General features: G+C 55.2%; 56 protein-coding genes (2 of these 56 cut by a window edge). 23 read left to right on the top strand and 33 right to left on the bottom strand.

Annotated elements, in window-relative coordinates; translation table 11 throughout:
• The 4 genes from ACOSDR_RS18645 to ACOSDR_RS18630 all read right to left on the bottom strand — a co-directional run.
• Positions 1-222 carry the 5' end (the start) of an NAD(P)/FAD-dependent oxidoreductase gene (locus ACOSDR_RS18645; protein WP_420732203.1) on the bottom strand. 1,092 nt of this gene lie to the left of the window's left edge, so 222 of the gene's 1,314 nt are visible here — the first part of the coding sequence; it begins with the start codon at positions 220-222; its stop codon lies beyond the left edge, outside the window.
• A 219-nt stretch (positions 223-441) separates the two neighbouring features.
• Entirely contained in the window at positions 442-1,002 is a 561-nt protein-coding gene (locus tag ACOSDR_RS18640; protein ID WP_420724695.1) for an HNH endonuclease, read from the bottom strand.
• A gap of 234 nt (positions 1,003-1,236) precedes the next feature.
• Positions 1,237-1,917: an alpha/beta hydrolase gene (locus tag ACOSDR_RS18635; RefSeq protein WP_420732202.1), complete on the bottom strand. Its 681-nt coding sequence runs from the start codon at positions 1,915-1,917 to the stop codon at positions 1,237-1,239.
• Between the two features lie 73 nt (positions 1,918-1,990).
• Positions 1,991-2,602, bottom strand: coding sequence for a DNA-3-methyladenine glycosylase family protein (locus tag ACOSDR_RS18630; RefSeq protein WP_420732201.1), 612 nt, complete (start codon positions 2,600-2,602; stop codon positions 1,991-1,993).
• Between the two features lie 42 nt (positions 2,603-2,644).
• On the opposite strand from ACOSDR_RS18630, the gene gluQRS reads away from it, so the two are divergent.
• Complete coding sequence (gluQRS, locus tag ACOSDR_RS18625; RefSeq protein WP_420732200.1) at positions 2,645-3,502, top strand: tRNA glutamyl-Q(34) synthetase GluQRS; 858 nt, start codon at positions 2,645-2,647, stop codon at positions 3,500-3,502.
• A gap of 14 nt (positions 3,503-3,516) precedes the next feature.
• On the opposite strand, the gene ACOSDR_RS18620 is transcribed toward gluQRS, so the two are convergent.
• A complete protein-coding gene (locus ACOSDR_RS18620; RefSeq protein ID WP_420732199.1) occupies positions 3,517-4,908 on the bottom strand; it encodes an ATP-binding protein in 1,392 nt (463 codons plus the stop codon).
• The gene (locus ACOSDR_RS18615; protein WP_420732198.1) at positions 4,905-5,594 is read right to left on the bottom strand and encodes a response regulator; all 690 of its coding nucleotides are present in this window, start codon (positions 5,592-5,594) and stop codon (positions 4,905-4,907) included. Before ACOSDR_RS18615 ends, ACOSDR_RS18620 begins: the two co-directional genes overlap by 4 nt.
• A 223-nt stretch (positions 5,595-5,817) precedes the next feature.
• Here ACOSDR_RS18615 and ACOSDR_RS18610 point away from each other — a divergent pair, with 223 nt between their 5' ends.
• Positions 5,818-7,338, top strand: coding sequence for a glycosyltransferase family 39 protein (locus tag ACOSDR_RS18610; RefSeq protein ID WP_420732197.1), 1,521 nt, complete (start codon positions 5,818-5,820; stop codon positions 7,336-7,338).
• The gene (locus ACOSDR_RS18605; protein ID WP_420732196.1) at positions 7,335-8,156 is read left to right on the top strand and encodes a phosphatase PAP2 family protein; all 822 of its coding nucleotides are present in this window, start codon (positions 7,335-7,337) and stop codon (positions 8,154-8,156) included. The genes ACOSDR_RS18610 and ACOSDR_RS18605 overlap by 4 nt, the downstream gene beginning before the upstream one ends.
• Here ACOSDR_RS18605 and ACOSDR_RS18600 read toward each other — a convergent pair.
• From ACOSDR_RS18600 to ACOSDR_RS18590, 3 genes are all read right to left on the bottom strand, one after another.
• On the bottom strand, positions 8,136-8,519 hold the full coding sequence (locus tag ACOSDR_RS18600) for a lipid-A-disaccharide synthase N-terminal domain-containing protein (RefSeq protein WP_420732195.1): 384 nt from the start codon (positions 8,517-8,519) through the stop codon (positions 8,136-8,138). The genes ACOSDR_RS18605 and ACOSDR_RS18600 overlap by 21 nt on opposite strands.
• Positions 8,503-9,294, bottom strand: a complete 792-nt coding sequence (locus ACOSDR_RS18595; protein WP_420732194.1) for a glycosyltransferase family 2 protein — start codon at positions 9,292-9,294, stop codon at positions 8,503-8,505. Before ACOSDR_RS18595 ends, ACOSDR_RS18600 begins: the two co-directional genes overlap by 17 nt.
• 123 nt (positions 9,295-9,417) lie before the next feature.
• Entirely contained in the window at positions 9,418-10,332 is a 915-nt protein-coding gene (locus ACOSDR_RS18590; protein WP_420732193.1) for a branched-chain amino acid aminotransferase, read from the bottom strand.
• Positions 10,333-10,544: 212 nt separating this feature from the next.
• Between ACOSDR_RS18590 and ACOSDR_RS18585 the strand changes: the two genes are divergently transcribed.
• The 4 genes from ACOSDR_RS18585 (at position 10,545) to ACOSDR_RS18570 (ending at position 14,245) form a co-directional block, all read left to right on the top strand.
• Complete coding sequence (locus ACOSDR_RS18585) at positions 10,545-11,102, top strand: MarR family winged helix-turn-helix transcriptional regulator (protein WP_420732192.1); 558 nt, start codon at positions 10,545-10,547, stop codon at positions 11,100-11,102.
• A gap of 81 nt (positions 11,103-11,183) precedes the next feature.
• Positions 11,184-11,879, top strand: coding sequence for a gamma-glutamylcyclotransferase (locus tag ACOSDR_RS18580; RefSeq protein ID WP_420724684.1), 696 nt, complete (start codon positions 11,184-11,186; stop codon positions 11,877-11,879).
• The gene (gene msrB / locus ACOSDR_RS18575) at positions 11,876-12,292 is read left to right on the top strand and encodes a peptide-methionine (R)-S-oxide reductase MsrB (RefSeq protein WP_420732191.1); all 417 of its coding nucleotides are present in this window, start codon (positions 11,876-11,878) and stop codon (positions 12,290-12,292) included. Before ACOSDR_RS18580 ends, msrB begins: the two co-directional genes overlap by 4 nt.
• An 18-nt stretch (positions 12,293-12,310) precedes the next feature.
• Positions 12,311-14,245 carry a tetratricopeptide repeat protein gene (locus tag ACOSDR_RS18570; RefSeq protein ID WP_420732190.1) on the top strand — a complete coding sequence of 645 codons (1,935 nt, stop codon included), beginning with the start codon at positions 12,311-12,313 and terminating at the stop codon, positions 14,243-14,245.
• On the opposite strand, the gene ACOSDR_RS18565 is transcribed toward ACOSDR_RS18570, so the two are convergent.
• Positions 14,232-14,876 (bottom strand): helix-turn-helix transcriptional regulator, encoded by a 645-nt coding sequence (locus ACOSDR_RS18565; RefSeq protein ID WP_420732189.1) that lies wholly within the window; start codon positions 14,874-14,876, stop codon positions 14,232-14,234. The two genes, ACOSDR_RS18570 and ACOSDR_RS18565, sit on opposite strands and share 14 nt — an antisense overlap.
• A gap of 162 nt (positions 14,877-15,038) precedes the next feature.
• On the opposite strand from ACOSDR_RS18565, the gene ACOSDR_RS18560 reads away from it, so the two are divergent.
• Entirely contained in the window at positions 15,039-16,622 is a 1,584-nt protein-coding gene (locus tag ACOSDR_RS18560) for a Rieske (2Fe-2S) protein (RefSeq protein WP_420724680.1), read from the top strand.
• On the top strand, positions 16,619-18,007 hold the full coding sequence (locus ACOSDR_RS18555; RefSeq protein ID WP_420724679.1) for an MFS transporter: 1,389 nt from the start codon (positions 16,619-16,621) through the stop codon (positions 18,005-18,007). Before ACOSDR_RS18560 ends, ACOSDR_RS18555 begins: the two co-directional genes overlap by 4 nt.
• On the opposite strand, the gene moaB is transcribed toward ACOSDR_RS18555, so the two are convergent.
• Together moaB and ACOSDR_RS18545 are read right to left on the bottom strand one after the other, a co-directional pair.
• A complete protein-coding gene (gene moaB / locus ACOSDR_RS18550; RefSeq protein ID WP_420724678.1) occupies positions 18,004-18,534 on the bottom strand; it encodes a molybdenum cofactor biosynthesis protein B in 531 nt (176 codons plus the stop codon). The genes ACOSDR_RS18555 and moaB overlap by 4 nt on opposite strands.
• A 5-nt stretch (positions 18,535-18,539) precedes the next feature.
• Positions 18,540-20,411: a lytic transglycosylase domain-containing protein gene (locus ACOSDR_RS18545; RefSeq protein ID WP_420724677.1), complete on the bottom strand. Its 1,872-nt coding sequence runs from the start codon at positions 20,409-20,411 to the stop codon at positions 18,540-18,542.
• Between the two features lie 242 nt (positions 20,412-20,653).
• Here ACOSDR_RS18545 and ACOSDR_RS18540 point away from each other — a divergent pair, with 242 nt between their 5' ends.
• The 5 genes from ACOSDR_RS18540 (at position 20,654) to ACOSDR_RS18520 (ending at position 26,860) form a co-directional block, all read left to right on the top strand.
• The gene (locus tag ACOSDR_RS18540; protein WP_420724676.1) at positions 20,654-20,851 is read left to right on the top strand and encodes a DUF2065 domain-containing protein; all 198 of its coding nucleotides are present in this window, start codon (positions 20,654-20,656) and stop codon (positions 20,849-20,851) included.
• A 90-nt stretch (positions 20,852-20,941) separates the two neighbouring features.
• Positions 20,942-23,113 carry an excinuclease ABC subunit UvrB gene (uvrB, locus tag ACOSDR_RS18535; RefSeq protein ID WP_420732213.1) on the top strand — a complete coding sequence of 724 codons (2,172 nt, stop codon included), beginning with the start codon at positions 20,942-20,944 and terminating at the stop codon, positions 23,111-23,113.
• A gap of 14 nt (positions 23,114-23,127) precedes the next feature.
• A complete protein-coding gene (locus ACOSDR_RS18530) occupies positions 23,128-23,904 on the top strand; it encodes an SDR family oxidoreductase (protein ID WP_420732188.1) in 777 nt (258 codons plus the stop codon).
• A gap of 573 nt (positions 23,905-24,477) precedes the next feature.
• Complete coding sequence (uvrC, locus tag ACOSDR_RS18525) at positions 24,478-26,475, top strand: excinuclease ABC subunit UvrC (protein WP_420732187.1); 1,998 nt, start codon at positions 24,478-24,480, stop codon at positions 26,473-26,475.
• A 7-nt stretch (positions 26,476-26,482) separates the two neighbouring features.
• Positions 26,483-26,860, top strand: coding sequence for a hypothetical protein (locus tag ACOSDR_RS18520; RefSeq protein ID WP_420732186.1), 378 nt, complete (start codon positions 26,483-26,485; stop codon positions 26,858-26,860).
• A gap of 7 nt (positions 26,861-26,867) precedes the next feature.
• Here the strand turns inward: ACOSDR_RS18520 and ACOSDR_RS18515 are convergent, their stop codons facing one another.
• The 3 genes from ACOSDR_RS18515 to ACOSDR_RS18505 form a co-directional block, all read right to left on the bottom strand.
• Complete coding sequence (locus ACOSDR_RS18515) at positions 26,868-27,839, bottom strand: calcium/sodium antiporter (RefSeq protein ID WP_420732185.1); 972 nt, start codon at positions 27,837-27,839, stop codon at positions 26,868-26,870.
• A gap of 142 nt (positions 27,840-27,981) precedes the next feature.
• The gene (locus tag ACOSDR_RS18510) at positions 27,982-28,689 is read right to left on the bottom strand and encodes a pirin family protein (RefSeq protein ID WP_420724671.1); all 708 of its coding nucleotides are present in this window, start codon (positions 28,687-28,689) and stop codon (positions 27,982-27,984) included.
• A gap of 128 nt (positions 28,690-28,817) precedes the next feature.
• Positions 28,818-29,822 (bottom strand): glutathione S-transferase family protein, encoded by a 1,005-nt coding sequence (locus ACOSDR_RS18505; RefSeq protein ID WP_420732184.1) that lies wholly within the window; start codon positions 29,820-29,822, stop codon positions 28,818-28,820.
• A 133-nt stretch (positions 29,823-29,955) separates the two neighbouring features.
• Here ACOSDR_RS18505 and ACOSDR_RS18500 point away from each other — a divergent pair, with 133 nt between their 5' ends.
• Both ACOSDR_RS18500 and pepN read left to right on the top strand, forming a co-directional pair.
• Entirely contained in the window at positions 29,956-30,870 is a 915-nt protein-coding gene (locus tag ACOSDR_RS18500) for a LysR family transcriptional regulator (protein WP_420724669.1), read from the top strand.
• A 100-nt stretch (positions 30,871-30,970) separates the two neighbouring features.
• Positions 30,971-33,610 carry an aminopeptidase N gene (gene pepN, locus ACOSDR_RS18495; protein WP_420732183.1) on the top strand — a complete coding sequence of 880 codons (2,640 nt, stop codon included), beginning with the start codon at positions 30,971-30,973 and terminating at the stop codon, positions 33,608-33,610.
• Between the two features lie 436 nt (positions 33,611-34,046).
• On the opposite strand, the gene ACOSDR_RS18490 is transcribed toward pepN, so the two are convergent.
• Positions 34,047-34,964 carry a DMT family transporter gene (locus ACOSDR_RS18490; RefSeq protein WP_420732182.1) on the bottom strand — a complete coding sequence of 306 codons (918 nt, stop codon included), beginning with the start codon at positions 34,962-34,964 and terminating at the stop codon, positions 34,047-34,049.
• Positions 34,965-35,101: 137 nt separating this feature from the next.
• Here ACOSDR_RS18490 and ACOSDR_RS18485 point away from each other — a divergent pair, with 137 nt between their 5' ends.
• Positions 35,102-35,674, top strand: coding sequence for a bifunctional transcriptional activator/DNA repair enzyme AdaA (locus ACOSDR_RS18485; protein ID WP_420732181.1), 573 nt, complete (start codon positions 35,102-35,104; stop codon positions 35,672-35,674).
• 103 nt (positions 35,675-35,777) lie between these two features.
• Here ACOSDR_RS18485 and ACOSDR_RS18480 read toward each other — a convergent pair whose 3' ends face one another.
• The 4 genes from ACOSDR_RS18480 to ACOSDR_RS18465 are packed head-to-tail and all read right to left on the bottom strand — an operon-like array spanning position 35,778 to position 38,947.
• A complete protein-coding gene (locus ACOSDR_RS18480; RefSeq protein ID WP_420732180.1) occupies positions 35,778-36,377 on the bottom strand; it encodes a hypothetical protein in 600 nt (199 codons plus the stop codon).
• A 50-nt stretch (positions 36,378-36,427) separates the two neighbouring features.
• A complete protein-coding gene (locus ACOSDR_RS18475; RefSeq protein WP_420724665.1) occupies positions 36,428-37,087 on the bottom strand; it encodes a hypothetical protein in 660 nt (219 codons plus the stop codon).
• On the bottom strand, positions 37,084-38,373 hold the full coding sequence (locus ACOSDR_RS18470; protein ID WP_420732179.1) for a hypothetical protein: 1,290 nt from the start codon (positions 38,371-38,373) through the stop codon (positions 37,084-37,086). Before ACOSDR_RS18470 ends, ACOSDR_RS18475 begins: the two co-directional genes overlap by 4 nt.
• Positions 38,360-38,947 carry a hypothetical protein gene (locus ACOSDR_RS18465; RefSeq protein ID WP_420732178.1) on the bottom strand — a complete coding sequence of 196 codons (588 nt, stop codon included), beginning with the start codon at positions 38,945-38,947 and terminating at the stop codon, positions 38,360-38,362. Before ACOSDR_RS18465 ends, ACOSDR_RS18470 begins: the two co-directional genes overlap by 14 nt.
• A gap of 282 nt (positions 38,948-39,229) precedes the next feature.
• Between ACOSDR_RS18465 and ACOSDR_RS18460 the strand changes: the two genes are divergently transcribed.
• Positions 39,230-41,968: an ATP-dependent DNA helicase gene (locus ACOSDR_RS18460; protein ID WP_420732177.1), complete on the top strand. Its 2,739-nt coding sequence runs from the start codon at positions 39,230-39,232 to the stop codon at positions 41,966-41,968.
• A gap of 317 nt (positions 41,969-42,285) precedes the next feature.
• Here ACOSDR_RS18460 and ACOSDR_RS18455 read toward each other — a convergent pair whose 3' ends face one another.
• Positions 42,286-43,482: a Coenzyme F420 hydrogenase/dehydrogenase, beta subunit C-terminal domain gene (locus ACOSDR_RS18455; RefSeq protein ID WP_420732176.1), complete on the bottom strand. Its 1,197-nt coding sequence runs from the start codon at positions 43,480-43,482 to the stop codon at positions 42,286-42,288.
• Entirely contained in the window at positions 43,475-44,422 is a 948-nt protein-coding gene (locus tag ACOSDR_RS18450; RefSeq protein ID WP_420724660.1) for an AEC family transporter, read from the bottom strand. Before ACOSDR_RS18450 ends, ACOSDR_RS18455 begins: the two co-directional genes overlap by 8 nt.
• Positions 44,423-44,599: 177 nt before the next feature.
• On the opposite strand from ACOSDR_RS18450, the gene ACOSDR_RS18445 reads away from it, so the two are divergent.
• From ACOSDR_RS18445 to ACOSDR_RS18435, 3 genes are all read left to right on the top strand, one after another.
• A complete protein-coding gene (locus ACOSDR_RS18445; protein WP_420724659.1) occupies positions 44,600-45,004 on the top strand; it encodes a tellurite resistance TerB family protein in 405 nt (134 codons plus the stop codon).
• Positions 45,005-46,293: 1,289 nt separating this feature from the next.
• Complete coding sequence (locus ACOSDR_RS18440; protein WP_420732175.1) at positions 46,294-46,830, top strand: hypothetical protein; 537 nt, start codon at positions 46,294-46,296, stop codon at positions 46,828-46,830.
• An 82-nt stretch (positions 46,831-46,912) separates the two neighbouring features.
• Entirely contained in the window at positions 46,913-47,083 is a 171-nt protein-coding gene (locus ACOSDR_RS18435; RefSeq protein ID WP_420732174.1) for a hypothetical protein, read from the top strand.
• A 341-nt stretch (positions 47,084-47,424) separates the two neighbouring features.
• On the opposite strand, the gene ACOSDR_RS18430 is transcribed toward ACOSDR_RS18435, so the two are convergent.
• From ACOSDR_RS18430 to ACOSDR_RS18405, 6 genes are all read right to left on the bottom strand, one after another.
• Positions 47,425-48,186: a DNA/RNA non-specific endonuclease gene (locus ACOSDR_RS18430; protein WP_420732173.1), complete on the bottom strand. Its 762-nt coding sequence runs from the start codon at positions 48,184-48,186 to the stop codon at positions 47,425-47,427.
• A gap of 105 nt (positions 48,187-48,291) precedes the next feature.
• Complete coding sequence (locus ACOSDR_RS18425) at positions 48,292-48,702, bottom strand: hypothetical protein (RefSeq protein WP_420732172.1); 411 nt, start codon at positions 48,700-48,702, stop codon at positions 48,292-48,294.
• A gap of 87 nt (positions 48,703-48,789) precedes the next feature.
• The gene (locus ACOSDR_RS18420; protein WP_420732171.1) at positions 48,790-49,137 is read right to left on the bottom strand and encodes a S24 family peptidase; all 348 of its coding nucleotides are present in this window, start codon (positions 49,135-49,137) and stop codon (positions 48,790-48,792) included.
• A gap of 46 nt (positions 49,138-49,183) precedes the next feature.
• Positions 49,184-49,870, bottom strand: coding sequence for a hypothetical protein (locus ACOSDR_RS18415; protein ID WP_420732170.1), 687 nt, complete (start codon positions 49,868-49,870; stop codon positions 49,184-49,186).
• Positions 49,871-49,873: 3 nt separating this feature from the next.
• On the bottom strand, positions 49,874-50,041 hold the full coding sequence (locus ACOSDR_RS18410; protein ID WP_420732169.1) for a hypothetical protein: 168 nt from the start codon (positions 50,039-50,041) through the stop codon (positions 49,874-49,876).
• A 4-nt stretch (positions 50,042-50,045) separates the two neighbouring features.
• On the bottom strand, positions 50,046-50,393 hold the full coding sequence (locus ACOSDR_RS18405; RefSeq protein WP_420732168.1) for a hypothetical protein: 348 nt from the start codon (positions 50,391-50,393) through the stop codon (positions 50,046-50,048).
• Positions 50,394-50,490: 97 nt separating this feature from the next.
• Here ACOSDR_RS18405 and ACOSDR_RS18400 point away from each other — a divergent pair, with 97 nt between their 5' ends.
• A complete protein-coding gene (locus ACOSDR_RS18400) occupies positions 50,491-50,733 on the top strand; it encodes a helix-turn-helix domain-containing protein (protein ID WP_420732167.1) in 243 nt (80 codons plus the stop codon).
• A gap of 623 nt (positions 50,734-51,356) precedes the next feature.
• Complete coding sequence (locus ACOSDR_RS18395; protein ID WP_420732166.1) at positions 51,357-51,653, top strand: hypothetical protein; 297 nt, start codon at positions 51,357-51,359, stop codon at positions 51,651-51,653.
• On the opposite strand, the gene ACOSDR_RS18390 is transcribed toward ACOSDR_RS18395, so the two are convergent.
• The 5 genes from ACOSDR_RS18390 to ACOSDR_RS18370 all read right to left on the bottom strand — a co-directional run.
• Complete coding sequence (locus ACOSDR_RS18390) at positions 51,636-51,842, bottom strand: HGGxSTG domain-containing protein (RefSeq protein WP_420732212.1); 207 nt, start codon at positions 51,840-51,842, stop codon at positions 51,636-51,638. The genes ACOSDR_RS18395 and ACOSDR_RS18390 overlap by 18 nt on opposite strands.
• 66 nt (positions 51,843-51,908) lie before the next feature.
• A complete protein-coding gene (locus ACOSDR_RS18385; RefSeq protein WP_420732165.1) occupies positions 51,909-52,142 on the bottom strand; it encodes an HGGxSTG domain-containing protein in 234 nt (77 codons plus the stop codon).
• Entirely contained in the window at positions 52,069-52,764 is a 696-nt protein-coding gene (locus ACOSDR_RS18380) for a hypothetical protein (RefSeq protein WP_420732164.1), read from the bottom strand. The genes ACOSDR_RS18385 and ACOSDR_RS18380 overlap by 74 nt, the downstream gene beginning before the upstream one ends.
• A gap of 68 nt (positions 52,765-52,832) precedes the next feature.
• Positions 52,833-55,304 (bottom strand): hypothetical protein, encoded by a 2,472-nt coding sequence (locus ACOSDR_RS18375; RefSeq protein WP_420732163.1) that lies wholly within the window; start codon positions 55,302-55,304, stop codon positions 52,833-52,835.
• A 5-nt stretch (positions 55,305-55,309) separates the two neighbouring features.
• Positions 55,310-56,210, bottom strand: partial view of a hypothetical protein gene (locus ACOSDR_RS18370; RefSeq protein WP_420732162.1) — the 3' portion only. 203 nt of this gene lie beyond the right edge of the window; 901 of the gene's 1,104 nt are visible here — the last part of the coding sequence; its start codon lies off the right edge, out of view — the gene reads right to left on this strand; its stop codon occupies positions 55,310-55,312.

Here is a 56,210-nt window from a genome sequence, read left to right as displayed (position 1 = left end):
TCCCGATGCCCCCCAGCCGGGTTCGCGTGCTTCCAGCACGATAACGGAAACACCGCGCTCTGCCAGATGCAGGGCGGTGGACAGTCCGGTAAACCCACCCCCGACAATCGCGATATCAGACTGTTTGTCTGTATCCAATGGCGGGCAATGGGGGGCGTCGCCGCCTGTAGCTGTCCATAGGGATTGCTTGAAGCCCTGATCATCTAACGCAAGTAAAGCCATGTCATCCTCGGTCCTTTTTTCGATCAGTCTAAAGCAAATCCTGAGCAAACGGATGTGTTTGCGACGACGTATTTGCCACTAATACAAACGGTAAGAGCCTCACGTGTGAGCTCATGCGAACGCATGATGCTACAGCGCGTTATCGGCGCGAGACAAACCCAACTTTGTCCGAAGAGGTGAAAATATACATGATTTGGGTAAAGAGCGGTCCGGACTGGATCAGGTTTCCAGTTCGGTATCCCAGTACAGATAATCCCGCCAGCTTTCATGCAAGAAGTTTGGTGGGAAGGCCCGGCCATGTTCCTGTAATTCCCAGGTCGATGGTTCGATGGGGGCTCGCAGCAATGGCATATTGGCCTGTTTCGGGGTGCGGCCACCTTTGGTCAAATTGCACGGGCTACAGGCCGCGACGACGTTTTCCCAACTGGTGATCCCACCCTGACTGCGCGGGATAACATGGTCAAAGGTCAAGTCATGTGCCGGGAAGGTTCCATCGCAATACTGACAGACCAGCCTATCCCGAAGAAATACGTTAAACCGGGTAAACGCGGGGCGTCGCGCCGGGGCAACATATTCTTTCAGGGAGATCACGCTGGGCAGGCGCAGGGCGAAGGTCGGGCTGCGCACCTCCATATCGTATTCCGAAATGACGTTGACCCGTTTGGCAACGACGGCCTTGATGGTGTCTTGCCAGTCCCAAACCGACAAAGGAAAGTAGCTGAGCGGCCTGAAATCCGCATTCAGCACCAAAGCGGGACTATGATCTAAGGCGGTTAACATTGCCGCACTCCGAACTTTCTGTATCACCAGATCGATTTCGTCAGAACCGATACAGGTACGTTACCCCATATTTTGTCATCACCACAACATTTTGTGTAAGCCTGCTGGAAACTATCACATTGTTGTAATGAGCACCCGACACTCCCTTCTCTCTATCCGATTTCAATGACAAATATATAACGCATCCAATTTTAGGCGAGATCCGCTTGTTTCTTATCGCGGCTTTTATCTGATTTAGGTCTCTGGTACTTCCTTGTCACCAAACGCGCGCTGCAAGAATTCAATGCCAAGGCGCAAGCCCGCTTCGTCAATGGAATGGCCCAGACCTTTGGAATAGGCGACTTCTACATCAAACCCGGCCATTTTCATGGCTTCGCCCGACACCTTTGACATTTCAGCAGGGACGACCGGGTCTTCCGTTCCGTGGATCAACAAGGTCGGTGGTTTTCGAATATTCTCGTCGGCCAGGGATTCCGGGGCGATCAGCATTCCAGAATACCCCAGGACACCGGCGACCAGCCCTGAATATTTCGGCATTGCATGCAGCGCCAGCATCGTTCCCTGGCTGAAGCCGACGATTGCAACGCGGTCCGGCGTCACAGAAAACCGCGCGATTTGATCATCCAGATAGCGGTGCAGAACCGGTGTGACAGAATCGACGCCTGCCTGTAACTGTTCGCGGCTCATATCCTGCAGGGAAAACCATTGCAGGCCCATCGGGGCCATATCGCATTCTTCCGGTGCATTGGGGGCCAGGAATTGCGCGGTCGGGAAAACCTGACCTAGAACCGGTGCCAGGCTGATCAGGTCATCACCATTGGCCCCCAGCCCATGCAGGAAAATGATCAGACGATCTGGTTTCTTGCCGTCGGTGGGGGCTTGTTCTGGTCCGCTTAGAACCGGTGTGTCGGTCATAGAAATTTCCTTGCACATTGAATTGGAATTTGGGGCAGCTTGGACGATCAAACCGGGATGCGCAAATATGCTGTCACGCGGGGGCACCCCGGTAATAGTGCCATAGAAATACGGCCATGGCGGATCGATGGGGGGACCAGTTTTCCGCCATCAGGCGTGCCTGTTTCGCATCCGGGCGGCTGGGCAGGCCTTTCAGCCGTCGCATCGCTTCCTGTAAGGCAATGTCTTCGCCGGGAAACAGGTCCTGCCGCTGAAGGGAGAACATGCAGTAAATCTCCGCACTCCAACGCCCGAAGCCTTTCAGGCCCATGATGGCCGCAACAGCCTGATCGTCAGGCAGTGTGGCGACAGCCTGCAGATTTAAGGTGCCACTGGCAATCGCGTCTGCCAGTCCCACGGCATAGGCGACCTTGGGGCGCGACAGGCCCGCCGCGCGAATCGCCTCTGGCCCCAATGCCAGGAAGGACTCTGCTTGCCCCCCAGGGTTCAGCGCTTCCAGTCGTGCCTGGATTGCCCCTGCCGCTTCTTTGGAAATCTGTTGTGACACGATGATGCTCAACAGAGTGTTGAACCCATGGGGCCGCAGGCGGGGCTCCGGATATCCAACCAGGCTCAGTCCTGCCGCCACATCTGCATCCTGTGCGGCAACGATATCCAGCGCGGTGATGATATGTGATGTATCCATGGCTCTTGACTTACCCTGTAGAGGCAAACTACGCCAGTAGCTATGGATGGATTCATTTCTGCCGCAACCCGATTTGCGCCCAGCCCCAGCGGTTTCCTGCATTTGGGGCATGCCTATGGCGCCCTGTTTTCCGCCCGGCAAGCAACAGCGATGGGCGGTACCTTTCTGTTGCGAATTGAGGATATCGACCTGGCGCGCTGTACGCAGGCCTATGAGCAGGCGATTTACGAAGACTTACGCTGGCTGGGTTTGACCTGGCCCGATCCGGTGCTGCGGCAATCGGATCGTTTTCCGGTGTATCATGATTTTCTCCATACATTGGAAGAGGGTGGGCTGACCTATCCCTGTTTTTGCACGCGCCGGGAAATTCGGACAGAGGTCGCCAACGCCCCGCGCGCCCCGCATGGGCCGGATGGTGCGCTGTATCCGGGCACCTGTAAGCATTTGGACCCGATGATCGCGAAAGACCGGATCGCGGCCGGGCAGGTTCATGCGATCCGCCTGCATATGGATCGGGCTGCCCATATGACCGGTCCATTGACCTTTACTGATCTGGATCGTGGGATAATCACGGTCGTGCCAGAAAGCTGTGGCGATATCGTTCTGGCGCGTAAAGATGTGCCAACCAGCTATCACCTGTCGGTTACCGTGGATGATGCGTTTCAACAGATATCCTGTGTGACGCGGGGGGAAGACCTGTTGCACGCCACCCATATCCACCGCGTCCTGCAGACCCTGCTGGGATTTCCAACGCCGGTGTATCGCCATCACCGATTGCTGCTGGATTCGCAGGGCAGACGATATGCCAAACGTGATAAGGCGATCACGTTACAGGCCTTGCGTAAGGCTGGAAAAACGCCCCAGGATATCTGTCAGATGGTTGGGGAAGATACCAAATAGGGCCGCTGAAACTTCTAGATAGGCAGTCGTACACGGGCCCTTAACCCGCCATGGGGGGAGGTTTCCAATAGGATTTCACCGCCATGGGTGCGCGCAACGTCACGGCTGATCGACAGGCCCAGACCCGTACCGCCGGTGGATGGATTGCGGGACCGATCCAGACGATAGAAGGGGCGGAAGGCGTCTTCGCGTTCTTGCTCAGGAATGCCAGGGCCATTGTCATCCACCAGAATTTCAATGGCATTGCCCCGCTTTCCGGCCTGTAACCAGACCTGGCTGCCATAGCGTGACGCATTTGCGATCAGGTTATCAATGCATCGCCGAAAGGCATTGGGTTTCAACCATGTCACGATCTTACCTTCTGCATGGCAATCCAGGGCGATACCGGAGGCCTGCCATGTTGCGGCAAGGTCTTTGACGACCTCACTCAAGTCGCATTCAATGGATTTCTCCCCCCCTTCGCCACGGGCAAAGGTCAGGTAATCCTGAATCATTTTCTCCATTTCGGAGACATTGACGCTGAGTTCCTGAGTTTCTGGCGAATCCCCCAGCATCGCCAATTGCAGCTTCATGCGGGTCAAAGGGGTGCGCAGATCATGACTGACCCCTGACAGCATATCGGTGCGTTGGCGGATCTGGCGACGGATGCGTTCGGACATCAGGTTAAACGCATTGGCGGCCTGGCGCACTTCCAGGGCCCCTTCCGCCTTGAAATCCTGCTCTGGCTCTCGACCTTTTCCAAAACTTTCAACCGCACGGGCAAGGCGCCGGATCGGACGCACCTGATTGCGCATAAAAATAGAGGCAACGGCAAACAGCACTAAAGAAGTGCCAACCATCCAAAGGATAAAGATATAGGTTGTCGAACTAAACAGTCGGCTGCCCGGCACAACGACGTTCAGCACCGCATCCTTCAACTGAATCTGCAAAATCAGTTGTTTCCGAAAGGACGAACTGTCGATGATAAAGGGGCGTCGTACACGCTCGTTCATGGCCTGGGCTAACAGGCGATCCAATTGGCTGCTGATTTCTGTCTCTTGATTGGGCAGGATTTCACCTTGCAGCAAAGTGATATCCAATTCCATGTTCTGGCGAACGCTTTGAAAGATTTCGTCGCGGGCATCGGGTGTGCGGCGCAATTGGTCGATCGTATTGGCGATATCCCCTGCGACACTGGCCGACAGGCGCCAGGTGACGGTATCCCAGTGGCGATCATAAAACACCCATGCCGATACAATCTGTAACAGGATCAGGGGCATGACGATGATCATCAGGGCGCGCCCGAACAGCGTCTTGGGCAGGCCGCTTTTTATCGTCAGGCGAATGGTGCGCAGCGTAGATCGGATCGGTCCCATCGGTTTACCAGCGGGCGAATGAGTGGGCTTTATCGGGGAGGGCTCCGTCATCCATCGGGCCTTAAAACATAGCCGCGTCCCCGAACGGTTTGCAGATAGCGGGGGACTTTTGGATCAGGCTCCACTTTCCGGCGCAGGCGGGTCATCTGGACATCTACTGCCCGGTCACCGCCATCGATGTCTACAAATTGCGTCAGTTCATCCCGGCTCATGACGCGTCCGGGCTCTCCGGCCATCACCTTCATAAGGGCGGTTTCTGTGGATGTCAGGCGCACCGGCGTATTGTTGCGCAACAATAATTCGCGACCCAGATCGAACAACAAATCGCCCAAACGCACAACAGAGGCCCGGCTTGGTTCTGCCGCAGCGGGCAGGCGGCGCAGGATCGATTGAATGCGCAGGATCAGTTCGCGGGGCTCAAACGGCTTGGGCAGATAATCATCGGCACCGGCTTCCAGCCCCTGGATGCGGTTTTCGGTATCCCCCATCGCGGTCAGCATCAGGATTGGCACACCAACCTCCTGACGGATGGATTTTGCCAGATCAAGGCCACTTTCGCCGGGCATCATGACATCCAGGATCATAATATCGAAGGTCAGGCCAGCAATCTTGCGCCGTGCATCTGCAGCGTCCTCCGCCTGGGTGACCCGGAAGCCTTCTTTGGTCAGATAGTCACGCAACAGGCTGCGCAGGCGCGCATCGTCGTCAACCACAAGAATATGCGTATCAGTGTTCATGAGCGCAGTATAAGCGCAGTTTCGCCGCGACAAAATCTCCACGTGAACGCTAAATTAAGAAACATCGCCTTTTGGGCCTTTAAGGGTTCTTGGTTATCGCGGGCGAATGGTGTACGCCCTAGCCCATCCGAAGCAAATCATATCCAAACAACCTTGTTTGTGACGATGGCTTGCATGGAAACACTATGTTGGGGTTTCTAGGGTTCGCATTGGCGAATGTCTGATGTCCCGGGTACATGATGGGTGCATCGCTATGTCGCGTGAGGATCAGGTGTCAGGGAATATCAGCACACAAAGTATGTGGCGTCTGTTGCTGAGCGCTGCGCTGGCGCTGTGTGCGGTTCGCCTGATGGTTTCCTATGCGACCGGGCTGTCGCTGCATGGGGACGAGGCACAGTATTGGACCTGGTCCTGGACGTTTGAGTTCGGATATTATTCCAAGCCCCCCCTGATCGCCTGGGTCATTGGTGCGGCGACCAGCATTTGTGGCGATGACACATGGTGCATTCGTGCGCCTGCCGCATTGTTTCAAACGGCGACCGCCATCCTATTGGCTGGCACGGCCCGGTTGTTGTTCGACAATCGCACCGCGCTGTGGACCGGGATCGTCTGGCTGACCGTGCCTGCCGTGTCATTTTCGTCCCTGATCATGTCGACAGATGCGCTTTTGCTGTTTTTCTGGACAGGATGCCTGTGGGCCTATGGGGCATTGTTGCGGCGCCCAACCTGGGGGGCGGCGGTACTCCTGGCGCTTTGTTTCGGGCTGGGCCTGAACGCGAAATACGCCATGGCCTATTTTCTGATCTGTGCGCTGGTGCATCTGCTGATCAGTGCACAGGCCCGCCAAAAGGCCCGCGTCGCAGCAACGCATTTGATCGCAGGCTTTGGGCTGGGGACCTGCGCCATTCTGCCCAATGTCTGGTGGAACAAGGTGCATGGCTGGGCGACTGTTGGACATACGGCTGATAATGTCCATTGGCAGGGAGTGGTCCTGCATTTCAATGAATTGGGGGATTTTCTGGGTGCGCAGTTTGGCGTGTTCGGTCCGGTTTTGTTTGTGGTTCTTCTATTGGTAATCCCGCGCAGCCGTCGCGCCTGTCAGGCCCTGTCTGAACCAGCGCGTTTGCTGTTAGCATTTTCGCTGCCCATTCTGTTGATTATTTCAATTCAGGCGATCCTGTCCCGGGCCAATGCGAACTGGGCGGCGACGGCCTATCCTGCAGCGGCGATCCTGGTAACTTCTGTGCTGCTTGCCCAGACAAGGCGGCGTTGGTGGTTATGGGGATCGATTGCGCTGCATATGATCGTGGCGGCAGGCCTGTATGGGGCGGTGCTGATGCCAGGTGCCACCGCCCGCGCCCTGGGTCGGGATCCATTTCAGGACCTCAGCGGTTGGGATCAGGTGGCCTATCAGGTAACTGACAGGATGAAGGCTGAAAATCTGTCCGTGCTGTTGATGGACAATCGCATGATGATCGCCTCTATGGCCTATGCGTTGCGCGACCAGCCGGAAATTGTCATCCGCACCTGGAACCATGACACCAAGATTGATCATCATTACGAAATGGCCTGGCTGTACAGCCCGTCCGTTGATGGATCGCGCGTATTGTTGATGACGCCCCATGGTACCCAGTCCATCGAAAGTCATTTTACCAAGGTCAAAGAATTGCCCCCCATCGGGAAAGTTGATCGTGTTGGGCAGGCCAAAAATCTGGAACTGCGTGTGTTGGAGGATCCGAAATGATGTCGCTTGGCAGTCCAGCCTGGTCCACGGTCTGGATGTTGAAAATCTGTGGGCTGGTTTTTATCGCCCTGACGGTCCTTTTCCTTCCATTTCCCCAGATAGATCTGTGGGTATCAAAACAGGTTTATCTGGGTGAAAATGAATTCTGGTTAAGCAGAAGCCAGTTCACGGTGTTCAAGAACGATGTCTTGCGTCCGCTATTTGGCTATCTGGTCGTGATTGGGCTGGGGGTGTTTTTATGGCGATTGTTTACGGTTCGGATTCAGCAGGTCCGCAAACTGGCACGGTATGCGTTTTTGCTGTTATGTCTGATCCTGTCCACAGGATTGGTCGTGCATGGAGTTTTCAAGGAAAACTGGGGACGCGCCCGCCCGAAACAGGTGACTGAATTTGCCGGGGCACAAATCTTCACCCCGCCGCTATTGCCAGCCCAACAATGCGATGGAAACTGTTCCTTTGTCTCCGGGGATGCGTCGGTTGGGTATGTATTCCTGGCATTGGCGCTGTATGCCGCGAAACGCAGAAAATTCTGGATACTGGTCACTTTGGCCGCAGGGATCGGGATGGGGATTCTGCGGGTCATGAATGGATCGCATTTTCTCAGCGACATTCTCTATGCCGGTGTCTTCACCTGTGGCACGAACCTTATCCTCTTTCGGTGGTTTGAGGAAAAGAAATGGCAACAGGATCTGGGCTTTCTGACCCCGATCGCACGGCCGGTTTCTGTAACCCTGGCGCAGGTAATTCCGACTACGGTATCAGAAAAACTGGACCCTGTAGCGTTACGCTTTCGGGCCTTATTTAGGGACAGCGTCTGATTTCTTGGGCGTATCGGCGGCCATCCCCTCCCGATCAGGGTCGGGGACATCGAAATCGACCTTCCGGCGACGTGTGACAAAGTAAAGGTTGCGCAGATAGATAAACAGACCCGTCGACTGCCCCAGAATGATCACGGGATCCGCCCGCCATATGGCATAGGACAGCAGGATAGCGCCGCCGCCGATGCTGAAATACCAGAATGCGATGGGTATCACGCTGTCGCGCTTCTTTTCGCTGACGATCCACTGAATGATGAATCGCATGGCGAACAGAAACTGGCCCAGAAAGCCGATAGACAGCCAGATGATCTCTTCCGGAGCCATGGCCCCGATATTTGCGATGATTTTATCGATCCACCCCATGGGGCACCTCTTCCTGAACATCCGGTCGTTTTGACCGTTTCACCAACCAATAGACACCAAACAAATCAACCAATCCGGCCAAGGCACGCTCCAGCGTTCCATATTTGGACTGGCCCCGATCCCGCGCGCGATGCGTCACCCGTTCATAGCGAACCGAAAGGCCTTCGCGACTGATCAAGGCCGGCATGAAACGGTGCATATGATCAAAATAGGGTAGTTGCTTGAAGACGGGCCCTGCGACGACTTTCAGGCCACAGCCGACATCTTTCGCAGTATGGTTTAAAAGCGCTCTATTGCAGGCATTGGCGACCCGGCTGATAAACCGCCGAAAACCTGAATCCTGGCGCTTTTCGCGCTCTCCCATAACCATGCCGATGGCGTCGCCCTCCGCCAGGGCCGCATTGAATAGGGCGACAAGGCGGGGCAGGTCGGCTGGATTGTTCTGGCCATCCCCGTCCAGCACACAGATCAGGCGCCCACGCGCAGCCAGAACGCCCGTGCGGATCGCGCGGCTTTGGCCGGATCGCTGGGCATGGGTCAGAACCCGCAGGTTTTTGTGCTTTGACTGACAGTCTTTCAGAACCGCAGGTGTGCTGTCGCGACTGCCATCATCGACATAGATGATCTCCACCTGATCTGTATCCGGGAAGGCCGCCGCAATTTCTTCGATCAGGGGGGATACATTGCCTTCCTCATCGCAGACCGGGACAACAACACTGATCTCCAAGGAAGCGTCCTGGCTGGGAGAGAGTTTTGTTTTAGTCTGTTGGGTCATACTGGCTGCTCAAACGACCTTTATGATAGGAACGGCGAAAGGCATTGGTCTTTAAAATGCGAACGGGACCGGGCTTATCACGCCCGGTCCCGATTGGCACGACCGAAAAATCATTCTAAACGCTTATGCCGCAGACCCTGTGATCAAGGCCGCCTTATCTGAGCCTCTGCGCACTTCTGCGTCATAGGCCTTCATTAAAGTTTCACAGACCTTGCCCGGTGTGAACTGGTATTCGCCAATGGAAGCAATCGGCGTGACCTCTACCGCCGTCCCGGTCAGGAAGGCCTCCGTCGCCTGTACCATCTCTTCCGGCTTGATGTGTCGCTGCACGATTTCATAGCCATTGCGACGGGCCAGATCGATTACCGTGCGCCGGGTGATGCCATCCAGAAAGCAATCCGGGTCCGGCGTATGCAGCTTTCCATCTTCCATCAGGAAGAAGATATTGGCGCCGGTTGCTTCGGCAACATACCCACGCCAATCCAGCATCAGCGCGTCATGATACCCTTCCGCTTCCGCCTTATGCTTGGACATGGTGCAGATCATATACAGGCCAGCGGCCTTGCTGCGTGTCGGTGCTGTGCGGGGATCGGGGCGCGCCCAATCGGAAATCCGCATCTTCAGGCCGCGCATGCGGGCTTCCGGGCTGAAATAGGCGGGCCATTCCCAGGCTGCGATTGCCAGATGAATGGTGTTCTGTTGCGCTGACACGCCCATCATTTCCGATCCGCGCCAGGCGATGGGCCGCACATAGCCATCAACGATGTTGTTGGCGGCAACGACCTGGTCGCAGGCGGCGTCAATTTCAGCGACAGTGAACGGAATCTTGAAGCCCAGCAGCTCCGCAGACTGGTGCAGGCGCTCGGTATGTTCTGTCAGCTTGAAAATCTCTTTGCCATAGACGCGCTCCCCCTCGAACACACCAGACGCATAGTGCAGGCCATGGGTAAGAACATGCAATTTGGCATCCCGCCACGGCACCAATTTGCCATCCATCCAGATGGAGCCATCGCGATCATCAAAGGGCATTAAGGACATCGTTTCCACTCCATTTTGGGGGTGTCGCCAGCTTCCACGCTGGGTCCCCGGGGTTTTATTTGTAAGCTTTTGACTTACAACGGTTTTTCCGACCATTTTTTACTGCGGTTCGGATTTTTTGGTAATTTTATTACTCTGGAGCCGGGTCAAAAGATATGATCCAATACGCTTCATTGTTGCCAGACGTAACATCATGAGGCATATATGTCAACATGACTGACATAAATTCTTCCAAGCGTGGATCATCTCCCTCTTCACCCTCACTGGGTGGGGATAGACACAGGTCTGCCAAGACCGGTGGAAATCCTTTGTTTCTGCGCGATGAAGAATTGCGCCAGGCGATAGAACTTTTGTTCTATGCCTATCGGGATTTCACCGGTGAACCGGACATCATTCTGGCACAGCGCGACCTGGGGCGGGCACATCACCGTGTGATTTACTTCGTTGGTCGCTATCCGGGCATGACCGTATCGCATCTGCTGGATATTCTGAAGATCACCAAGCAGAGCCTGAGCCGTGTGCTGAGCCAGTTAATGGCGGAGGGGTATATTCGTCAGGATCAGGGACAGGAAGATCGCCGCCAGCGATTGTTGACCCTGACAGACAAGGGCGCGGAGTTGGAGCGCTTGTTGACGGAAACTCAACGCAAGCGCATCGCGCGCGCCTATCGAAATGCCGGCCCTGACGCTGTGGAAGGATTCCGGGATGTCATGTTGGGTATTATTTCCGGCGATGCGGATCGTGCGCGATTTGAAAACCGTGGGGAATAAGTCTGCGTCCCAGTAAGGCCTTGCGTTCCAGCCGCGATGTTCCATGTTATCTTATGCGAATCATAAAGATGGATGGGAATTTTGGTCGACAGAGACGGTATCAAGAACGGCTTTTTTCAGGAAATGGCGCGCCAGGCGGAGGCGGAAGGTCTGTTAAAGCCCTTATGTGATGAGGAACGCCGCGCATCGCGGATTGCGACCGTGGCGGCGCGCCCCAAAGGGTCGGATATCTGGGTCTTTGCATATGGATCCCTGATGTGGAACCCGGCCTTTCATTTTGTGGACCGAAAGATTGCAAGATTGCATGGGTATCATCGCGCCTTTTGTCTGGAAACACAGATCGGGCGAGGAACGCGCGATTGTCCTGGCCTGGTATTGGGGCTGGATCGCGGCGGGTCGGTGCAGGGCGTTGCCTTGCGCATTGATGAGGCACAGGCGGATGAAGAACTGGATGTGATCTGGGCGCGCGAAATGTTGGCGGGGTCCTATCGCCCGACCTGGGTGCGCTTGATAGATAATGATGGCGGGGCGTTTCATGCGATTGCCTTTGTCATGCGTCGGGATTGCGATCGCTATAAAGGATGCCGCCCGATGGAAGAGGTGGCGCAACAGATCGCCCGCGCCGCCGGTAGACTGGGACCCTGTTCGGATTATCTGGAACAAACGGTATCTGCCATGGATGAGATTGGTATTGGGGATGGTCCGATGCACCGACTGCGGGATCGCGTGCGGGCATTGCAGTCTGAAATGGAACTGGAAAGGAGCACCGGATCATGAGTGATACGGCTGGCAATAAAGCAAAAGTGACGTTAAGCGACGCTGAATGGCAAAAGCGCTTGAGCCCGGAAGAATACAAGGTCACCCGCAAGAAGGGGACGGAACGTCCATTTTCCGGCAAGTATCATGATGCAAAGACGCGCGGCATCTACACCTGTAAATGCTGTGGTGAAAAACTGTTCCATTCGAATACAAAATTCGACAGTGGCACAGGCTGGCCCAGTTTCTTTAAGCCAATCGACGAAACCGCCGTGGCAGAGAAATCGGATAACAGCCTGTTCATGCGCCGCACGGAAGTTCTGTGCGCCCGCTGTGATGCGCATTTGGGGCATGTCTTTCCCGATGGGCCACAGCCCACCGGATTGCGATATTGTATGAATTCCGCTGCATTAGACCTAGACCCAGAGGTTTGAGGGTTTTATACCCCCACCATGAACAGACAGCAGCGGCGCGCAAGTAAAGGGAATGGAACCGGTAACGGGGCTGGCAATGGGACCGGCGGGGGATCTGATGATTCCCGGCTGGACCAGGCCATGGCATTGCATCAGGCCGGGCGCCTGATGGAGGCTGATGCCCATTACCGACAGATTCTGGAACAGCATCCGACAGATCCAAATGCCCTGCGCCTGCGCGGGGCCCTGGCCTATCAATTGGGCAACCCGGCGGCGGCGGCGGAATTATTGGCGGAAGCCCGCAAGGCCGATCCGAAAAATCCTGAGGTCTTAACCCTGTTGGGACTGGCGTTGGAAGGGGCGGGTAATCCCGAAGCGGCGGAACAGGCCTATCGCAAGGCCTTGTCCCTGTCACCGAAATCGCCGGAAATATGGAACAATCTGGGTGCCCTGCTGCGTGAGACGGGGACCTTGCAAAAGGCAGCCGAAGCCTTCGGGCGTGCCGTCGTCTTGAAGCCTGATTATGTTGAGGCCTATCAGAATCTGGGCGTTACCCTGTATCGCATGGGGTCCTATGGGGCGGCGCTGGCTGCCTTTGAAACCGGCCTGAATTATGCGCCCAATGATGCCGATATGATGCTGAACTATGGCGTGGTTTTGTCTGCGTCCAACCGTGTCGAGGAGGCGGCTGCCTGTTTCAAGGCGGTGCTGGAACTGGCACCGGATGATCCAGACAGCCTGACCAATCTGGCCGCGGCACTGATGCGGCTGGAGCAACTTTCAGAAGCCGAAGATATTGCCCGTCACGCCCTGTCCATTGCGCCGGAAAGCGCCGGGGCGATGGCTAATCTGGCGATGATCCTGACCGCAGCCCGCCATTTTGATGAGGCGGAAGCCCTGTATCACGACGCCTTGCGCGCCACGCCGGACTTTGCTGATATCTGGGGCAATTTTGGTAATATGCTGACTGCGACCGACCGGCTGGAAGAAGCCGCCGTTGCCTATGATAAGGCCTATAAGCTGGACCCCAGCGATGCCCGCCATGCCTTTCAACTGGCCCTGTGTCATCTGGGGCAGGGCAACCTTGCCAAAGGATGGGCGCTGTATGAAAGCGGTTTGGATTGTGGGGAGCGTGTCCCGGTCACCAGTCCGGACCTGCCACGCTGGCAGGGCGATGCCCTGAAAGGCAGGCGCTTGTTGATCGTGCCGGAACAAGGGCTGGGCGATGAAATTCGCAGCCTGTCCTGCCTGCCCGATGTTGTGCGCGCGGCCGGCGAGGGGGCAAATATTCTGGTTGGCTGTGACCCGCGCCTGCAGGGCCTGGTTCAGCGGGCTTTCCCCACGGTTGAGACCATTGGGCGGCCTGATATTGCCAATGCCCAGGCGGATGTCTCCATCCCGGTCGCGTCCCTGCCGAAACTGTTTCGTACTGCGCTTTCTGACTTTCCAGAAACGGCGGGTTATTTTACCGCCGATCCGGATCAGGTCGCAGCGATCAAGAAGCGGCTGGATCAATTAGGCAGTGGCCTCAAGGTCGGTATTGCCTGGCGCAGCGGCTTGCGTCGCGTGCGCAGTCAGGCGGCGCTGACGGAAATTGCCCAATGGCAGAAGGTATTGTCGGTTCCCAATGTGCATTTTGTGAATTTGCAATATGGCGTTCAACCGGAAGAGCTGGAAGGCCGTTCCATCACGCATTTTGATGATATTGATCTGTTCAATGATCTGGATGGGGCCGCCGCCCTGACTCAGGCCTGTGATTTGGTCATCAATATGGGAACGTCGGTCGGTGATATGGCCGGTGCCTTGGATGTGCCCTGTTGGTCGCTGTTGCTAAAGCCTGAATGGATCACGTTGGGGGCGGAACGCCACCCGTTCTATCCTAATACGGATGTGTTCTGGCGCATGCCCGATGAGGAATGGCCGGCGGTTTTGGCCCGTGTGGCGGAGCGCCTGGCCCTGATCAGCAAGGCGTGACGCGATAAGCGCAGCGGCGCGCGCCCGCCAGTATGTGATCGGTCCGTTCCACCCGAATGTCCGGGCCCAGCGCGATCTTGAACACCGTCAATTCCATCGCGCACAGCCCTGTGCAAGCCTTGGCTGCACTGCAAATCGGGCAATGATTTTCGATGAAAAGATATCCATCCGTATCGGCCAGGGGTTCTACCATTGCCATATACCCCTCGCGGGTTCGAATCTTTGCCAGGGCGTCCAGTTTGTCGCGCAGGGTTTCTGGCTTTGATAGGGTTGCGGCATAATCCGCGCTTTGCCGCCTGGACCGTTCCGCGATCAACAGATCCAGCGCATCCTGACCCAGGCTGTTTTTCAGGGCATCAATCAATCCAACAGCCAGATCGGCATGTGCATCGGGAAAGTATTGATCCGCCGCCGGTGTTAATTGCCACAGCTTTGCAGGACGCCCGACAGTGCGGGGGTCCTCCTGCGTCGTCACCATCCCTTCCGCCTGCAAGTCATACAGATGCTGGCGCACCGCCATTGGGGTGACGCCCATTGCCTGGGCCAATGCGGATGCGTCCGACGGTCCGTCGCGTTTCAATCGGTCCAGGATATCCCGGCGAGAGCGCGGTTTCTGTGTGGGTTTTGTCATGTGAAACTTTCTAAAGAAAAAACTTGATTAAAGCAAGATAGGTGAGTCATATTTATAAAGTTAAATCTATAGAAACTATTTTGATGCGAAAGTGTATAGCCCAGCTTGCGATATGGTACGGTCTGGATATCGCGTTGCAGGGCAAGACAGGCGAGGATGTAAATGAAAACCAAGACGCAAGACTGGCAGCCAGTCGCTAAAGCCGAAGCACTGCAAAAGGCCGGTCGGCTGGTTGTCAAAGTCGACGGCAAGCAAATCCTGCTGTTGTGGCAGGATGGACAGGTCCTGGCCTGTAACAACCGCTGTCCTCATGAAGGCTATCCCTTGTCGGAAGGGGATGTTTCCGGCTGTGTCCTGACCTGTAACTGGCACAATTGGAAATTTGATCTGGACAGCGGGGAGACCCTGGTCGGGGGTGATAAACTGCGGCGATATCCAGCCCGGATTGTTGCGAGGCAGGTGGAACTGGACCTAATCGATCCACCGGCTGAAGCGGCGATTGCTCAGGCATTGGATAACATCACCGATTGTTTCGACCGCCATGAATATGACCGCATTGCACGGGAATTGGCGCGCCTGATGAAAGCGGGCGGGGATCCGCTGGACGGTTTGCGGCGCACGATTGCAAGGGTGGGGGACCGGTTTGAATATGGCGCGACCCATGCCTTGCCCGCCGCCGCCGATTGGCTGAGCCTTCGCGGTGAGACTCAAGACCCGGTGCGGCAATTGGGAATGCTGACAGAATGCATTGGTCATTTCGCCTGGGATACGCGGCGCGAACCCGTATTTTCCTATCCAACAACCTCCCGGGCCTGGGATGAGGATGCCTATGTCGCCGCGGTTGAGGCGGAAGATGAGGCGGCGGCCTGTTCCCATGTCCGAGGGGCCGTTTCTGATGGTTTGACCTGGTCGGATATGGAGCGGGGCTTTGCACGGGCAGCCCTGTCGCATTATGCGGATTTCGGTCATTCCGCGATTTATACCTATAAGATGCGAGCCTTAACCGCGGCGTTGGGGGATCGCGAAAGCCTGTTGATGCTGTGTCTGATGCTAACCCGATCCTTTATCTATGCCAGTCGGGAGGATTTGATTCCGGAATTCCGTGCCTATGGTAAAGCCCTCAAGGCATGGGATGGGCAGGGATCAGAACAGCCAGACTCAGAGTCGCTTCGCAGGGGATCTGCTCGGGAGATTTTGGCTCGGCTGAGCGCGGGTTCGAAGGATCCGATTGCCCTATACGACGCCGCCATGACGGCTGGGGCCTGGCAATTGTTGCATTTCGATCTGGATTGGCAGGACAAGACCGACAGCAGCATCGCCCAAAGCGTTGGCTGGCTGGACTTCACCCATACGGTTACCTTCGGCAATGCGGTGCGGAAATTGGCAGAACGCTATCCGGACCTGTGGCCCCAAGGCCTGTTACAGATGGGATGTTTCCTTGGGCGCAACAGTGGCTTTACCGATCCTGATATTGATGAGGCCCCCTGGCGCAGCAATGATCCCTTGGAGGCGGTTCAACAGGCCCTATCGGGCGTTGAGGATCATGGCAAGTTCGAGTACATCGTTTCCAGCCATTTATTAAAGCTCAGCTACGCGATACGGGAAGAAATGCAGGAAATACCGGAAACACAGTTCAATGCCCTGGCCGCTGCTGCCCTGCGCCGGTTCCTTGCCAGCCCGTTGAAGCGCAAGCATGTTCAACGTACGGCCTATCAAGCGCTGAATTTCGTGCAGGCTGAAGGATGACCACAGAAAATCCGGTATCCTGGGGGACGGTTTTATCCGGACCCAATCGCGGTCTTTTCGCCGTGTTGTCATTCGGGGTTTGGCTGCATGCAGCAGACAGCACCGTCATCGCCACCTTGCTGCCCGGCGTCGTCGCTGATGTGGGGGGAGAGGCGTTCATCTCCTGGAATTTCGTGCTCTACCTTCTGGCCTCGATCACGGCGGCGTGCAGTTCGGCATTGGTCGCACGGATGCTTGGTCTGCGCCGGTTGATGATCTGGTCAGCATTGGCTGTGGCGATTGGATGTCTGGTCAGCGCCGTCACCCCGACAATGGGGGGAATGATTGCGGGGCGTGTCCTGCAAGGGTTCGGGGGCGGTATGTTGGTCGCATGCACCATGATTGGTGTCGCGAAACTATTCCCCAGTCACTATACGCCCCGCGTTATGGCCGCGATTTCGGCGGTCTGGGGTGCGTCGGCCTTCTTAGGCCCGTTAGTTGGTGGTATTTTTGCAGAATTTGATATGTGGCGAATGGGATTTTGGTCGTTTTGTGCTCAGGCGCTGTTTCTCGCATTTGCCTTGCGCTGGGCCTTGCCGGTGGCGGTATCGCCGCCATCAGATCCGGCGCGCCTGCCCTGGCGCCGTCTGTTGGTGTTGTCTGTTGCGGTCTTGTGTATCGCAACAGCGGGGCTCCAGAAGGACAGCCTTGTATTGATGGGGGCTTTGTCCTGCATCGGTATTCTTGGTTTCGCGCTGTTCCTGCGTCTGGACAAGGCGGCAACCGACAGCCGCCTGCTGCCATACAGCATCACGGACATGACCCATATCACTGGTATTGGCCTGATCGGGATATTCCTGATCTCTTTCGCAACGATTGCATTTTCCGTCTATGGCCCGGTCCTGCTTCATACGTTACATGACATTGGGCCTCTGGGTGTTGGGTACATGATCGCGCTGGAATCGGTGGCTTGGACAGTGGGGGCGCTGTCTTTGTCAGGTCTGGCTCCCCGTCAGCAGGTGATTGCCATTCGCCTGTCTTTTCTGGCGATCTTAGGGGCAACAATAGGTCTTGCCTTGCTGGTAACACCCGGTCCCGTCTGGGCCATCCTGCCGTGCTTGTTTATCACGGGGGCCGGATTTGGGGCCTGTTTTGGCCATATCCTTCAGCGCTGTACAGAGGCGGCGCCGCCGGAGGATAAAGACAGGGCCGCCAGTGCCATGACCACGGTTCAGACCGTCGGCTATGCGCTGGGGGCGGCAGTTAGCGGGCTGGTGGCGAATCTGGTGGGCTATGGGGACCAACCGACACTGGCGGATGCCCAATCTGCGGGGGTTTGGGTTTTTGTTGCGATGGTGCCGGTATCTGCTGTGTCGGTCTTACTGATCTGGCGTTTGCGGCGTTAAACTTCACGCAGGCGCGGCATCAACTCAACAAAATTGCAGGGTCTGTGGCGGAAATCCAGTTGATAGTGCAGGATCTCATCCCAGCCATCCTTACAGGCCCCCGTAGACCCTGGCAGGGCGAACAGATAGGTGCCCCGGGATAGGACCGCCATGGCGCGGCTTTGAATGGTGGAGGTTCCGATTTTCTGGGCGGACATCCAGCGAAAATACTCGCCAAAGCCCGGTATGTCCTTTTCCCGAACGGCGGCGAATGCTTCGGGGGTGACATCACGCCCGGTCAGACCAGTGCCGCCGGTGGTTATGACACAATCAATTTCCGGGTCATCGATCCACTGATTTAGGACCTGAACAATCTGTGCTGCATCATCAATGATAATCTGACGTGCTGCCAGGATATGACCATCCTGTTCCAGGCGCGCGACCAGCAAGTCGCCGGATCGGTCATTTTCAACGGTGCGGGTATCAGAGACAGTCAGCACCGCAATTCGCACCGGTTTGAACGGCAGGCTCTTATCAACACCCAGCATTGAAATTACTCCGCGCTGATCCGCACTGTGCGGGGCTCTCCGGTCGGGGAACCCTTTTGATCCTGACTGACATAAATCGGCCAGGATCCCCCGATCAACATATCCAGGCTATCGACATTCTGCTTCAACCGCAGGCGATAGATCCAGAAATTGGACAGGACATGCTCAATATAGGCGCGGGTTTCACGGGACGGAAGGCTTTCGATGAACAACAGCGGATCATCGGCATAATCAATCTTGGCCCGCCAACGCTGCAAATTGCCAGGCCCCGCATTATACGCCGCCAGCGCATAAAGCAGGTTTCCATCAATTTCCGCCAGATTGAGGACATGATGCACATATTTCTGACCCAGCGACAGGTTCAGGCCAGGTTCAAACAGTTCCGCACGGGATGAACCATGGAATCGGTCGCCCGCCATATATCCGGCGGTGGCCGGCATCAATTGCATCAAGCCCCGCGCACCAGCGCTGCTGATCGCGCGGCTGCGGAATTGAGATTCCTGGCGCACGATGGCAAATATCAAGGCGCGATCAATGCCAAAACCATCTTCCGGTTCCCAGCCTGGTACTGGATACAGGGCACCGTCCAGGCTGACCTTCTGGCGGCGCTCCATATCACGCCCCAGGCGAAAGGCGACATCAGCCAGCCCCGCCCGATCAGCCAGCGCAAGAAGTGTCCCAACAAAGGACGGCGGCAATTCATCCACAAACCGCCGCAATTCTTCATCGGCGCGGTTGGTCTGGCCGGTTTCGATCAGCGCGATTGCCCGACGGGCTGCGGGGATTTCTAACAGAAACTCCGTCTCTGTATCGGACAGAACCGGCATTTCAAAATCTAATGGGGGTGTTTGGCCCAGGGCGCGGGTCGCCAGCAGGCCATAGAATGTGCGCGGCATTTCTGCGGCGCGCTGCAGCATGGCAGATACATTCTGGGGTTCGCCCCCGACCAAATAGGCACGCGAAGCCCAAAACCCGCCAGCCGCCCTCAGCCAATCATCCGCCTCAACCGACAGGCTCAGCGCGGCGAAATGCGCCGCAGCGGTATTCCAATCTTTCGCCCGGAACGCGGCTAATCCGCCCCACCAATGGGCGCGGGCGGCATCATCACCGGCCAGTTTGGTTGCCATCTTGGCAACCGCCATGGCTTCCTGATCTTCATGATACCGGAAATATCCCCGCGCGATAACGCCCAGGCTTTCGGCAAAGCTGACCGGATCAAACAGGGCGCGATTGGCCTTGGTATCCAGATTTTTTAAGGCGATGGTCACATTGCCGCGTTGAACCAATGATCGAATCTGGGACTGAATTGCACGAATTTTGGCGCGCTGGCTTGAGGATTTCCCCGCATATTTGCGGCTTTCCGTAGCCGGTGATTCGGTTTCGGACCCGCCCTGAGGCTCGTCAAAGGCGACGACTGCATCCATGGCAGGCATTTCAACGGCCTGAGGCTTGCGTGGATAGCCAACAGATGACGGTTTGCGTTTCAGGGCCAAACCGTAAATGCGCGTTGCGCCGGGATGATCCGCATAATCGGCCAGCCAGTTCTTTAATTCCTGATAGGAAGACCGGTAGGCGGTCGGGTGCATATAGCGCTGAAACAGCACATGGCCCATCAGAGAATCATCCGACAACTGCGCGATCAGCCGATCCGCCTTGTCCCATTGGCCGTCATTCTGGAGATCAAAAATTTCGGTATAGAGGGCGATATCGTTTCGCGCCAGAATCGCAGGAAGCGCACTGGTGGAGTCAGACATAGGGCCGACGCGCGGCGCCAAGGCAGCCATTTCAGACTGCGCCTGGGCACCACCAAGCGATAGGCCCGTGGCGAAAACAATCCCTGTCAGTGCGCTGGCAATCCAGCGCAGGCTGGTGTTCAACTTTAAAATGATACTCTCCCCTGCAAACCGTACCGCAAATACTAAGGCGGTGTCGCTCCAAACTGATGAGCGGGAAAAACAAGTGCCAGGTGCCAGAATAAAATATGTCGGGCGAATTCACCCTCGGTGATGTAACTACGTCATTCAGGGCAATATGGCAAGAATGTGCAGACCGTTTCAGGCGTAATTTCCGGTGCCAGTATTGGCATCGGCCGCGCGATAAACAGGAAGTTGAGGGAATCATGGAAGAATTTTGGACGTCGCTGATGACGGGATTTGCATTTTTATGTGTTTTGGAAGGGTTGCTTTATGCATTAATTCCCACCCAAATGCAGCGAATGATGGCAGCGGCATTGACATTTTCACCAACGAGTCTTCGTCGCGTCGGAATGGGGGCGCTGGTGTTTGGGATCGCGCTGGTTTGGCTGATCCGTCATTAAGGCTGGGATTGCTTTCGTGCATCTCTTGCTTGCCGCCAATCGCGGTTTATAGTCACCCCTATGAGCGACACCATTGATCTGAAACCAGAGATGCCCGTCGGGTATATCTTCGGTGAAACACCGAAATATGCACGCCCTTTGACTGAGGGAGGCGTCCCTTTCAAAATAGAGTCCGATTATCAACCCGCTGGCGATCAACCAGAGGCGATCAAGCAGCTTGTCGAAGGTGTGCGTGAAGGAGAGCGGGACCAGGTCCTGCTGGGCGTGACCGGATCTGGTAAGACCTTCACCATCGCCCATGCGATCCAAGAGTTACAGCGCCCCACCCTGGTTTTGGCGCCAAACAAGACACTCGCGGCGCAATTATATGGGGAGATGAAATCCTTCTTTCCCAATAATGCGGTCGAATATTTCGTCTCTTATTATGATTATTACCAGCCGGAAGCTTATGTTCCGCGCTCTGACACCTTCATTGAGAAGGAGAGTTCGCGAAACGAGCAAATCGACCGGATGCGTCACTCTGCGACCCGGGCGCTGTTCGAGCGGGATGATGTGATCATCGTTGCGTCTGTTTCCTGCATTTATGGTATTGGCTCCCCCGAAACCTATAGCCAGATGGTTATTGATGTGGAGGCGGGAAAGCGCATGGATGTGCGCGATCTGATGCGCGAATTGGTTACCCTGCAATATAAACGCAGCGACATTCAGTTTCAGCGCGGCAGCTTTCGCGTGCGTGGCGATACGATTGAAATCTTTCCGGCCCACCTGGAAGACCGCGCCTGGCGGGTGTCTTTCTTTGGCGATGAAATCGATGCAATTCACGAATTTGACCCGCTGACCGGGGAGAAGACAGCAACCCTGGAGAAAGTCCGGGTCTATGCAGGCAGCCACTATGTTACGCCGCGCCCGACGCTGAAACAGGCAATGGACCGCATCAAGCTGGAACTGCGTCAGCGCACGGAGCAATTTGAGAAGGCCGGGAAACTGCTGGAATTACAGCGCATCGAACAACGCACGGTCTTTGACCTGGAGATGATGGAAGCGACGGGGGCGTGTAACGGGATTGAGAACTATTCCCGCTATCTGACCGGGCGCAATGCCGGGGAGCCGCCACCGACCCTGTTTGAGTATCTGCCAGACAACGCCCTGTTGGTGCTGGATGAAAGCCATGTCACCGTGCCGCAGATCGGCGGTATGTTCCGGGGGGACTTTGCGCGGAAATCGACATTGGCAGAATTTGGTTTCCGACTGCCGTCCTGCGTTGATAACCGTCCTTTGAAATTTGAAGAATGGGAGGCGATGCGGCCCCAGACCATATTCGTTTCCGCCACGCCCGGTCCCTGGGAGTTGGAGCGGACGGGGGGCGTCATTACCGAGCAATTGGTGCGCCCGACCGGATTGATCGATCCCGTTTGTATTGTGCGCCCAACTGCCAATCAGGTCGATGACCTGCTGGATGAATGCCGCCAATGTACGGAGAAAGGGGAGCGTGTTCTGGTCACGGTACTGACCAAGCGCATGGCCGAGGACCTGACCGATTACATGTCGGAAACCGGCCTGAAGGTCCGCTATCTGCATTCTGATATCGACACATTGGAGCGCATTGAGATTATCCGTGATTTGCGCCTGGGTGCCTTTGACATCCTGATCGGGATTAACTTGCTGCGGGAAGGGTTGGATATTCCCGAATGCGCGGTGGTGGCGATCCTGGATGCGGATAAGGAAGGGTTCCTGAGGTCCAAGACATCGCTGGTTCAGACGATTGGCCGGGCGGCACGCAATGTGGATGGGCGCGTCCTGTTATATGCGGATCGCATGACCGACAGCCTGACCTATGCCCTGGACGAAACCAGCCGCCGCCGGGAGAAGCAGCAGCTATACAATGCGGAACATGGCATTACGCCGGAAAGCATCAAACGATCCATCTCTGATGTGCTGAATTCAGTTTACGAGCGGGATCGGGTTACGGTCGGCACGGGTGATGGGGCACAGTCCCATTTGGTCGGGGTCGATCTGAAAACCTATATCCGCGATTTGGAAGAGCGCATGAAGGTCGCTGCTGCCGACCTGGAATTTGAAACGGCGGCCAAGATGCGAGACGAGATCAAGCGATTGGAAGCCTATGACCTGGATATGCCAGTCGATTCCCTGCCCATTGATGTGGAGATCGCGGCCTCTCTGATCAGTAAGAATCCTGAGGCTGTGCCGAAGGGGCGCAAGGGGGCAAAGGCCTCTTCTGGTCGTCGTCGGGGGCGTCGTTGATGCGGGTGCCTTTTATGCTACAGGATGAACGCTTGGCCCCGGTAGCGCTGGTCACGGGCGCGGCCCGGCGGATTGGTCGAGAGATTGCTTTGGATTTGGCGCAGTATGGATTTGATATCGCGCTGCATTATCGGGGATCAGAATCCGATGCCGAAGCGACAGCCCAAGAAATTCGGGATTTGGGGCGAGCGGTGCATTTGTTTGATGCGGATCTGGCAGACCCAGACGCGGCGACGGATCTGGTCGCCCAAACCCTGTCTGCTTTCGGTGAATTGGGTGTTGTCGTCAATAATGCCTCAATCTTTGAACGTGACGATTGGAATACGGTTACGCGGGATAGTTGGTCATCTCATATGGCGATTAATCTGGAATCGCCCATGCGGATCATTCAGGCTTTCGCAAAGGCATTGCCCGACGATAAGAATGGTGTCGCCGTCAATATCATCGATCAACGGGTGTTTAATCTTACACCGCATTTCATCAGCTATACGGCATCGAAATCGGGCCTTTGGACATTGACTAGAACGCTCGCGCTGGCCTTGGCGCCACAGGTTCGTGTCGCGGCTGTGGGGCCAGGGCCAACAGTCCCCAGCGCCAGGCAGAATACGACCGATTTTGACCGACAATGGGACGCTGTTCCCTTGAAACGGCGCACCGAACCCACCGCCATTGCGAAAGCCGTGCGCTTCATCATACAAAGCCCGAGCTATACCGGACAGATGATCGCCCTGGATGGGGGAGAACATCTGGGGTGGCAACAGGCAGGGTTGGGATGTTATATCGAAGAATGATGATGACACCAATACTTAGACTGTACAGTTTAATGCTGGTTGTGTGTATTGAATGCACTTTTGCCTAAATATTTAAAAATATGCCTAAAATTCAATTTATCGTTTTTGAGTTGTGCACAGGAGAATTTGCCGGATTCGGGGGAAGTCTGCAGGCAAGGAGCTTTTTTCAGTTTAACCAATCTTTCATACTTGACTTATTATAATGTTAATAAAAACAATATGTTAGTTTTTGGTGGTTAAATATTAGGCAAACCGCTGACTCCCCTAGGGAATGTGGCGAGGCGTGGGGTCGTCCCTTGGTTACCAACAAGGTTTTCCACAGGCGCGGTGGATAGCTGGATTTAAATCGTGCCAGCGCTGAATTTGGCCCGTATGGGACGAAATTCGCCAAGGTTAAAATGGCGCCATCGGCACCCTTGACCAATGCGTTTGGCGGAAAGAAATATGAGGTTCAGCAAACCCGAGTAGACAGAAATGTTTGCAACGGCATATGTGCAGAGAGAACAACAGGCCAGCGTGTCATGTGTGCGTTTATAAGAGCCCATGATGCTGAGGCAGGAAAGTGATACGTGAATGCCCAACGACACCAGAGCGGAGAGTTTGAGCCAAACGGCGGATGGGACCTTATTGGCACCCACTGTCGCCGCGCGCCCCAGTCTTGCGACCGGGGCTGCGGTGGTGAAGCGATATCTTGCGAAGCTGGGCAACGAGGCTGGCGTCTATCGCATGATTTCTGCAGATGGTGAGCCCTTATACGTCGGTAAGGCGCATAATCTGCGCAAGCGTGTGACAACCTATTCCAGGCCGGAGCGTTTGCCGATCCGCTTGCAACGCATGGTTTCTGAAACCGCAACGATGGAGTTTGTCACCTGCGCCAGCGAGGTCGAGGCGCTGTTGCTGGAAAACAATCTGATCAAGCGCCTGATGCCTCGTTACAATGTGCTGTTGCGGGATGATAAGACATTTCCAGATATCTTAATTCGGGGCGATCAGGAGTTTCCCCAAATTGTGAAACACCGGGGCGCGCGGGACCGGAAAGGGGATTTCTTTGGTCCATTCGCCTCAGCAGGGGCGGTCAATCGCACCCTGAATGTATTGCAGCGCGCCTTTTTACTGCGCAATTGCACGGATGGTGTGTTTCGCAATCGGTCGCGCCCCTGCCTGCAATACCAGATCAAACGCTGTAGTGCGCCCTGTGTCGGCTATATATCGCAAGAAGGCTATGCCGCCACTGTGGCGCAAGCGAAAGCCTTCCTGTCGGGTCGATCCCAGGAGGTGAAAGACGATCTGGTCAGCGAGATGCAGGCAGCGTCTGACGCGATGGATTTTGAGCGCGCCGCATCCTATCGGGATCGATTGCGCGCCATGGCCCATGTGCAATCCAGCCAGGACATCAATATCGAAGGCATTGGCGACGCGGATGTGATTGCCCTGGAACAGCGTGGCGGTCAGAGCTGCATTCAGGTCTTTTTCTTTCGTGCCGGCCAGAACAATGGCACGCGGTCGTACTTCCCCAGCCATGACAAACAGATGGAGCCAGGTTTGATTCTGGCTGGATTTCTGGGCCAATTCTATGAAAACCGCCCGCCGCCAAAAGATGTGCTTTTGAACCAGGCTCCGGACGAATTGGATCTTCTGACAGAGGCGCTGACACTGAAGGCAGGGCGCAAGGTCACCATAGCCGTGCCCCAACGAGGCGGACGGCGTAAGGCGGTGGACCATGCCGCTGACAATGCCAGGGAGGCATTGGAACGGCGGCTGGCGGAAAGTTCCAGCCAGGTGCGGCTGTTGAATGGCCTGGCGGACCTCAGCGGTCTGGAAGGGCCGCTGCAGCGGGTGGAGGTTTACGACAACAGTCATATTTCCGGGCGTCAGGCGGTTGGCGCAATGATCGTGGCCGGGCCGGACGGGTTTGCAAAGAATCAGTATCGCAAATTCAACATTCGGGGAGAGGACGAGCCCGCCAGCCCCTCTGTTCCCGGCCTTGCAGAGGTGCCCGTGCCTGATTTAACCGATGCCCCGGCAGGTGGGGATGATTATGCGATGACCAAGGAAGTCATCTATCGCCGTTTTGCCCGTGCCCTGAAGGAAGACCCGGATCGCACCAGCGGTGTCTGGCCCGACCTGGTCATTCTGGATGGCGGTAAGGGGCAATTGAGTTCTGCGATGGAAGCACTGGCGGAACTGGGCCTGGAAGATGATGTTCCCGTCATGACTGTCGCCAAGGGGCCAGAGCGGGAAGCGGGCCGGGAACGGATCATGCTGCCCGGTGGGGATCAGCCCCTGTTGCTGCCACCCCGCGACCCGGTTCTGTATTTTATTCAGCGCCTGCGGGATGAAGCGCACCGTTTCGCTATCGGATCACACCGTAAGCGCCGCGCAAAAGATCAGGTACGCAGCCCATTGGATGAAATTCCTGGAATTGGGGGGAAGCGTAAAAAGGCGCTTCTGTTATACTTCGGTTCTGCGAAAGCGGTATCGCGCGCATCTGTGTCGGATTTGGAGAATGTGGATGGTATTTCAAAGGCAGTTGCGAAAAAGATCCACGGTTTCTTTCATCCAAACGGCTAGCGTCGCGGTGCTGTTGCTTATTGCGTCGGCAGGTGTGGCTGCGGCTGACTGTGAAGACCGCATACATGCCCTGGAAGGTATGATGCAGGATGGGCTTGGCGACCTGACCGCAGCCCAAAATTTAACGGAAGAAGCCCTGCATCGGTCAAACACCACTGATTTAGAGACATGCAATTTTTTACGCACAGGGAAAGAGCGTTTCGATAAGGCGAAAGCGCATTTTGAACAATGCGTCGACAGCCTCGAGGATATGCTGACACGCTGTAAGGCACCAGATTGGTCGAAGGTCAGCGCCAGCCCGGAATTATGCCAAACCCGAGTCTCAGAAATTGATCACGAACTCACCTTGATGCCCCATCGCCTGACACGCTTTTGCGGCCAATAAAGCGGCGTTAATACAGGTATACGACATAGCTGCCATACAGGCCCAGGAAACCAGCCCCGACGATCCGCCCCAATCCATTCAGGGCGAAAATCAATCCGGTCAGAAGGATGGATATACCGATCATGACCGGAATATCCATGCGCGCCATTTCTGGGGAAACTGTGATGGGTTCGATCATCGCGGTGATGCCCAGAATGGCGAGGATGTTGAAAATATTCGATCCGACCACATTGCCGATGGCGATATCAGACTGACGACGAATGGCCGCCACCAGGGATGCGGCCAATTCAGGCAGGCTGGTGCCGACGGCTACGATGGTCAGGCCGATCACCGCTTCGGACACACCGAAGGTGCGTGCGATATCGGTTGCCGACCCGACCAGCAGATTGGCCCCCACCATCAGGGCAACCAGACCACCCAGGATCGCCAGGGTTTCCTGCCACCACAGCAATTTCGACATACTGGTGTCGGACGGGTCATCTTCGCAGGGGGTGTTCCGACAGGCAAAGATCAGATAGATGATCAAACTCGCCAGCATGGCCATGCCCATCCATCTTTCAATCAGTCCGACCCACCCTAAGGCAAGCATCGCGACAGCAGCAGCGATCATTATCATCAGATCACGCGACACTGTCTTGAATGCCATGGTGATCGGGGCAATCACAGCAGTCGCCCCCAGGATCAGCAGAATGTTCGCAATATTGGATCCGACCACATTGCCCACGGCAATATCAGGCGACCCGGAAAGCGCGGCCTGCACTGAGACAAGAAGCTCTGGCAAAGACGTGCCAAAGGCCACAACGGTCAGGCCGACGATCAGGGGGGAGAGTCCAAATCTCAGCGCCAGGGAGACACCGCCCCGAACCAGGGCTTCCCCCCCGCCAAACAGCAACGCAAGACCAAGAACCAGAAGGGAAACGGTAATGAGCACGATGAAGGCATCCAGTGAAAGAGGGTCGGATAGAACGATTCCAGCCACCCGCGACGCATAGGTGATCCCGTGTCGAAGATGTTACAATATGGAACTAAAAATAATTCGGTAACTGTGCCGGGATAAGGCAACGCCGAACCTGATTCCAGAATGGACTCAGGTTCGGCTGTCGGGGGAATCGTTTCAAAGCTTATCCGTTGGGAACATCCACCAGGATGACTTCAGCGTCTTCCAAGGCTTCGATCTTTACCGATTTGGCATCGCGGATGATGACGCCATCGCGGTTTTTGATCTCCGTGCCATCAATCTTCACGCGTCCCTTTGCGGGGACCAGATAGGCACAGCGGTTGCGCCCTAAAATCTGGTCGATGACCGTGCCTTTGGACAGGCTGCCGGCAAACAGGGTCGCGTCCTGATCGATTGGGGCGACGCCTGTGATTCCGGCCCGACCCGAGGCCAGGGGATGCAATTTGCCCGCCTGATCTCCCCGAGGGAAGGATTTGGTTTCCCAGCGTGGCTTGCCACCCTGACTGCGCGGTATGATCCAGATCTGGAAGATCTTGGTCGTGACATCTTCTTCATTGTACTCGGAATGAACGATGCCTGTTCCGGCGGACATGACCTGGATATCGCCAGCTTCTGTGCGGCCCTTATTACCCATATTATCTTTATGGGTAATTGCCCCCTCCCGAACATAGGTGATGATTTCCATGTCCCGATGCGGGTGCGGGTCAAAACCAGTGCCCGGTGCAATCGTATCATCATTCCAGACACGCAGCGGGCCGACATGCATCCGTTTGGGGTCATAATAGTGCCCGAAGCTGAAATGGTGCTTTGCATCCAGCCAGCCGAAATTGGCAGCGCCCAAGCTGTCGAAAGGTCTCAGTTCAAGGGTCATGATACGCACTCCTCGTCTTGTCCACCGGCTTTTTTTCCGGTCAGGCGGATTTCTGGGCATCCCGCCCATGGGGTTCGCCAGAGCATCATGCGTTCGCATGAGCTCACACAAGATACTCTGGCTGGTTGTTATTTCGGCAAATTCGTCGTCGCAAACGCCTCCGTTTGCTCGGGATTTGCTCCAAAGTCCAGAACCGGTCCCATTGGAATAACTCCGGTCGGGTTGATCATGTCGTGGCTGCCATAATAATGGGACTTGATATGGCGCATATTGATGGTCTCCTGCACGCCGGGCTGTTGATACAATTCCCGGGTATAGGCCCACAGATTGGGGTAATCGACGATCCGCCGCAGGTTACACTTAAAATGTCCGACATAGACCGGATCAAACCGAACCAGGGTCGTGAACAAACGCCAATCGGCCTCTGTGATCTGATCTCCGGCCAGATACCGCTGTTTTGACAGACGATTTTCCAACCAGTCCAGACTGTCGAACAGGTCGGTGACCGCCTCTTCATAAGGTGCCTGTTCGGTCGCAAATCCTGATTTATAGACACCGTTATTCACAGTGTTATAGACCCGGTCATTGACCTCATCGATTTCCGCGCGCAGGGCTTCTGGATAGTAATCTCCGGCCCGTGCGCCGATCCCATCGAAGGCGGAATTCAGCATCCGGATGATATCGGCAGACTCATTCGATACGATCTGGTCGGTTTTCTTGTCATACAGGACCGGAACCGTGACCCGACCGGAATAGTCAGGCTTCACCGCCGTATACACCTGGTGCAGGAACCGCGCTTTATGGATCGGGTCCGCAATAACATCCGGATCACTGTCGTCAAATGTCCAACCGTTTTCTTTCATCTTCCAGTGGACGACCGAGATATCGATCATTTCGTCCAAATCCTTAATGGCCCGAAAGATCAGGGTGCGATGGGCCCAGGGACAGGCCAGCGACACATACAGATGGTAGCGTCCGGCCTCTGCCTTGAAACCTGCATCGCCGGTCGGTCCAGCACTGCCATCAGCAGTGACCCAGTTTCGGAATACTGATTCACTGCGCACAAATTTCCCGCCGGTCTTGGACGTATCGTACCATTTGTCGTGCCATTCGCCGTCTACCAAGAGTCCCATGTCGTTGCTCCTTCTGTTTCATTTGTTGACACATAACTTAATCTCGATCCGAATAAGAACAATCGATCAGAAAAGAATTTAATTGTTTCGAAAAAGGCCCTAATGTCTTTCCACCAACCTGGAGTGATGGGCGATGCAGGATTTAAGTGGGATTGCGGTATTCGCAGCGGTTGTTGAGGCGGGAAGCTTCACCGCAGCCGCAGAAAAGATGGGACAATCAAAGTCAGCGGTCAGCAAGCAGGTGACGCGCCTGGAACAACGGCTGGGCGCGCAATTGATTGCCCGCACAACGCGCCGGTTAAACCTGACGGAGGTGGGCCAGGCCTTCTATGAGCGCTGTCGCCGGATCATCGCCGAAGCGGAAGAGGCGGAACTGGCCGTCACCCATTTGCAGGAACGCCCGCGGGGACAGTTGAGGGTAACGGCACCTGTCAGTTTTGGCATTACCCATCTGGCCCGCGCACTGCCGGATTTCATGACGCAGTTTCCCGAAGTGAAAGTCTTCATGGATTTCAGCGACCGTCGTGTCGATATCCTGGAGGAAGGGTTTGATATGGCGGTTCGCATCGGTGTGTTGGAAGATTCCAGCCTGATCGCCAAGCGCATTGCAGAAACCAGGCGGCCGATCCTGGCGTCCAAGGACTATTGGGACCGAATGGGGCGACCAGAACATCCCAAAGATCTGGAAGCACATAACTGCCTGATCTACACCTATCTCAGCGCCCCGAATTCCTGGAACTTTAAGGATCCTGATGATCCGAAAGGCGGGGGGATCTCCGTTCGTGTCGGCGGTACGTTAACATCCAATAACGGCAATGCCCTGGCTTTGGCGGCATCGGCGGGTCTGGGCATCGTGAATTCCCCAACTTTTATATGTGCAGAAAGCATCCGGAACGGGGACTTGATCTCAGCACTAGATGCGTTTGAACCGGACCCGATTGGCATTTATGCGCTGTATCCGCCCAATCGCCATTTGTCGGCCAAGGTGCGTGCCTTTGTCGATTTCCTGGTCGCCCGCTATTCCGGGCCGGAGATGTTGTGGCCGTGACGCTCTTCAGGCGCACCTTGACGTAAGGTCTGAAAAGGTCTTGCCTGTGGGCTCTCACGCTGCCCCCTTATCGCGTTCCCCTTTATTGCATTAAGGACCTATGATGAAGACCGACCAGCCGCCCGTAATCCGCCTGTCAGAGTATCGTGCGCCTGCCTATTCCATTGATCATGTGGCCTTGGAATTCGATCTGGCCCCGAAGGAAACTCTGGTCACAGCGCGGCTTGCCATTCGGCGAGCGCCGGGGGCAACCGGTCCCTTGACCCTGGACGGCGAAGATTTGCGTCTGAAGGCGATTGAGATCGATGGGACAGCGCTGGGGAAAGACGCGTATAGCCAAAGCAAGACCGGCCTGACCCTTAACAATCCACCGGCTTCCTTTGAGTTGATGACACAGGTTGCCATTGATCCGGTCGAAAATACTCGTCTGGAAGGCCTGTATCAGTCTAATGGCATTTTCTGTACTCAGTGCGAGGCGGAAGGGTTTCGGCGGATCACCTTCTATCCCGACCGACCCGATGTGATGAGCGTTTTCACCGCCACAATTCGCGCCGACAAAGCCTCTTATCCTGTCCTGCTGTCCAATGGTAACTTAACGGATAAGAGCGATCTGTCAGACGGGCGGCATCAGGCCGTCTGGGCCGACCCCTTTCCAAAACCCAGCTACCTGTTTGCCCTGGTCGCCGGAACTCTGGACGCGTTTGAAGATACCTTTACCACCAGCAGCGGGCGTGTGGTTGATCTAAAAATCTGGGTCGAACCGGGCAATGCGCCGCGCTGTGCCTATGCAATGGATGCGCTGAAGCGGTCCATGGCCTGGGATGAATCCCGCTTTGGCCTGGAATACGATTTGGATATCTTCAACATCGTCGCGGTCAGTGATTTCAATATGGGCGCGATGGAAAACAAGTCGCTGAATGTGTTCAATGCGAAATACATTCTGGCCGATCCAGAGACGGCCACCGATGCGGATTTTGGCTCTATCGAAGGCATTGTTGCCCATGAATATTTCCACAACTGGACCGGCAATCGCGTTACCTGCCGCGATTGGTTTCAGTTGAGCCTGAAAGAGGGCCTGACCGTGTTTCGCGATCAGGAATTTTCCGCCGACATGCGCTCGCGTCCGGTGAAGCGCATCCAGGATGTCCGCATGCTGCGCGCGCGGCAATTCCCGGAAGATTCCGGCCCCCTGGCCCATCCCGTTAGGCCAGAAAGCTATATCGAGATCAACAATTTCTACACAGCCACCGTCTACGAGAAAGGGGCGGAGGTCATCCGTATGCTTCACGCCTTGCTGGGCGAAGACGGATTCCAGGCCGGTATGCGATTGTATTTTCAGCGTCACGACGGGCAGGCGGTCACCTGTGATGATTTCGTCGCCGCCATGGCCGATGCGAATAAGCGTGACCTGACATATTTCAAACCCTGGTACAGTCAGGCGGGCACGCCAGAGGTTCAGGCAGAATGGCAGCATGACGCCAAAGCACAACAACTGACACTGACTTTGGAACAGACCACAAAGCCAACACCCGGTCAGCCGGAAAAACAGGCTCTGCCAATTCCGCTGCGTATGGGATTGATGGATGCGATAACCGGTCAGCCCCTCCGCTTGCGTGTGGATGGGGAGGATTTGGGCGAGGAAACCGTGCTGGCCCTGAACGAGGCGACATTGGTGACGGTGTTTGAAGATATCAGCGCTCCGGCTGTACCCTCATTGAACCGAGGGTTTTCCGCGCCAATCGCTTTGAAAGCGGATTACACATCGGAAGACCGCGTCGTTCAAATGGCCAATGATCCAGACTCTTTTGCGCGATGGGAGGCCGGTCAGCAATATGCCACTAAGCGCCTGTTGGAGATGGTGCAGGCGCTGCGCGATGGACAAGAGCCGGTCATCGATAAGGCCTTGATCGAGGCCTTGGGTAAAATCCTGCTGGACACGGATTTGGATCCGGCCTTCCGCGCCCAGGCCATTGTCTTGCCGACGGAAGATTACATCGCAGAGCAAATGCGCCCGGTGGCTGTTGATGAAATTCACACCGCCCGCATGATGCTGCGCAAGGCAATTGCTGAGGCTTTCCAGGCGGAGTTTCTGGCGGTGCACGATGCTCTGGCGGAAACTGGCCCTTATGATCCAGCCGCAGAGTCTGCGGGGCGTCGGGCCCTGCGCAACACGGCGTTGGCCTATCTGGGCGCAACGGGCAGCGCGGCCGCCATTGCGCTGGCAAAATCGCGCTTTGATCAGGCTGACAATATGACAGATCGCATGGCTGCTCTTTCCGTGCTGGCCGACACCGACGGGCCGGAGCAAGAGGCGGCCCTGGCAGCCTTTTATGATCGCTTTAAGGGTGATGAGCAGGTGATGGATAAATGGTTTGCCGTCCAGGCGATGAGCAATCGGTCCGATACGTTACAGCGCGTTAAGAAGCTGATGTCTCATTCAGCCTTCTCGATTAAAAAGCCCAACAAGGTGCGCGCCCTGATCGGAGCCTTTGCCATGGGAAATCCGGTGCGGTTCCATGCTGCTGATGGCACGGGTTATCGCTTCGTCGCCGATGTTCTGGTGCAGTTGGATGGCATCAATCCCCAGGTCGCCGCGCGGATGCTGGGTGTCTTTGGTCAATGGCGTCGACTGCCTGCTGATCGCAGCCGCCTTATGCGCGACCAGTTGGAACGCATCGCCAAAACCAGCGGCCTCAGCCGCGACAGCCTGGAAATCGCGACCAAATCATTGGGGGAGTGACTTAAGGTAATTGTCGTAACCGTACCAATCGCCGCTTAGCCCTTACTCGGTTGGGGGGCGAAAGCGTTTGCGGCAAAAGTCCAGCAGGCTCTCCTTTGGTCCGACTCCTTTTTGCAGGTTGGCGAAAACCTCATGTCTATTGGGGGGGGCAGGTTTCTGTTCACGAACTTCAGATAGTCCTGTGCTTCTCTTGTGCCGCCCAGGGTTTCTGTCCAAAATTTATCGTTTTCTACTGCGCCAATAGGGTTCCAACTGGTGGTCTCGTAGGGACCGGATGTGAGCGTTTTTAGGCAATCAATGTCCAAAACTCTCGGGCGTAATCACAGCGCGCTCATTGCTTCGGGTGCGAAGCGATGCGCAGTCCAATTGAAAGATCCAAGTGATTTGAACCAGTAGCCATTGCAACATAGCCTTCATTTTAAACGGTCCTTTTTAGTTAGGATTTCTTCGATGTGATTTTAGGTATTAGTTTCAGATGTCCGCTGATAACGGCCACTGCCGCAAAGATCATGATCAGACCGAGGATTAAGGTCGCCGAGGCCTCTTCTTGTAACAACACAACGCCCAGCAACACACTGAAGGCGGCGCGCATGTAGCTGCCGGTTGTGACAATCAATGGCCCCAGGGTACGGATAAGCCGAAAGTAAATTGCCATCGCAATGGCAGTGGAAAATACACCAAGGGTGATGACCGACGCCACGGCATGAAGTGTCGGCGCAAGGGTCATCGGATGATCTACAACAACCGAGACAGGAAGTATTATCAATGCGGCAAAGCTCATAGAGCAGGCCGCCGTGAGCACCGCTGGCTGAGTATTGAATCTTCGGGCATAGAGCGCCGCCAGAGCATAGCTAAGACTGGCACCGATTACGGCGAGTTGGCCTAAAGTGGACCTGCTTTCACCCGATAGTAAAGCAGGCTCCATAATGGTCAGAACGCCAATTAGCCCCAGCAGAATTCCAAATAAATGTCGCTTCCCAACGCTTCTATCGTGCAACAAAAAGGCACCGATCAGGAAGACAAATAGGGGCGGTGTTGTATTAAGCAATCCAGCAAGGCCACTGTCGATATGCGTCTGCCCCCAACTGATCAACATGAAGGGCAGTGCGCTTTGCAATATCCCTTGTAGTACCATTGGGGTCCACTGGTTGAGCGTTTTTGGAAAGGTGACACGGTTCCAAACAGCAAAAAGGCTCAAAAGAATCGCCCCTACGATCAAGCGCCCGCAGACGATGGTTGCTGGTGGGATTGTCTCGATAGCGATTTCAGTAAGGGTAAACGATCCTCCCCATAAAAATGACAAGAGAATGAGAAGCCCAATTTCTGGTAGCTTTACCTCTGATTTTTGGGGCATTGATTTTCCTATATTTTTGTTGGGCTTCCTGTGATCTATCACTTTGGCGCAACGTGATCTGGCTGGTTTCGGACGCCATCGCGGGATCGAGTCTGATTCCAGCTAGACTTGCTTAAAGCCCTCAGGGAAAATGAGGTATGGATGAAATAACGACCTTCTTCCCAGATTCTGAAACCTGTGATCGTGCGCGTTTGGCCCGCGATAAGGCCTATGATGGTGTTTTCTTTTCTGGAGTCCGTTCGACACGGATATACTGTCGACCAATCTGTCCTGTGCGGCCTGCAAAATCGGTAAATGTTACCTTCTATCCCACAGCCGCTGCGGCAGAAAAGGCGGGATTCAGACCTTGCCTTCGATGTCGACCAGAATCCGCACCGGGCAGTCCAGCCTGGCTTGGTACCGCGACGACCGTGGGGCGGGCCCTACGCTTGATTGATGAGGGGTTCTTGGATACGAACAGTGTTGATGATCTTGCGAACAAACTAGGTATTGGAACGCGTCATCTTTCACGATTGTTTGCAAAACACGCAGGAGCCAGTCCAACACAAGCCGCAGCAACGGCAAGAGTGCAACGGGCCAAAAGGATGATCAATGGGGGGACGATGTCGCTTACCTCCATCGCCTTTGCCGCTGGTTTTCAAAGTGTGAGGCGATTTAATGATGTGTTCAAAGCACTCTATGGCAAACCTCCCTCATCATTTCGGCGGTGAATGGTGCGCGGGATCAAACCATCGCTTGAAGCTTGGAGCGGAATTTGGCGAGAATTGGGAATGTGTGCTACACTAAATCTTCTGATGGAAACTGCGACCGCTTTCATTTAGTAGATCTTTTCTGGAAGCATTTGTGGTAAAAGTCCAGCAGGGTATCTGGTCCGAAGCCTTCTTCCCACCAGGGCTTTTCTGGCGGGGGCTGAAGTTCTCGCATGCGATCTTTCTCTTCCAACTGCGCACGAACCTTCCGGTTGATCCGACTCTCAAACACTTCGCCTGTCCATCGATATACAATATAGGGGGCGGTTAGTGTGCTGATGACGAAGGGGAGGGTGATAAAAAACCAGATTGGTTGAGTATTCCCCCCAATACTCCAATCAAACTCTTGAGTGCCAAAAAATATTAAAAAAAAGATAAGTAGCATGCATCCATAAACTAGGATTGCTGGAATGGAAATTATAAAAATATTAAGATATATGTTAAAATAGAAATAAGAAACAATAGATCGTACTAATGCATTTATTATAATTCGATTATATGACCTGAGAATATTTGCAAATATAACGAACAAAAGAATTTTATGTATATTGAGTTCTTCGTAATAAGGTATTCTTCCGAGGTCGATGTCGTTTGGCCCAAATATCCATATTGGAATGGTTACTATCACGCCCAGGCTGAACATGACCACCATACAGATGGCCATGTCCAGTATCCATTCCAGAAAGAAGAGGCACAAAAACCGCCCGACCGCTCTCATTCGCTGGACCTTTTCTGAAAACGCTTGCGGCAAAAGTCCAGCAGGTTGTCTTTTGGTCCTATGCCGCTTTCCCACCAGGGGGCCTGTTTGATCCCGGTGAGCGCCTGAATTCGCTCTTTATCTTGCAGTTGTGCGCGAAACTTGCGATTGAACCGGCTCTCAAATACCTCGCCCTTCCAGCGATAAACAATATAGGGGGCGGTCAAGGTGCTGACTACAAAGGGAAGTGTTATAAGAAACCAAAAAGTGTTAGGATAGGATGTTGAGAACCAATCGAATGTTTGCGTACTGGAAAATAAAAAATCAAAGAATGAAATAAATATAAGCCCGTATAACATTATGGCTGGAATAGAAATTAAAAATATACTCAAATATATATTAAAATAAAAATATGATACTATTGATCTTATTGTCATATTTATTATTAATTGATTCCATAATCTGGATAAATTTATAATAATTACAAAGCTTATAACTCCAATTATGTTTATTGATTCGTAAAAAATAGTATTTTTTATGTCGATGTGATTTGGTCCAAAGACTGAGATTATCAACATCATTAATACGCCCAAGCTGAACATGGCCACCACGCAGATGGCCATGTCCAGTACCCATTCTAAAAAGAAGAGTCCGAAAAACCGGCCAACCGCTTTCATTCGTTGGACCTTTTCCGGTAGATTTGACGCACAATGTTCTGCCCGATCTTCACGCGGTCAGACTCCTTTTTGGTATTGTAATCCTGGGTTGAGAATAGATCGGTCGTTGCTGCCTGTACATAATCGTTTCGAGAATCTCCAATCGCCGATAAGTTTATTTTGCCGATTCCAAATTGGTCCAAAGGCTTAATGTTGACATATGGCATCGCATTCGTAGTTGAGTCGCTGATTTCTTGCATAACTACCCTTTTGTTGAGATTCGGATTATCCATAAAATAGCGGTCTGTTAGCACGGAAACTAAATGCTGCTCCCGTTCGACCAGCTTTATGTCAAGATCTAATCCCCGCAGTCCCTCCAATCCTTTTGGCTCTACCCCCTTTTGCAAGTTGGCAAAAATCTCCAAGTTATAGGGGATTAGATTGTGGTGAATGAATTTCAGATAGTCTTGGGATTCATACGTAAGATAGGGGTTGTATGCGGCGTCCACAGCGCCAACAGCGTTCCAACTGGTGACCTCACTCGCTGCCTTGGGAAAATTGGATGGAATGGCGCCCGGCGTATTATGCAGCAAGGCGTGGATCAACTCATATGTCCGACTGTTTTCAAGAACAGTTTCACCCGGCTTTAGGGTTTGCATTGCCTTGTAGAAGTCATCACGTGTTGGACTTTCGGGCAAGTCTGGGAAGGCTTCCCGCAGGGCATTTATACCTAAAGGAGCACTATCATCGATTACAAGGTCGGATGGCCCCTCAGTGGCGGCTTCTTTAATGAAATCCCAGGTTCCGTCTTTCGGTTTTGCGTCCACACGGCGGTTTCGCTCCTCCTGGCTGAGGCTCCGATTTTCTTTGCGGCGCAGAGTGGCCTGATGCACGTCTTGTTGCTGTCGTTTTGGGGCAGTCCATAGAGGCTCGTGCAGGGCGCCTGCGACCCAGGAACGGTCACCCTGGCTTCTGTGATAGCCCAGGGCTGCATCTGCTTTTGATTTGAAGGCATGATATTGATCCTGCTGCGAGTCGGGCAGGGCCTTTTGGTAGCGGTCCAGGATATCGGCATATTCAACGGCAAACTGGTCGGGAGACCGCTGTTTTGCGGCTACCATGAACTCAATCAGACCAGAGGGATCGCGGGTCTTGGTCATTGCCGATACCAGGCGGTCATTCGAGGCTTGCGCTTCCTCTGAAAGAACAGGCGCAGCAAATCCCGAGCAAACGGGATCGTTTGCGACGACGTATTTGCTGAAAAAACAAGCTGTAAGAGCATCATGTGTGAGCTCATGCGAGCGCATGATGCTCTGGTGCCGAGGGTAAGGGGCGCTTTGGTTCCCCTGGCCCGTGCATGCCACGATAGGACTGGCTGGCCTTGGTCTGGGGTGAGGGGGACGGGCGCTTTGTTTCGCTGCGCGTTGGCGGATGCGGGTTTCGCGTTTCCACGGTTCGGTTTGGATCGGACAGCCGTATGCCGGGTGTGATCAGTGTTTTGTAGGTTACATCCGGTGCGGCAGTGCGCTGTGGTTTTGAGGCATTGATCCCTGAAGCCGACGGCGTGGGCACGGGCGCGGTTGCACCATCCCAGCGATTCCAGGCCGGATTTGCCGGGACAGTCGGATTGGTTGCTACTGTTGGCGCGGCCGGGTTCAGACTTGGCAGGGTCGCGCTATAGCCCCCTGCGAGACCGCCATTATACGGCATTCTGCCAGATGTGTTGGGTGTGGTGGATACGGCTGTGGTGCGCGCGGGTGCAGTGGGCGCGCGGGCGCCTATCGAATCAAATCGTGCCGTGCTGCCGCTGTCGACGGCGGGTGTTGTTGGTGCGGGTGTGCTTGGTGCGGGTGTGCTTGGTGCGGATGTTGAACTGCCCATGGGTCATTCCTTTCAAAACTAGAGTGTATCCAAACAAAAGACGCCGCATCGGGGGTCCGATGCGGCGTAAGGCTTGAACAGGGTAAGTCTGGCTTTTGGGATTTGGACGCACTTATGGCCCGCTCCCAAAGCTTGTATAGCGTCTTAATAAGAACATGTAAAGAATTAATTTAAAAACCATACTTTAAAGGGAACATAATGGCCCATTCATGATTGAAACCATCGCTTGAGGACTGGGTTGGAATCCGGTGAAAGTGGGGAATGTGTGCGGCCCCTACTCTTATGCTGGAACCTACGCCCGCCCTTGTGGCCGGGGTGCATGAGGCCGCGTGGCTGACCGAGGATGGAGAGGTGGAGCGTCTGCCCCATAAGGAGGCGGCACGGCGGCTGTCCAAAGGCGGGCCGATTTACCTGTTGCATGCCCCTGCCACCGTGGCCCGGATTTCGGGTCGGGCCGGGGGGCGTATACCGCCTGGCAGTTTGGATCTGCTGGAACTGTTCGCCTTTGTCGCGCCTGCAAAATTCTGTGTACCGACCCCGCGCGGGCTGGCCGAGGCTTTGCAATTGCCAATTCCAGGCGGGCTGGAGGATCAGGCAATCCTGCTGCCCCGCGCCGCCCAGCGCCTGTTGCGTCATTTGATGGCGGTGGGGGAGCGGGACCCCCGAACAAGACGCTGTGCCTTCGCCATGGCTCAGGGCGGTTGGAGCTGGGGGCCCATGGTCCTGGCGGCACTGGGGGAGGAGTCGGAGACAGCCGGGCTGCGCGCCGCTGTCACCGGGTTGGATGTCTGGAAGGACCTGCCGGAATGGCAGGAGGAAGCGCCCCCGCCGCCGCCCGGTGATCTGGCCGTTGATCCGGCAGAGGCACGCAGCCGCCTGGCTGATCTGCTGGGGGCAGGGGCGGAAGCCCGGCCGAGCCAGTCTGACTATGCCTCTGCCGTCAGTGAGGTGTTTCGGCCCCGCGAAGATGAAGGCAATCCCCGTGTCGTCCTGGCAGAGGCGGGAACTGGCGTGGGCAAGACCCTGGGCTATATCGCGCCGGCCAGCCTGTGGGCGGAAAAGAATGAAGGGCCGGTCTGGCTGTCGACCTATACCCGCAACCTGCAGCATCAGATTGATGGGGAGCTGGACCGCCTGTTCCCCGATGCGAAGGAGAAAGACCGCCGCGTCGTCATCCGCAAGGGACGGGAGAATTACCTGTGCCTACTGAACCTGGAAGAGACGGTGCGCGCGGTGGAGATCAACAGGTCGGAGGCAATCCCGCTGGGCCTGATGGCGCGATGGGCGGCGGCAACGCGCGATGGCGATATGACCGGGGGTGATTTCCCCGCCTGGCTGGTAGATCTGACCGGTGGGCGGCGGCTTAGCAGCCTGACCGATCGGCGCGGGGAATGCGTCTATACCGCCTGCGCCCATTACAGCCGATGCTTTATCGAGCGCGGCGTTCGGCGGTCTCGCAAAGCTGATCTGGTGGTGGCCAATCATGCGCTGGTGATGATCCAGGCGGCGCGCGGCGCGCTGGATCTGGGGGGGCGCACAACGCGGCTGGTGTTTGACGAGGGGCACCATGTCTTCGATGCCGCCGACAGCGCCTTTTCCGCGCATTTGTCTGGTCAGGAAACGGCTGAATTGCGCCGCTGGCTGCGCGGGAATGAGGGCACCGGGCGCGGTCGCGCGCGGGGTCTGAAGGCGCGCTGCGAAGACTTGCTGGGGCCAGAGGACAATCGCGCCCATCTGGAGGCCCTGATGCGTGCGGCCGCCGGTTTACCGGGTGAAGGCTGGCATGCCCGCATGACGGAGGGGCGTGCACAGGGGCCGGTCGAAGTCTTTTTAGCGGAGGTCCGTCGTCTGGTCTATGCAAGGGCGCGAGACGCCGATGGCCCCTTCGGCCTGGAGGTTGAAGCGACCGAACCCAGCCCCGAAGTCGCCGAAGCAGGCCTGAGCGTTAAGGATCTGTTCCAGACCCTTCTGCGGTCCGCAACGGGCTTGCGCGATGGCTTGTTGGCGCGCCTGAGTGAGGAAGCCGATGAGTTGGAAAGCGGCGACAAGATGCGGATCGATCAGATCTGCCGCTCGCTCACCCATCGCGTCATAGACTATGCCAAGGCAGCGATGGAGATGGCAGGGTCCCTGGATCAGGCGACGCCCGACCAATTCGTCGAATGGTTTGGGGTGGACCGAGTTGATGGGCGCGACCTGGATGTGGGCATGCGCCGTCATTGGGTTGACCCCAGCTTTCCCTTTGCTGAAACCGTGTTGATCAACAGTCATGGCGCGTTGATCACCTCTGCCACGTTAACCGACGGGTCTGGGGATGGGGAGGCTGATTGGCTGTCGGCGGAGCGTCGTGCTGGAACGAATTTCCTGCCCAGCCCGCCCATTCGGGCAAGGGTGCCATCACCCTTTGATTACCCCAAAAATACGCGGGTCTATATCGTTACCGATGTGAACCGTAACGATACCGCCCAGGTCGCAGCGGCCTATCGCGGCCTGTTCCGGGCCTCTGGCGGGGGCGCGTTGGGCCTGTTTACCGCGATTGCCCGGCTGCGCGCGGTCTATCAGCGCATCGGCGCGGATTTGGAGGCAGAAGGCATCGACCTGCTGGCGCAGCATGTGGATGCGCTAAACCTGCCGACCCTGATCGATATGTTCCGCGCAGAACCCCATAGCTGCCTGTTGGGGACCGATGCCATCCGCGATGGGGTGGATGTGCCGGGCGACAGCCTGCGCCTGATCGTGTTTGACCGTGTGCCCTGGCCCCGCCCGACGATCCTGCACAAGGCCCGGCGCGGTCACTTTGGCGGCAAGGAGTATGACGACGCCATGACCCGCCTGAAACTGAAACAGGCCTTTGGCCGGCTAATCCGGCGCGCGGATGATCGCGGTGTCTTCGTCCTGCTGGATTCCCGCATGCCCAGCCGCCTGCAGGGGGCCTTCCCGGAAGGGGTTGAGGTTCAGCGGGTCGGACTGAAAGAGGCGGTCGAGGGGGTCGCGGCCTTTTTGATGCCTGCTGAGGTTTAACTTTACGATGTCTTTTGTCATCGCTGCTCTGGACCCCGGATCAGGTCCGGGGTGACGGAATCGAGCGCACACTATTGTCATCCTTCGAGACGCTTCGCTCCTCAGGATGAGGGTGCTTATTGATATTGGGAACCGCAGTTGCACGTCTCATTGTCGACCCGTTTGTAGGCAAAAGCATTGGCGACCGGCTAGGTGGGACTAATGAAATCGCACCAATCGTCACCCCGGACTTGATCCGGGGTCCAGGGCGGCTGGCGCGATTGATGCCTGTGGCCCTGTTCACCCGCCTGCGCGAATAGGGCTCGAGTGGTGGTGCGTCATTCCCGCTCGATCCCATAGGGTTTCACGATGTCCCAGACATGATCGGGGATCATGTAGGGCGCGCGGGCGGGTTCTTCGCGCCGTAGATGAACGACGGTCTCGCAGGCCTTCATCTCTACCCGGGCGCGGGCGAATTCCAGGCCCTTGGGGCCGACGATGGGCATCAAGCGCCCGACAATCGGGCGCAACCAATTGGGCATGCGGCGCAGGGGCAGGCCGCCCGCCGCGCGGATTGTATTGGCCAGGAACCCTTTTACCGGCCCCTCGCGTTTGCCTTTGCTGCCCGGCGCTTCCGATTGGAGTTCATCACCCAGAAGATCGATCAGTTCCTCGCCCCGCTCATTCCTCACCAGCAGCCATTGCTGACCCTGTCCGCCCATATAGCCCACGGTTATGTCGCTCAAAACATTGGTGTAATCCACACAGGTGCGACAGGTCAGGGGGAAGAAATCTGGTGGCAATTGCGAGATTGGCAGCATCAGGAAGGGAATTTCCTTTTTGCGGCCATCGGTGAAGCGCAGTTCCACATAATAATCTGCGCGGAATTCCAGATAGGTGATCGTGTCCGGGTCTTCCGCCAGCAATTCCAGGAAGGTATGGAAATTCTCTGTTGTCGTATTATCGGAGCAGGGCGTGCCGATGACATACAACCGCTCCAGCCCCAATTCCTTTTCCAGCGCACGCAGGGCATAGACTTGGCAGGGAATGCCGATCACGGCCAGACGCTTGTAGCCTTTGGCAATGGCTGGCTCCAGCAGCGCCAACAGGGGCGCATAGCCCATGCGCATGCCCCGCACCTGTTCCATACCCTTTGGTTCGGTCACCAGAACCGGCATTGGTTTCCATCGGTCCTGTGGATCAGGCGCCATGGTCAGGACGGCATCCACCGCCTGTGTTTCCAGCAGGCGTTGGGCGATCCGGGTGGTGATGCCAGTCCATTGGGCGCCAGGGCTGGGGTTTTTCAGTTTTGCGCGCAGCATTCGTCGGAACGGGCCGAAATACATCTCGTCGCTGCGAACCGGGTCCCTGGCGCGGCCATGAACAGCGGTTTCCATCGCGGGATAGTCTGGTTTGATAAATTGGCAGGCCTTGCCGCATTGTTTGGGATCTGACATGCGCGATACGCCGCAATCGGTACACAGGCTGCGCGGGGCGGCGGGTCCATAGGCAATGGCCTCGACCGGGTCAGCCATGGTTCAGTAGGTCGACATAATGCTGCAGGATGAAGGAAACGGTCACGACAGATAGAATTGTCGATACCAGGATGACCGCTGAGGCCCGTTGGACATAGATGCCATATCGCTGGGCCAGCACGAAAATCAATCCCCCCGTGGGCAGGGAAGCCATAACGACCGCAACAGCCTCTTCCAAAGGATCCAGCGGGATCACGTAATGTGCGATCAGCCAGGTAGCCAGCGGATGGATGATCAGCTTCACAAAGGTGACCCAACTGACCTCTGCGGCGCCGCGTCGAACAGATTGTCCCACCAGAAACAGGCCCATGGCAAACAGGGCACAGGGCCCTGCCGCTCCGGCCAGCAGATCCAGAAATTTCAGGCCGGGGCCGGGAATTGTGATGCCCAATGCGGATAGGGCCATGCCCAGCGCCAAGGCACAGAGCAGCGGGCTGCGCACCAGGCCGCGGACGGCGTCATAGGCAATGCGCGGGCCTTTAGATCCGGTGCGGTCCACTTCCATCATGGCGGTCGCCAGGCCCAGCACGATAAAGATATTGGCCAGCACGGTTGCGATCATGGGGTTGGTTGCACTCTCGCCAAAGGCTGCCAGGCCCAGGGGAATTCCCATATAGCCGGTATTTGCAAAGACCGAGGAGGCGCTGTGCAGGCCGATCTCCCCGATCCGCCGTGCAAAAAAGATCCGCGCAATGATCGCAATCGGGATCGCGGTGAAAAGATAGCCGCCGGCCACGACCGCCAATAAAGGCCAGTTCAGAACGGCCTCGACCGGCGCGCGCGATGTCGATGACAGAAACAGGGCGGGCAGCGCGATGAAAAACACAAAACCGTTCAGTGCGGCCGTGGAATCTTGTCCCAATAACCGGAACCGTCCGGCCAGCCAGCCGGCCAGAATGATTGCGAAGATGGGAATGGAAAAGTCGATAAGAGCTTGCATGATGGTACGCTATAAGCGCTGGCCCCGTTTTGTCGAGCCGAAAGCATGGCACTGGCCTGTATCAACCCCATATTAGCGCGAAGGACAGGCGTAACGGTCTTCCTTGACGTGCGGCGGGGAGCTTGAAATAACTCAGGCTCTTTATAGAAAGAGTTCTTAACGGAGGGTTTCTGAATAATGCTAAACCGTCACGAGGCGCTTATCCACGGTATGGTGATCGCCGCTGCCGCTGATGCCGTGATCACTGAATCCGAAATGGAAATGATTGGGCGCATCGTTGCGCATCTGCCCGTGTTTCGTGATTTTGATGTGACGCAACTGACCGGTATCGCAAATGCCTGCATCGACAAGCTGGATGATATTGATGGTATCGATCACATCTTGCAGGAAATGAAGGCCTCTCTGCCGGTATCGCTGCATGAAACTGCCTATGCGCTGGCGGTTGAAGTGGCGGCGGCGGATTTGGAAGCCAGCGATGAGGAATTGATCCTGCTGCAGATGTTCCGTCAGATTTTTGGACTGGATCGCTTGATCTGCACGGGTATTGAGCGCGGTGTTCGGGCGCGATTCACCATCGATTAACCCCCCGCGTCGTCGTCTGGTGTTCAGCTTCGGCAAGGAATCAAGCCGCCAATACAGATCTATTTGCGCGAATTGGCAGAGATGGTGACAAATTTGCAACGCCAAAATTGTCTAAAAATTAGGCGTTCGCCTATTATTTTATCGTTAGATTTCAAAGGATTCGGAGTTTGTGACGCATTTGTTGCGGGGCTTCTGTTTCAGCCATGCAGTTTTCGCATGCCCGGTTTGACGATTTTAACGCTAGGCGGGGCGGCTCAACAAGACTATGTAAGGGGTGCTTCAGTTGCTGCAGTGCAGCGACGCCGGGTGATGTCCCCATCAGCCCGGCCCTACGTCTCCCAGACGTGAAGCCTCCCTGTTCAACTTGCCCCTAGGTCTTTGACTTAGGGGCATTTTTTTGTCTGTGGTGTAGAACGTCGGGGGCACGGTTACTAAATGGTTACTAATTGCCCTAGATTTCCCCCCTGTCTTGCCTTGTCGTCTACCAGCGTCGGAACGGTTCAGGAAACGGTTTGCCAAACGGTTTCGGTAACGGTTGCCTAAACGGTTGAGGTAATCGTTAGCCAAACGGTTCTATGACGGCGCGTGACAGGTTGTGATAGCAGAGAAAGCAGCCAACATGCCCAGTCTTGGTGCTTTTATCAGGCAAGGATCCTTAAAGACCCCCTTTTATTCTCAATATAGAATCTTGTTTTGTACTAAATTTCTGATCTCGAAAGTTTGAAACCGCCCAGAGTTCTGCGAAAAATTAGCTGTTTCACCCGCCTTTTGGGTATGCTGATAAAACTGCCGATGGAAATAGAAGTCACGAATGTAAAGGGCCATTTCTAGTGGTCGCGCTGAGTTCGCCAATTGCTCGGATTACACCCTTCCAAACGGTAACACCGTCCACGTCCCCAGAATCCAGGCATTTATCCGCTTTCATGGCAGCTTCTATTGCAGCGTCGTCCCCATGCTGGTCTATGAGTAATTTTGCGGTGCGGTAAATGTCTATTGGTTCCATTTTCAGCAGCCTAGGTCGGACCCTAACTCCTGGGAACCCCAAGACGGCAGGGCCTTGGGGAAAAGGTCCAAGTCAGAGCGACGTTCAATCTCTTGAAGTGGTTGAATCTGGCCACAGTAGTTGGCGTCCCTGTCGATTTCCTGATCGAAAATAAAGCCCACCATCCGGCATTTTGCAAAGAGACTACTTTTCAGTACCCATTGGCATTGTTTTAACCTATTACGGTATCTTGACATATTCCCTTTAATGTTGTGGTTAACAACTCTTTTATTCAGTGGATGGTATAATGATCACTCTTACCAAAGCAACGGCACAAAATGGCCTGTTGGATCGTCTTGCGACCAGTTGGGAATTAGAAGTCTCTGGGTATGGCGAAACGATGGATAGCTTTCCGCAGGTTGAATACGCGGCGGAGGCAATGGCTCGAGACGCTACAAAGCCTACCTTTGGTATTTATGTGCTGCATGATCCGAATACAGAAGGTGACGAAACCTTCTATGGGTTGGGACATTTTAACACAGCTCTTTTGCCGAAAACTAAAGGAATTACGCTCCGAATGGTTTGGTTTACGCTCGCACCGCGTTTTGATCTTGCAGATCCTGATCCAATGAAGATTGCCCTAATGATAACAAGTCTTATCAATGGGATGTATGATTTGTGCGGGGAAGGAGATATGTATGCAAATCATATGAAACTGCATCTTCCAAACTCTGACGATCGGCGGTTCGCCCAGTATCTTGCTACAGGTTTTACTAACAAGCTTCCCAAAATTTCGGTTGCTGTAGGCGGAGCTTGGCTCCATATTGATAATGTGCATCCGTAGGGATTTGTTAACTGTTGGCATTTATTTTGCTGATAGTGTGGCAGAATGGATGCCGAAACAGGGATTATGAAAGGTAATAGTGATGTCTACGCAGGAGGAATTCTACGCTGCTGTTGAATCAGTTGTGTCCGCAGCTGTCGAAGCGATGGGCGATGATATTAAGAACATTTCTATGATCGTTGGCTATAAGGATTTGAGCGCAACTAGTCGCTCTACCAAACCTATTACCCAGGTGGAATGTATGGCTGCTTAACAGTCGGGGCATTTAACATCCTTTGGGATGTTGGCAACGCGAACGGCGGTGACGGGCTGGCTCTTGGATATTGCTGCGCACGTGGCGTCGTCAGATGTTGCATTCTGATTGATAGATTTATGGACTCTTCGCGAGCGTTCCACTTGGTTTCTACTGTGTCCGTGATTCCAAGGTATTAAATTGGTTGGGGTCAGTTTAACAATCGGTCTTCTTGTTCTAGGTTTCCTCATCTATTTTCTGAGACGGTTTCGGTAACGGTTCGGGGAACGGTTCCCTGAACGGTTCCATGACGGGGCGTAACAGCTTGTGACAGTCTGTGACAGGGTGTGACGGGTGCAACATTAACAGCCAAGATCGGCCCGCAAATCCTCAGAGACCCAATCGGCGGCGGCGTCGGGGAACAGGTCCAGGCCGGATCGGTCCTCAATCTCTTGTAACGGTTTGGACTGGTCGCAATAGGCCGCGTCCCGTGCTAGTTCCTGGTCAAAGATGAATCCGGCGATCTGTCCATTCTCCAGCGCTACCACTTTCCAGAAACCAGACGGGACTTTGTGCGGTTCGTCTGCACCGGGAAGCGGGTCTTCTGGTTTCTCATATAGGGTTCCCGTAAGTACCCAGACTTCACCTTGTTTCCAGGTCAATTCGCGTTCGGCGGTTTCAAGCCCAAGCCATGACCCTTGATTCAATTCTGAGCGTTGCGGGGTGATGTTAGATAGATAGTTCGTATCACGCCAAAAGACCGTACCGGCGAAAGAGGCAAGCGGGGCCATATGCCCCCGATCCGTCTTTATGTGTTTGTGTGCGCCCTTGTAATCGTCGGGTTCCAGCGTCTCGCTATCGTCCAGGGCGGGGTCTGATTTCCAATCCCTATTGAGACTTGCAGACGTGCCTATGGTTTCCTTGGTCACTGTGTACGCCACCCAATCGGCAAGTTTCGTATCGTCATTCGATGATAGGGCATAGATTTGACGGATGATAAGATCGTTCGTTTCCGGCGTACCGGTTGGGCATCCCTGCAAGCAATGGACAATATGGATTTCACGATCTGCCAGGGCAGGCGTTGCCAGGAAGGCAAAGGCAAGGATGATTGAAAAGCGGCGCATGTGGTTTCTCCAATTCATTCGAGGGGGGGGGGACGGGGTAGGGAAGCAATACGCCCCCGGCGATGGTGCGGGGGCGTTGCTTACAGACAGGGCGGTGTCAGACGTTTAACGATACTTCCGGCCTACAAGTGCAACATTGCTAAGGATTGCCTTATTTGCAGGATCGGCGCTGGTAAGCATTGCCAGACCCTCGAAAATATTTGCAATCAAAAGGCGGGTGGCATTGTTCCCTGATTGATCCAATGGCGCGCCGGTTGTCTGCCAGCGGGTGAGGATAAACGCCTGGATATACAGATCGGCGGGGGTGACGGCGGGTTTCTCCGCGATACGCAATTCGTCCTTTTGGATTTCCTCTATCAGACCATCCTTTGCTTTTTTGCATTCGGCCCAAAAATCGGATTGTTCGGAATCCGGCAAGCCCGGCTCATAAGCATCATTGGCAAGTGTTGCGAATTTATGCGCGGCGTCGATTGTATCCATTAAGCCCTGAAAAATGGCGTGGTGTGATTCGTCCATTCGGTGTTCCTTTCAGATTATGCGTTCAAAGTTAGTAAAGGCAACATGCCCCCGGATTGTCCAGGGGCGTTGCTTACAGCCAAGGCGCTATGCGGTCCTAACCCATCGCCCGACAATGCGGCCTGTGATTTCGCATTCTGCCAAGGGAACAAGGCGGCTTGAATAAGCTGGATTGGCGAAACTCACATTCACCATAGGCTTGCCGTCGCTGTGGATAAATTCGAGGCGGCACACTACATTTTCAAGACCATCCCAGAAAAGGAACAGGCCGGGGGGCGATGGTGTGCAGTCTGCCAGATTAACCGCGATCTTGTCGCCCGGTTTAATTTCCGGCCCCATCGAATCGCCCTGCATGGTCATAAAGCGGATTGCAGCGGCGTCGATAGGGCGTTCCGGCGTTGTGAGCATATCCGCAACTGTCTTGGCGAGTTCCATAGTCGATTTCTCCAGTGTGCAGGGCTGTGTCAGGCGTTAGGGTTGTCTATCGGGCACTACCGGCGAGGGCGGCGATACCATCGGCAACGCGGCGGGCCAAGGCGGTGATTTCCTGTTCGTCGGTTCCAAGTTCGACGCTGGACGGGTCGCGGCGAGGGGTGCCTTCCTTAGTCCAATTACACAATACAAGTGCCTGGACCTGGACGCTCTCCAGGGTCTTGGCTGGTGTGTCTGCAATCTTGTATTCCAGTTCATTGGCGCGACGAATATGGACCAGGGCTTGCGCCTCCAATGCCTTTAACCCTGCCGCCTTCTCCAGTTCGGCCTCTTTGGCTTCTCTTGCCTTGAATTGCTCAATGACGGCGGTACGTTCTGAGCGAAACAATGCGTCGATTTCAGCATCAGATTTGCCCTTGGCTCGGTCCAGGACGCGGCGAAGGGTGATAGTATCGATGCTGTGTGAATTGGTAAGAGAAGTCAGGTAGGACAAATTCCCGTTGTCATAGGCCGCAATAACGGCGGGATAGGTGGAATCGAGTTCCTTCAAAATTGCATCTTCTGTGGTGGCAAGTTGGGAAAGTAGGCTGTTGGCCTGAGCATCTTCATCGCGGCTTTTGCGGTACCATCCTGCATGGGGATCTGAAACCAGCGCGGGCGCGGCGGTTGCGGTTGCGGTAACAGCGACGGCGGCGGCGGTGCCCATTAGGGCGGTGCGGCGGGTGATCTTTTCCATTCTCTAAGCCTCCATTGGTGCGGGGATGTTGGCGCGGATCATCAAGGCGACAATCTGCAATCGGGTAACTTCGTGGTCTGTAAGGGGTTGCCCCGTCGCGGCCTTTGCCAGCGCTTCCGATGCTGCCATGAGTTCGGCGGGGCTGTTGAATGTCAGGGTGACTTGCAGCATGGCCTTACCATCCAGCGGCGGCGGCGTAGTATTGGCGGCCCCGATATCCGTTATTGCGCTGTGTCGGCGCGGGGCGGTTGCGGGCCTGAATGCGTAACAGGGTCGCATCGGCGGAAAAACCGTCACACTCGCCACGATGTTCGGCCCATGCCTGAGACAATGCGCCTGCGATATAGGACTGAGCCTTGCCACCGAAAACACGGGCTGCCATGCGGGCGATGCTCCAGGCGCGATCCATAACGGCGCGACGGGTTGCAGTGCGGGCGCGTGCTGCCTTCTCCTCCGGGGTCGCATATTCTTCAGCGATAGCGGCGAGCATGGCGGCTTGGATGCGGTCTGTGTTGAGATACATGGCGGCGTTCCTTGTTTTTGCCTCTTTCATGACTTAATATAGGTCACAGACGAACCTTATTCAACCTTTTTAATTCACGAAAGACCTAAAAAACGTCATGGCGATATCAAAAGAGCAAATTAGGGCAGGCCGCGCCCTGGTCGGACTGAGTGCAGGCGATCTGGCAGAGAAGGCAGGCGTGGGCCTATCGACTATCCAGCGAATGGAGAATCGAGGGACCGGCTCCAGCACATTGGCGAATGTCGAGGCGGTCCAAGCGGCTCTTGAAAAGGAAGGTGTTATTTTCCTGCCAGCGGATCAGAACATAGACGGCGGTGCGGGTGTCAGGCTCAAAAAATGAATATCCCGGAAAGAATCCCGCAATGTATGGAAGCACTAGAGCGCGTTGTTTGGGGTCCGGGGGTTCAATCAGATGATCGATTAGAGATTCTTTGGGGCCTCACACTCGCATGGCCCCCGGCCTTGGCCTCAGAGGCTTATCAGCGGTTTTATTCCGGTTGTGATGATACTTGGTATATGCGGGCAACCTTGCTAGAGCGATTGCGCGAAATAGGTTTCGGGCAACCACACAAAGAACCCGACGATATAGCGTTTTTTGAATCTCTCCCGGATCGGGTTAAAGTTTGGCGGGGCTGTTCTGCCTCTCGCGTGCGCGGCTTATCTTGGACGACTGCACGGGATACAGCGTTGCGCTTTGCACGCGGTCATAGAATGATACAAGTTCCAAATCCTACCCTAGCAAGTGCCGTCATACCGAAAACAGCCATATTTTTCGTAGTAACGAATAGAAAGGAATCTGAAATCATCTTAGACCCGCGCCGCCTATCTAGGCTGACAACTGAACCATTCTCCCCGGAATGATCCAGGCTATAGCCTCAATCTCTCGCGCGCGTGCGCGTATTGGATAAGAAACCCCTACGCCCCCTCTAGCGGTCCCGATCATTCCGTCCTATATTTCAATTTATGAGAAAACACGCCCTAACCATCGCCCTGGTCCTGTTGCTGCCTTTCGTCGCGAATGCCGATGAACAGCAAGCCCCCAAGCAACGGCAAGACCGCCCCGAATTGGAAGTCCCGTATATCCTGCCAGCGGATCGGTGCTTAATGGCGATCTATGGCCCGGAATTGCGGAAAGAATTTAAAAAACGAATTTCAGGATGGTATCCACCCCAAAAGCAAGAAACTCTCGATTGGTTATATCAGATGCGAGACGCGGGGATGATAACGATTGAGTTTTGCGATTCAGGCGGGAATGCCTAGGGCAATCGCTCCACCATGCAGCTTGCACCTTCCATTGTGAGGGGCGTTTCGTCTTTGATCCCAAACGGGCGGCGCTTGGCATGGCTTGCCGGATTTAGTGATTGCCCCGCACCGTGGCCTATTTTTGCGGGGTGTCTGCCTCACACCATACAGACCCGAATCCCGCAATTTTTGCTCTAGGATTTGCATTGCCGTCTTTTGTTTCATCGTCTCTCCCTCGCGCGTGCGCGTATTGCTCTCAAAACTATCGCGGGCCTATCCGACCATAGCCATGATTTCCTTGTGCGCCTGGAGAATTTCCCGGATGTGTTCCCGGTCCCTAATGGCGGCTTTAGTCCAGTGTCCATGCTTCAGGGCGTTTGTGTTGCCCTTGGGTGCGCCTGTTGATTTGCCGCCATGCAGGCGACAACGGCCCTTACCCTTTATCGCTGGACACTGACAGAAAGTCCCTTTCCGGGTTTTCGCTAAACATCGGGGCGCGCTGTTCATGGACAAGACGCGGTCTAGGTTCATGGGCTTGATCCTCGATTTTCTGATTACCCCCTCCTAGTCGAATTATGTCACCAACTACGGCTTGCCCGCCTTCTGTGACGTAGAAGCGTTCAACTCGGATGGTCTGGGAAGCCTTGGCGCGGTGCTTTTTCAGGGCCTCGACTTGCATTGCAAAGGTCCGTAAGAGCTTGTTGGCGGCATTGCTTGCGGCGGCGACACCATCATCTGTTTTGGAACAGTTGATCTTTCCGAGCATTTTCATTGCATGCATATGGGTTGCTGCCATTTGGGCGGCCAACATGCCCTCTATAGGGTCTTGTGCGTCGATACTCGCTGCCAGGACAAGAGGCTCATTCAGTTCGGTTTCTGTTGGATTATGCCAGTCCTGAGTCACTGCCCCAACAAGGCCACCGTGAATGAACCGGGCGGATTCCTCGTCTAGCGCACCGAAAGCCTTAACAAGACTATTGGAGTACGCTTTCAGATCCTCTTTAGTTCCAGCGCATATCGTAAGGTTGCCTCTATCGTTCTTTTCCAAATTAACGCGCGGGTGAATGCGCTCCGCGTCTTGCTTTGCCATAACCCTTTCAGGCTTTTCCGGTTTAACCTCACTTGGCATTGACGGGGATTCCTTTCTCTATTCCGGTTTATGGTTGCGGCCCGCTTCTCTATTTTCGCCTATTTTATTCATTGTGACAGTAACCCCCTTCGGCGCTGTTCGGGTTGCCCTGTTCCTGCATTGCCTAACAATCCCCCTTGTCCTGCCAGGGCTTGCGCTAGGGGGGTCTGTGGTTGGCCTTGGCGTAGGAAAGGAAGGCGTGCGCTATCGCCCATAAGGGCGCGGACCATCGGCCCGGTCTTATCGTCGCCTTGGCCCTGAATTGCCTGCTGCATAAAGTTTTGAAACTGTGCGGCGTATTCTTGGCCTGTTTCGCTGCGCTGTGCGGTTGCTGTCAGTCCAGCGGACACCAAGGGCATATTCATGGCCTGCTGCATACCTCTAACGGCGTCCGTTGCGGCGGCTGCCCCCATCTTGTTCTGGATGGACTGCCCAATCAGACCGGAAAATGGAAGCGTTGCCACGGCCCCGGCTGCCCTATTGGCTGCCCCCGTGCCCAATGAAGGCAAAATCCCACGATCAACCAATTCCCGCATTATTGCCCAAGCGGACCCGCTAGGATTCGTCGCCTCGCGTGGCGTGATGGTCTTGGATACATCGTCGGCAAAGGTTCGCAATGCCGCCATTTCATCGGGGGAAAATAATTCCCGTGCGATCACCGTACCGTCACCATCCAAAAGATAATTTACGTTCTTTCGTATGGCCCCCGGCGATATTTCCCTAACCCCCTGATTAGTGGATTTCGTGAAAGCTTCAATCAAATAGGCAGACTTTAACAAGCGGAATTGTTCGCTTTCTTTGCCGAAAACCTGCCCCATGCGCTGGACAAGGTTTCGGGCGATGGATTGATCCCCGGCCTTTGTGATGCTTACAAGGTAATTTACGGTCTGAACCGGCGTAGCAAGGCTTTCATCCAGTATCTTTTTCATGACGCGCCCGGTCGGGTCTTTGCCACCAAATAGGGACCTGTATTCGGACCATAGGCCGCGTGCATCCTTCAGGGCGGTAATTGTCGCTTCGTCGCCCTGCATAAGACCATTGGTCACTGAATCGTCTAACCATTGATCCATAGACCGTTTAACCTGCCCTAGTGCGGCATCGGCGGGGCTGCCATTGTTTGGCATGGAAGTCATGACGCGGCGGCGCAATGCCTCGAATGCTTCAAGGTTCACTTGGCGCAAGTTCGGCATATTTGCAAAATGATCGGCCTGCCCAATCACGCGGCGGACGCCTTCCATTCCGGGCGCGCCCAAATCAAAGCCCTGTTTTCGCAAATTGCGGGACATATCCGAAACCATGCCCCGGAAACTGTCGGGCGTAAAACTGACAGGCGGGGCATTCCTCAATCCTTCAAAAGCTGAATCAGCGGTCGCCTTGGCAGTGTCACGGGCGCGGGTGATATCGTCCTCCAGGCGGGTGCCGATGCGCGTCATGGATTGCCCATCAAAGCCTATTCCAGCGCCGATCCTATCCTCTAGATTATCGGCCCCGGCTCCTATGGCCTCTCTCTGCGCCTGTTCAAATCCTTTCATTGTTTGTTGTGCGACTGGACCGCGTGCGCCCTGTCGCATGGCTTCCTCTCGCGACACTTGCGCGATGTCGCCTGCCGCTTGGCCTTTGGTCAAAGGGATTTCGTATCGTGGCAGGGTCGATTGTGCTGCACCTTGGGGTGATCGTGTAAGGGCACGTTTGCCAGCCCTCAGAAGCGGGGGAAGGGCGGCCTCCAGTGTGCCACCGATAGCGGCGGTCGCGCCGGTCTGTGTTGGGTCGAATTCCTCTTTAGACCCGGCTGCGCGTCCTGCGTACTGTGTCAGGGCGTCCGATCCTCCATAGGCAGGCAATGCGACGGCTGCACGGCCTAGCGCGGTTGCGGGTGCCCCTGATACCCATCCAGCGGGGAACAGGGTCGCAACGCCTGCTAATAGGTCATTGGTGTCGGTCCCCGTGAAACCCGGCTTATTGATATAGTAGGGTTGCCCTTCCCATCGGATCATCGGATTGCCACCGGCATCCACAAACGCCCCCTCAAAGCGCGGATCGTCTTTGAAGTGTTGGGCGATGATATTCGCTTTCCCGGTCGGGTCGGTTGTCATGCCCATTTTGAGAGTTGGGGCCATTTTCTCCATAAAGCCCATGCCTGGAATCTCTGTCACTTCCCCGGCGTCTGGGAATTCCAGTTTCGGGGCGTTGCGCTCTTGCATGACTTCGCGCTTGGCCTGCATGGCCTGTCGTTTGGTCATATCCTGTTGCGGGGCTTCCTGCCCCATAGATTGACCCATATCTTGCGGTGTAAGGCTCATAGGGCGCGGCGGCGTCGAGACTTGTTGCGGCATTGCGCCCTGGTCCATCGATCCTTGACCTATCGGCCCCTGGTTCATTGGTGCGGGCTGTTGCGTGTTCTGGACGGGTCGCCACTCTTGACCATCGAATGCGCGGATTTCGCCCGTCTGCGGATTGCGGGCGGTTTGCGTGTCTATCCATGCGCCATTTTCCAACCGCTTGGCTTTTCCGGTCTGCGGATTGATCGCGATCTGTCCCATTTTTCTTACTCCACTAAAAAGAAATTTTCGGGGGGCGGGGGCACGGCGGACGGCATCCGGGGAAGGGTGCCGGGTTGATTTGTTGGCGCATCTTGGGTTCGCATTGCTGCGATTTCCTCTTTCGAGAAAACGGGGCCTAGGGCCTTGTCCATCGCTTCAAAGGCTCCAGCGAGTGAATAATTATTATCGCGATAGTATCGCTCTAGGAATTGGAGTTCCTGGGTTTGACGGCGGCCCAACTTCTCCAGATGATCGATCACAAGGCGGTTGCCTTGGGGGGTTCGCATAAGGTTGGGCAGGGCCTCCATAAACATTGTTACATCGCGATCCGATGAAGACCCGGACCCGGTTTGACGCATCGCGGGGGCCAAGCGGCTTTGAATGGATTGGATAAGTTCCCCCTCACTCAAAGACGGATCGACGGGAAGCCCCATATCCCCGGCAAGGCTGCCCAAGAATAGGCGAATGCTTGCTGTTGGGCCTGTTCCGAATTCATCAAGTGACTGTCGGACCCTTTGCAGATCAGGCAAAACAGACCGCATTTTCTGGACGTTTGTTCGCAAGTCCCCAATGTATTGTGCATCGATTTTTGAAAGTTCATCTGCACCTTTCGGAAGGTTGACAGTCACTCCGTTTGTCTTTGCAAGCTGGTCCGTCATGGCCTGTTGAAATTCAGGCGTGCCGGGAACATATCCAGCGGCTTCAAGGTTTCGCTGCAAGCTGGTTTCATCATTAGACGGGCTGTAGTTTCCGGCCCGGATATATCCAGACTTTGAATAGAAATCTTCATTCACGGACCCGGCATAGACGGACTTTGTATCGCCCGTTTTCGGGTGCGTCATATTCACAAGTTCGGGCTTTGACTGAGGGGAGAAAGCGGCGGACGTTGCGGCCTTCATTCCGGTT

It is taken from the genome of Hwanghaeella sp. 1Z406 (assembly GCF_048892425.1).
GTDB lineage: Bacteria > Pseudomonadota > Alphaproteobacteria > UBA8366 > Aestuariispiraceae > Pacificispira.
The sequence above is the reverse complement of the archived record's forward strand: the minus strand, read 5'-3'. Positions and strand labels throughout refer to the sequence as shown.

Excerpts from the sequence above, each read along its gene's own strand:
- ACOSDR_RS18640 (WP_420724695.1), bottom strand. The coding sequence starts at position 1,002 with ATGTTAACCGCCTTAGATCATAGTCCCGCTTTGGTGCTGAATGCGGAT.
- ACOSDR_RS18635 (WP_420732202.1), bottom strand. The coding sequence starts at position 1,917 with ATGACCGACACACCGGTTCTAAGCGGACCAGAACAAGCCCCCACCGAC.
- ACOSDR_RS18630 (WP_420732201.1), bottom strand. The coding sequence starts at position 2,602 with ATGGATACATCACATATCATCACCGCGCTGGATATCGTTGCCGCACAG.
- gluQRS (WP_420732200.1), top strand. The coding sequence starts at position 2,645 with ATGGATGGATTCATTTCTGCCGCAACCCGATTTGCGCCCAGCCCCAGC.
- ACOSDR_RS18620 (WP_420732199.1), bottom strand. The coding sequence starts at position 4,908 with ATGACGGAGCCCTCCCCGATAAAGCCCACTCATTCGCCCGCTGGTAAA.
- ACOSDR_RS18615 (WP_420732198.1), bottom strand. The coding sequence starts at position 5,594 with ATGAACACTGATACGCATATTCTTGTGGTTGACGACGATGCGCGCCTG.
- ACOSDR_RS18610 (WP_420732197.1), top strand. The coding sequence starts at position 5,818 with ATGTCCCGGGTACATGATGGGTGCATCGCTATGTCGCGTGAGGATCAG.
- ACOSDR_RS18605 (WP_420732196.1), top strand. The coding sequence starts at position 7,335 with ATGATGTCGCTTGGCAGTCCAGCCTGGTCCACGGTCTGGATGTTGAAA.
- ACOSDR_RS18600 (WP_420732195.1), bottom strand. The coding sequence starts at position 8,519 with ATGGGGTGGATCGATAAAATCATCGCAAATATCGGGGCCATGGCTCCG.
- ACOSDR_RS18595 (WP_420732194.1), bottom strand. The coding sequence starts at position 9,294 with ATGACCCAACAGACTAAAACAAAACTCTCTCCCAGCCAGGACGCTTCC.
- ACOSDR_RS18590 (WP_420732193.1), bottom strand. The coding sequence starts at position 10,332 with ATGTCCTTAATGCCCTTTGATGATCGCGATGGCTCCATCTGGATGGAT.
- ACOSDR_RS18585 (WP_420732192.1), top strand. The coding sequence starts at position 10,545 with ATGACTGACATAAATTCTTCCAAGCGTGGATCATCTCCCTCTTCACCC.
- msrB (WP_420732191.1), top strand. The coding sequence starts at position 11,876 with ATGAGTGATACGGCTGGCAATAAAGCAAAAGTGACGTTAAGCGACGCT.
- ACOSDR_RS18570 (WP_420732190.1), top strand. The coding sequence starts at position 12,311 with ATGAACAGACAGCAGCGGCGCGCAAGTAAAGGGAATGGAACCGGTAAC.
- ACOSDR_RS18565 (WP_420732189.1), bottom strand. The coding sequence starts at position 14,876 with ATGACAAAACCCACACAGAAACCGCGCTCTCGCCGGGATATCCTGGAC.
- ACOSDR_RS18560 (WP_420724680.1), top strand. The coding sequence starts at position 15,039 with ATGAAAACCAAGACGCAAGACTGGCAGCCAGTCGCTAAAGCCGAAGCA.
- ACOSDR_RS18555 (WP_420724679.1), top strand. The coding sequence starts at position 16,619 with ATGACCACAGAAAATCCGGTATCCTGGGGGACGGTTTTATCCGGACCC.
- moaB (WP_420724678.1), bottom strand. The coding sequence starts at position 18,534 with ATGCTGGGTGTTGATAAGAGCCTGCCGTTCAAACCGGTGCGAATTGCG.
- ACOSDR_RS18540 (WP_420724676.1), top strand. The coding sequence starts at position 20,654 with ATGGAAGAATTTTGGACGTCGCTGATGACGGGATTTGCATTTTTATGT.
- uvrB (WP_420732213.1), top strand. The coding sequence starts at position 20,942 with ATGCCCGTCGGGTATATCTTCGGTGAAACACCGAAATATGCACGCCCT.
- ACOSDR_RS18530 (WP_420732188.1), top strand. The coding sequence starts at position 23,128 with ATGCTACAGGATGAACGCTTGGCCCCGGTAGCGCTGGTCACGGGCGCG.
- uvrC (WP_420732187.1), top strand. The coding sequence starts at position 24,478 with ATGCCCAACGACACCAGAGCGGAGAGTTTGAGCCAAACGGCGGATGGG.
- ACOSDR_RS18510 (WP_420724671.1), bottom strand. The coding sequence starts at position 28,689 with ATGACCCTTGAACTGAGACCTTTCGACAGCTTGGGCGCTGCCAATTTC.
- ACOSDR_RS18505 (WP_420732184.1), bottom strand. The coding sequence starts at position 29,822 with ATGGGACTCTTGGTAGACGGCGAATGGCACGACAAATGGTACGATACG.
- ACOSDR_RS18500 (WP_420724669.1), top strand. The coding sequence starts at position 29,956 with ATGCAGGATTTAAGTGGGATTGCGGTATTCGCAGCGGTTGTTGAGGCG.
- pepN (WP_420732183.1), top strand. The coding sequence starts at position 30,971 with ATGATGAAGACCGACCAGCCGCCCGTAATCCGCCTGTCAGAGTATCGT.
- ACOSDR_RS18490 (WP_420732182.1), bottom strand. The coding sequence starts at position 34,964 with ATGCCCCAAAAATCAGAGGTAAAGCTACCAGAAATTGGGCTTCTCATT.
- ACOSDR_RS18485 (WP_420732181.1), top strand. The coding sequence starts at position 35,102 with ATGGATGAAATAACGACCTTCTTCCCAGATTCTGAAACCTGTGATCGT.
- ACOSDR_RS18480 (WP_420732180.1), bottom strand. The coding sequence starts at position 36,377 with ATGGCCATCTGTATGGTGGTCATGTTCAGCCTGGGCGTGATAGTAACC.
- ACOSDR_RS18475 (WP_420724665.1), bottom strand. The coding sequence starts at position 37,087 with ATGAAAGCGGTTGGCCGGTTTTTCGGACTCTTCTTTTTAGAATGGGTA.
- ACOSDR_RS18470 (WP_420732179.1), bottom strand. The coding sequence starts at position 38,373 with ATGCGCTCGCATGAGCTCACACATGATGCTCTTACAGCTTGTTTTTTC.
- ACOSDR_RS18465 (WP_420732178.1), bottom strand. The coding sequence starts at position 38,947 with ATGGGCAGTTCAACATCCGCACCAAGCACACCCGCACCAAGCACACCC.
- ACOSDR_RS18460 (WP_420732177.1), top strand. The coding sequence starts at position 39,230 with ATGCTGGAACCTACGCCCGCCCTTGTGGCCGGGGTGCATGAGGCCGCG.
- ACOSDR_RS18455 (WP_420732176.1), bottom strand. The coding sequence starts at position 43,482 with ATGGCTGACCCGGTCGAGGCCATTGCCTATGGACCCGCCGCCCCGCGC.
- ACOSDR_RS18450 (WP_420724660.1), bottom strand. The coding sequence starts at position 44,422 with ATGCAAGCTCTTATCGACTTTTCCATTCCCATCTTCGCAATCATTCTG.
- ACOSDR_RS18445 (WP_420724659.1), top strand. The coding sequence starts at position 44,600 with ATGCTAAACCGTCACGAGGCGCTTATCCACGGTATGGTGATCGCCGCT.
- ACOSDR_RS18440 (WP_420732175.1), top strand. The coding sequence starts at position 46,294 with ATGATCACTCTTACCAAAGCAACGGCACAAAATGGCCTGTTGGATCGT.
- ACOSDR_RS18435 (WP_420732174.1), top strand. The coding sequence starts at position 46,913 with ATGTCTACGCAGGAGGAATTCTACGCTGCTGTTGAATCAGTTGTGTCC.
- ACOSDR_RS18430 (WP_420732173.1), bottom strand. The coding sequence starts at position 48,186 with ATGCGCCGCTTTTCAATCATCCTTGCCTTTGCCTTCCTGGCAACGCCT.
- ACOSDR_RS18425 (WP_420732172.1), bottom strand. The coding sequence starts at position 48,702 with ATGGACGAATCACACCACGCCATTTTTCAGGGCTTAATGGATACAATC.
- ACOSDR_RS18420 (WP_420732171.1), bottom strand. The coding sequence starts at position 49,137 with ATGGAACTCGCCAAGACAGTTGCGGATATGCTCACAACGCCGGAACGC.
- ACOSDR_RS18415 (WP_420732170.1), bottom strand. The coding sequence starts at position 49,870 with ATGGAAAAGATCACCCGCCGCACCGCCCTAATGGGCACCGCCGCCGCC.
- ACOSDR_RS18410 (WP_420732169.1), bottom strand. The coding sequence starts at position 50,041 with ATGCTGCAAGTCACCCTGACATTCAACAGCCCCGCCGAACTCATGGCA.
- ACOSDR_RS18405 (WP_420732168.1), bottom strand. The coding sequence starts at position 50,393 with ATGTATCTCAACACAGACCGCATCCAAGCCGCCATGCTCGCCGCTATC.
- ACOSDR_RS18400 (WP_420732167.1), top strand. The coding sequence starts at position 50,491 with ATGGCGATATCAAAAGAGCAAATTAGGGCAGGCCGCGCCCTGGTCGGA.
- ACOSDR_RS18395 (WP_420732166.1), top strand. The coding sequence starts at position 51,357 with ATGAGAAAACACGCCCTAACCATCGCCCTGGTCCTGTTGCTGCCTTTC.
- ACOSDR_RS18390 (WP_420732212.1), bottom strand. The coding sequence starts at position 51,842 with ATGCAAATCCTAGAGCAAAAATTGCGGGATTCGGGTCTGTATGGTGTG.
- ACOSDR_RS18385 (WP_420732165.1), bottom strand. The coding sequence starts at position 52,142 with ATGAACAGCGCGCCCCGATGTTTAGCGAAAACCCGGAAAGGGACTTTC.
- ACOSDR_RS18380 (WP_420732164.1), bottom strand. The coding sequence starts at position 52,764 with ATGCCAAGTGAGGTTAAACCGGAAAAGCCTGAAAGGGTTATGGCAAAG.
- ACOSDR_RS18375 (WP_420732163.1), bottom strand. The coding sequence starts at position 55,304 with ATGGGACAGATCGCGATCAATCCGCAGACCGGAAAAGCCAAGCGGTTG.